Annotated in this window: 54 protein-coding genes and 8 pseudogenes; 26 read left to right on the top strand and 36 right to left on the bottom strand. The window is 68.6% G+C overall.

The features are described 5' to 3' along the window. Positions 1-417: 417 nt before the first annotated feature. Positions 418-1,599, top strand: a complete 1,182-nt coding sequence (locus ABZY11_RS16335) for a PP2C family protein-serine/threonine phosphatase (RefSeq protein WP_356479772.1) — start codon at positions 418-420, stop codon at positions 1,597-1,599. A gap of 29 nt (positions 1,600-1,628) precedes the next feature. Here the strand turns inward: ABZY11_RS16335 and ABZY11_RS16330 are convergent, their stop codons facing one another. Next, positions 1,629-1,895 (bottom strand): hypothetical protein, encoded by a 267-nt coding sequence (locus tag ABZY11_RS16330; RefSeq protein WP_356479768.1) that lies wholly within the window; start codon positions 1,893-1,895, stop codon positions 1,629-1,631. Between the two features lie 17 nt (positions 1,896-1,912). Then, positions 1,913-2,020, bottom strand: a pseudogene (locus tag ABZY11_RS16325) (hypothetical protein); the annotation flags it as partial. A gap of 92 nt (positions 2,021-2,112) precedes the next feature. Here ABZY11_RS16325 and ABZY11_RS16320 point away from each other — a divergent pair. Continuing rightward, positions 2,113-2,331: pseudogene (locus ABZY11_RS16320) on the top strand (transcriptional regulator); the annotation flags it as partial. 65 nt (positions 2,332-2,396) lie between these two features. Here ABZY11_RS16320 and ABZY11_RS16315 read toward each other — a convergent pair. After that, positions 2,397-2,816 (bottom strand): RidA family protein, encoded by a 420-nt coding sequence (locus ABZY11_RS16315; RefSeq protein WP_356479767.1) that lies wholly within the window; start codon positions 2,814-2,816, stop codon positions 2,397-2,399. Between the two features lie 275 nt (positions 2,817-3,091). Next, positions 3,092-3,592 carry a cupin domain-containing protein gene (locus tag ABZY11_RS16310; protein WP_356479766.1) on the bottom strand — a complete coding sequence of 167 codons (501 nt, stop codon included), beginning with the start codon at positions 3,590-3,592 and terminating at the stop codon, positions 3,092-3,094. 123 nt (positions 3,593-3,715) lie between these two features. Between ABZY11_RS16310 and ABZY11_RS16305 the strand changes: the two genes are divergently transcribed. Further along, on the top strand, positions 3,716-4,255 hold the full coding sequence (locus tag ABZY11_RS16305; protein WP_356479765.1) for a MarR family transcriptional regulator: 540 nt from the start codon (positions 3,716-3,718) through the stop codon (positions 4,253-4,255). Positions 4,256-4,261: 6 nt separating this feature from the next. Here the strand turns inward: ABZY11_RS16305 and ABZY11_RS16300 are convergent, their stop codons facing one another. The 3 genes and pseudogenes from ABZY11_RS16300 to ABZY11_RS16290 form a co-directional block, all read right to left on the bottom strand. Continuing rightward, a complete protein-coding gene (locus tag ABZY11_RS16300) occupies positions 4,262-4,903 on the bottom strand; it encodes a histidine phosphatase family protein (RefSeq protein WP_356479764.1) in 642 nt (213 codons plus the stop codon). A 98-nt stretch (positions 4,904-5,001) separates the two neighbouring features. Beyond that, a complete protein-coding gene (locus tag ABZY11_RS16295; protein WP_356479763.1) occupies positions 5,002-5,538 on the bottom strand; it encodes a helicase associated domain-containing protein in 537 nt (178 codons plus the stop codon). A gap of 277 nt (positions 5,539-5,815) precedes the next feature. Then, positions 5,816-6,322, bottom strand: a pseudogene (locus ABZY11_RS16290) (hypothetical protein); the annotation flags it as partial. 27 nt (positions 6,323-6,349) lie between these two features. On the opposite strand from ABZY11_RS16290, the gene ABZY11_RS16285 reads away from it, so the two are divergent. Next, the gene (locus ABZY11_RS16285) at positions 6,350-7,774 is read left to right on the top strand and encodes an FG-GAP and VCBS repeat-containing protein (protein ID WP_356479762.1); all 1,425 of its coding nucleotides are present in this window, start codon (positions 6,350-6,352) and stop codon (positions 7,772-7,774) included. A gap of 12 nt (positions 7,775-7,786) precedes the next feature. Here the strand turns inward: ABZY11_RS16285 and ABZY11_RS16280 are convergent. From ABZY11_RS16280 to ABZY11_RS16260, 5 genes and pseudogenes are all read right to left on the bottom strand, one after another. Beyond that, positions 7,787-8,002: pseudogene (locus ABZY11_RS16280) on the bottom strand (transposase); the annotation flags it as partial. After that, positions 7,975-8,145, bottom strand: a complete 171-nt coding sequence (locus tag ABZY11_RS16275) for a hypothetical protein (protein WP_356479761.1) — start codon at positions 8,143-8,145, stop codon at positions 7,975-7,977. The pseudogene ABZY11_RS16280 and the gene ABZY11_RS16275, both read right to left, overlap by 28 nt. Then, positions 8,123-8,476 carry a transposase gene (locus ABZY11_RS16270; RefSeq protein ID WP_356479771.1) on the bottom strand — a complete coding sequence of 118 codons (354 nt, stop codon included), beginning with the start codon at positions 8,474-8,476 and terminating at the stop codon, positions 8,123-8,125. Before ABZY11_RS16270 ends, ABZY11_RS16275 begins: the two co-directional genes overlap by 23 nt. Beyond that, positions 8,476-8,826 (bottom strand): hypothetical protein, encoded by a 351-nt coding sequence (locus tag ABZY11_RS16265; protein WP_356479760.1) that lies wholly within the window; start codon positions 8,824-8,826, stop codon positions 8,476-8,478. Before ABZY11_RS16265 ends, ABZY11_RS16270 begins: the two co-directional genes overlap by 1 nt. Then, positions 8,823-9,362, bottom strand: coding sequence for a winged helix-turn-helix domain-containing protein (locus ABZY11_RS16260; RefSeq protein ID WP_356479759.1), 540 nt, complete (start codon positions 9,360-9,362; stop codon positions 8,823-8,825). Before ABZY11_RS16260 ends, ABZY11_RS16265 begins: the two co-directional genes overlap by 4 nt. A 71-nt stretch (positions 9,363-9,433) precedes the next feature. On the opposite strand from ABZY11_RS16260, the gene ABZY11_RS16255 reads away from it, so the two are divergent. Both ABZY11_RS16255 and ABZY11_RS16250 read left to right on the top strand, forming a co-directional pair. Beyond that, positions 9,434-10,042, top strand: coding sequence for a NucA/NucB deoxyribonuclease domain-containing protein (locus ABZY11_RS16255; protein ID WP_356479770.1), 609 nt, complete (start codon positions 9,434-9,436; stop codon positions 10,040-10,042). After that, positions 9,925-10,449 carry a hypothetical protein gene (locus ABZY11_RS16250; protein WP_356479758.1) on the top strand — a complete coding sequence of 175 codons (525 nt, stop codon included), beginning with the start codon at positions 9,925-9,927 and terminating at the stop codon, positions 10,447-10,449. The genes ABZY11_RS16255 and ABZY11_RS16250 overlap by 118 nt, the downstream gene beginning before the upstream one ends. 160 nt (positions 10,450-10,609) lie before the next feature. Here ABZY11_RS16250 and ABZY11_RS16245 read toward each other — a convergent pair whose 3' ends face one another. The 5 genes from ABZY11_RS16245 to ABZY11_RS16225 all read right to left on the bottom strand — a co-directional run bounded on the left by ABZY11_RS16245 (position 10,610) and on the right by ABZY11_RS16225 (position 15,445). Continuing rightward, positions 10,610-11,134, bottom strand: a complete 525-nt coding sequence (locus tag ABZY11_RS16245; protein WP_356479757.1) for a transposase — start codon at positions 11,132-11,134, stop codon at positions 10,610-10,612. Between the two features lie 402 nt (positions 11,135-11,536). Next, the gene (locus ABZY11_RS16240) at positions 11,537-12,406 is read right to left on the bottom strand and encodes an alpha/beta hydrolase (RefSeq protein ID WP_356479756.1); all 870 of its coding nucleotides are present in this window, start codon (positions 12,404-12,406) and stop codon (positions 11,537-11,539) included. Positions 12,407-12,500: 94 nt separating this feature from the next. Further along, a complete protein-coding gene (locus ABZY11_RS16235; protein WP_356479755.1) occupies positions 12,501-13,505 on the bottom strand; it encodes an NADP-dependent oxidoreductase in 1,005 nt (334 codons plus the stop codon). Between the two features lie 134 nt (positions 13,506-13,639). Further along, positions 13,640-14,695, bottom strand: coding sequence for an aldo/keto reductase (locus tag ABZY11_RS16230; protein WP_356479754.1), 1,056 nt, complete (start codon positions 14,693-14,695; stop codon positions 13,640-13,642). Positions 14,696-14,752: 57 nt separating this feature from the next. Continuing rightward, the gene (locus tag ABZY11_RS16225; protein WP_356479753.1) at positions 14,753-15,445 is read right to left on the bottom strand and encodes an SDR family oxidoreductase; all 693 of its coding nucleotides are present in this window, start codon (positions 15,443-15,445) and stop codon (positions 14,753-14,755) included. Positions 15,446-15,559: 114 nt separating this feature from the next. On the opposite strand from ABZY11_RS16225, the gene ABZY11_RS16220 reads away from it, so the two are divergent. Next, a complete protein-coding gene (locus ABZY11_RS16220) occupies positions 15,560-16,120 on the top strand; it encodes a TetR family transcriptional regulator (protein WP_356479752.1) in 561 nt (186 codons plus the stop codon). 175 nt (positions 16,121-16,295) lie between these two features. Here ABZY11_RS16220 and ABZY11_RS16215 read toward each other — a convergent pair whose 3' ends face one another. After that, positions 16,296-16,898: a helix-turn-helix domain-containing protein gene (locus ABZY11_RS16215; protein WP_356479751.1), complete on the bottom strand. Its 603-nt coding sequence runs from the start codon at positions 16,896-16,898 to the stop codon at positions 16,296-16,298. A gap of 181 nt (positions 16,899-17,079) precedes the next feature. On the opposite strand from ABZY11_RS16215, the gene ABZY11_RS16210 reads away from it, so the two are divergent. The 3 genes and pseudogenes from ABZY11_RS16210 to ABZY11_RS16200 all read left to right on the top strand — a co-directional run bounded on the left by ABZY11_RS16210 (position 17,080) and on the right by ABZY11_RS16200 (position 19,672). Further along, positions 17,080-18,159 (top strand): alkene reductase, encoded by a 1,080-nt coding sequence (locus tag ABZY11_RS16210; protein WP_356479750.1) that lies wholly within the window; start codon positions 17,080-17,082, stop codon positions 18,157-18,159. A gap of 130 nt (positions 18,160-18,289) precedes the next feature. Further along, positions 18,290-18,802 (top strand): annotated as a pseudogene (locus ABZY11_RS16205) (IS6 family transposase); the annotation flags it as partial. 249 nt (positions 18,803-19,051) lie between these two features. Then, positions 19,052-19,672 (top strand): histidine phosphatase family protein, encoded by a 621-nt coding sequence (locus tag ABZY11_RS16200; RefSeq protein ID WP_356479769.1) that lies wholly within the window; start codon positions 19,052-19,054, stop codon positions 19,670-19,672. 55 nt (positions 19,673-19,727) lie between these two features. On the opposite strand, the gene ABZY11_RS16195 is transcribed toward ABZY11_RS16200, so the two are convergent. The 3 genes from ABZY11_RS16195 to ABZY11_RS16185 form a co-directional block, all read right to left on the bottom strand. Continuing rightward, the gene (locus ABZY11_RS16195; RefSeq protein WP_329833286.1) at positions 19,728-19,946 is read right to left on the bottom strand and encodes a hypothetical protein; all 219 of its coding nucleotides are present in this window, start codon (positions 19,944-19,946) and stop codon (positions 19,728-19,730) included. Beyond that, positions 19,943-20,089: a hypothetical protein gene (locus tag ABZY11_RS16190; protein WP_329833313.1), complete on the bottom strand. Its 147-nt coding sequence runs from the start codon at positions 20,087-20,089 to the stop codon at positions 19,943-19,945. The genes ABZY11_RS16195 and ABZY11_RS16190 overlap by 4 nt, the downstream gene beginning before the upstream one ends. Before the next feature lie 689 nt (positions 20,090-20,778). After that, a complete protein-coding gene (locus ABZY11_RS16185) occupies positions 20,779-21,387 on the bottom strand; it encodes a TetR/AcrR family transcriptional regulator (protein WP_356479749.1) in 609 nt (202 codons plus the stop codon). A gap of 139 nt (positions 21,388-21,526) precedes the next feature. Between ABZY11_RS16185 and ABZY11_RS16180 the strand changes: the two genes are divergently transcribed. From ABZY11_RS16180 to ABZY11_RS16155, 6 genes are read left to right on the top strand one after another with little or no spacing between them, the layout of a single operon-like run. Next, the gene (locus ABZY11_RS16180) at positions 21,527-22,318 is read left to right on the top strand and encodes a cyclase family protein (protein WP_356479748.1); all 792 of its coding nucleotides are present in this window, start codon (positions 21,527-21,529) and stop codon (positions 22,316-22,318) included. Between the two features lie 53 nt (positions 22,319-22,371). After that, positions 22,372-23,304 (top strand): fumarylacetoacetate hydrolase family protein, encoded by a 933-nt coding sequence (locus ABZY11_RS16175; RefSeq protein WP_356479747.1) that lies wholly within the window; start codon positions 22,372-22,374, stop codon positions 23,302-23,304. Further along, a complete protein-coding gene (locus ABZY11_RS16170) occupies positions 23,301-24,527 on the top strand; it encodes a thiolase family protein (RefSeq protein ID WP_356479746.1) in 1,227 nt (408 codons plus the stop codon). Before ABZY11_RS16175 ends, ABZY11_RS16170 begins: the two co-directional genes overlap by 4 nt. Beyond that, positions 24,524-26,008: an AMP-binding protein gene (locus tag ABZY11_RS16165; protein ID WP_356479745.1), complete on the top strand. Its 1,485-nt coding sequence runs from the start codon at positions 24,524-24,526 to the stop codon at positions 26,006-26,008. The genes ABZY11_RS16170 and ABZY11_RS16165 overlap by 4 nt, the downstream gene beginning before the upstream one ends. Before the next feature lie 40 nt (positions 26,009-26,048). Further along, positions 26,049-26,375, top strand: a complete 327-nt coding sequence (locus tag ABZY11_RS16160) for a hypothetical protein (RefSeq protein WP_356479744.1) — start codon at positions 26,049-26,051, stop codon at positions 26,373-26,375. 14 nt (positions 26,376-26,389) lie between these two features. Continuing rightward, positions 26,390-27,169, top strand: a complete 780-nt coding sequence (locus ABZY11_RS16155) for a helix-turn-helix domain-containing protein (RefSeq protein WP_356479743.1) — start codon at positions 26,390-26,392, stop codon at positions 27,167-27,169. Between the two features lie 307 nt (positions 27,170-27,476). Here the strand turns inward: ABZY11_RS16155 and ABZY11_RS16150 are convergent. The 3 genes and pseudogenes from ABZY11_RS16150 to ABZY11_RS16140 all read right to left on the bottom strand — a co-directional run. After that, positions 27,477-27,767 (bottom strand): annotated as a pseudogene (locus ABZY11_RS16150) (IS6 family transposase); the annotation flags it as partial. A 96-nt stretch (positions 27,768-27,863) separates the two neighbouring features. Then, positions 27,864-28,038, bottom strand: a pseudogene (locus ABZY11_RS16145) (transposase family protein); the annotation flags it as partial. 31 nt (positions 28,039-28,069) lie between these two features. Next, complete coding sequence (locus ABZY11_RS16140; RefSeq protein ID WP_356479742.1) at positions 28,070-29,260, bottom strand: hypothetical protein; 1,191 nt, start codon at positions 29,258-29,260, stop codon at positions 28,070-28,072. Positions 29,261-29,344: 84 nt separating this feature from the next. Between ABZY11_RS16140 and ABZY11_RS16135 the strand changes: the two genes are divergently transcribed. Continuing rightward, positions 29,345-30,223, top strand: coding sequence for a DNA ligase (locus ABZY11_RS16135; RefSeq protein WP_356479741.1), 879 nt, complete (start codon positions 29,345-29,347; stop codon positions 30,221-30,223). Between the two features lie 351 nt (positions 30,224-30,574). On the opposite strand, the gene ABZY11_RS16130 is transcribed toward ABZY11_RS16135, so the two are convergent. The 6 genes from ABZY11_RS16130 to ABZY11_RS16105 form a co-directional block, all read right to left on the bottom strand. Beyond that, positions 30,575-31,003, bottom strand: a complete 429-nt coding sequence (locus ABZY11_RS16130; protein ID WP_356479740.1) for a recombinase family protein — start codon at positions 31,001-31,003, stop codon at positions 30,575-30,577. Positions 31,004-31,168: 165 nt separating this feature from the next. After that, the gene (locus ABZY11_RS16125; RefSeq protein WP_356479739.1) at positions 31,169-32,074 is read right to left on the bottom strand and encodes an NmrA family NAD(P)-binding protein; all 906 of its coding nucleotides are present in this window, start codon (positions 32,072-32,074) and stop codon (positions 31,169-31,171) included. A gap of 346 nt (positions 32,075-32,420) precedes the next feature. Continuing rightward, positions 32,421-32,594, bottom strand: a complete 174-nt coding sequence (locus tag ABZY11_RS16120; RefSeq protein WP_356479738.1) for a hypothetical protein — start codon at positions 32,592-32,594, stop codon at positions 32,421-32,423. Between the two features lie 38 nt (positions 32,595-32,632). Continuing rightward, positions 32,633-33,928, bottom strand: a complete 1,296-nt coding sequence (locus ABZY11_RS16115) for a DUF3533 domain-containing protein (RefSeq protein ID WP_356479737.1) — start codon at positions 33,926-33,928, stop codon at positions 32,633-32,635. A gap of 299 nt (positions 33,929-34,227) precedes the next feature. Beyond that, entirely contained in the window at positions 34,228-35,655 is a 1,428-nt protein-coding gene (locus tag ABZY11_RS16110) for a coniferyl aldehyde dehydrogenase (protein ID WP_356479736.1), read from the bottom strand. Between the two features lie 11 nt (positions 35,656-35,666). Next, positions 35,667-36,497, bottom strand: a complete 831-nt coding sequence (locus ABZY11_RS16105; RefSeq protein ID WP_356479735.1) for an SDR family oxidoreductase — start codon at positions 36,495-36,497, stop codon at positions 35,667-35,669. Between the two features lie 72 nt (positions 36,498-36,569). On the opposite strand from ABZY11_RS16105, the gene ABZY11_RS16100 reads away from it, so the two are divergent. After that, positions 36,570-37,160, top strand: coding sequence for a helix-turn-helix domain-containing protein (locus ABZY11_RS16100; protein WP_356479734.1), 591 nt, complete (start codon positions 36,570-36,572; stop codon positions 37,158-37,160). Positions 37,161-37,432: 272 nt separating this feature from the next. Here the strand turns inward: ABZY11_RS16100 and ABZY11_RS16095 are convergent, their stop codons facing one another. Then, the gene (locus ABZY11_RS16095; RefSeq protein ID WP_356479773.1) at positions 37,433-37,570 is read right to left on the bottom strand and encodes a hypothetical protein; all 138 of its coding nucleotides are present in this window, start codon (positions 37,568-37,570) and stop codon (positions 37,433-37,435) included. On the opposite strand from ABZY11_RS16095, the gene ABZY11_RS16090 reads away from it, so the two are divergent. Both ABZY11_RS16090 and ABZY11_RS16085 read left to right on the top strand, forming a co-directional pair. Then, positions 37,550-37,735, top strand: a complete 186-nt coding sequence (locus ABZY11_RS16090; RefSeq protein WP_356479733.1) for a DUF6087 family protein — start codon at positions 37,550-37,552, stop codon at positions 37,733-37,735. The genes ABZY11_RS16095 and ABZY11_RS16090 overlap by 21 nt on opposite strands. 171 nt (positions 37,736-37,906) lie before the next feature. Next, complete coding sequence (locus tag ABZY11_RS16085; protein WP_356479732.1) at positions 37,907-38,785, top strand: MFS transporter; 879 nt, start codon at positions 37,907-37,909, stop codon at positions 38,783-38,785. 28 nt (positions 38,786-38,813) lie between these two features. On the opposite strand, the gene ABZY11_RS16080 is transcribed toward ABZY11_RS16085, so the two are convergent. Together ABZY11_RS16080 and ABZY11_RS16075 are read right to left on the bottom strand one after the other, a co-directional pair. Beyond that, positions 38,814-39,725, bottom strand: coding sequence for an IS982 family transposase (locus ABZY11_RS16080; protein ID WP_356479731.1), 912 nt, complete (start codon positions 39,723-39,725; stop codon positions 38,814-38,816). 27 nt (positions 39,726-39,752) lie between these two features. Further along, the gene (locus ABZY11_RS16075; protein WP_356479730.1) at positions 39,753-40,307 is read right to left on the bottom strand and encodes an ABATE domain-containing protein; all 555 of its coding nucleotides are present in this window, start codon (positions 40,305-40,307) and stop codon (positions 39,753-39,755) included. Positions 40,308-40,411: 104 nt separating this feature from the next. Here ABZY11_RS16075 and ABZY11_RS16070 point away from each other — a divergent pair, with 104 nt between their 5' ends. After that, positions 40,412-40,705 carry a hypothetical protein gene (locus ABZY11_RS16070; protein ID WP_189274022.1) on the top strand — a complete coding sequence of 98 codons (294 nt, stop codon included), beginning with the start codon at positions 40,412-40,414 and terminating at the stop codon, positions 40,703-40,705. Between the two features lie 26 nt (positions 40,706-40,731). Next, on the top strand, positions 40,732-41,817 hold the full coding sequence (locus ABZY11_RS16065) for a DNA alkylation repair protein (protein ID WP_356479729.1): 1,086 nt from the start codon (positions 40,732-40,734) through the stop codon (positions 41,815-41,817). Positions 41,818-41,939: 122 nt separating this feature from the next. Here the strand turns inward: ABZY11_RS16065 and ABZY11_RS16060 are convergent. Beyond that, positions 41,940-42,236, bottom strand: a pseudogene (locus ABZY11_RS16060) (hypothetical protein); the annotation flags it as partial. A gap of 483 nt (positions 42,237-42,719) precedes the next feature. Then, positions 42,720-44,462, bottom strand: coding sequence for an endo-1,4-beta-xylanase (locus ABZY11_RS16055; protein ID WP_356479728.1), 1,743 nt, complete (start codon positions 44,460-44,462; stop codon positions 42,720-42,722). An 81-nt stretch (positions 44,463-44,543) separates the two neighbouring features. On the opposite strand from ABZY11_RS16055, the gene ABZY11_RS16050 reads away from it, so the two are divergent. Further along, positions 44,544-44,819 carry a helix-turn-helix domain-containing protein gene (locus ABZY11_RS16050; RefSeq protein ID WP_356479727.1) on the top strand — a complete coding sequence of 92 codons (276 nt, stop codon included), beginning with the start codon at positions 44,544-44,546 and terminating at the stop codon, positions 44,817-44,819. A gap of 614 nt (positions 44,820-45,433) precedes the next feature. Here the strand turns inward: ABZY11_RS16050 and ABZY11_RS16045 are convergent. Continuing rightward, a complete protein-coding gene (locus ABZY11_RS16045; protein ID WP_356479726.1) occupies positions 45,434-45,967 on the bottom strand; it encodes a TetR/AcrR family transcriptional regulator C-terminal ligand-binding domain-containing protein in 534 nt (177 codons plus the stop codon). A 168-nt stretch (positions 45,968-46,135) separates the two neighbouring features. Here ABZY11_RS16045 and ABZY11_RS16040 point away from each other — a divergent pair, with 168 nt between their 5' ends. The 3 genes from ABZY11_RS16040 (at position 46,136) to ABZY11_RS16030 (ending at position 49,421) form a co-directional block, all read left to right on the top strand. Further along, the gene (locus tag ABZY11_RS16040) at positions 46,136-47,209 is read left to right on the top strand and encodes an alpha/beta fold hydrolase (RefSeq protein WP_356479725.1); all 1,074 of its coding nucleotides are present in this window, start codon (positions 46,136-46,138) and stop codon (positions 47,207-47,209) included. Beyond that, on the top strand, positions 47,206-48,159 hold the full coding sequence (locus tag ABZY11_RS16035) for a cyclase family protein (protein WP_356479724.1): 954 nt from the start codon (positions 47,206-47,208) through the stop codon (positions 48,157-48,159). The genes ABZY11_RS16040 and ABZY11_RS16035 overlap by 4 nt, the downstream gene beginning before the upstream one ends. 188 nt (positions 48,160-48,347) lie before the next feature. Continuing rightward, entirely contained in the window at positions 48,348-49,421 is a 1,074-nt protein-coding gene (locus ABZY11_RS16030; protein WP_356479723.1) for an AMP-binding protein, read from the top strand. Positions 49,422-49,489: the final 68 nt, after the last annotated feature.

The raw sequence follows: 49,489 nt of genomic DNA, 5'->3' as shown, positions 1-49,489 counted from the left end.
ACGGCCGCCTCACCGCCATCCGAGCGTAGGCCGATCAGCCCACCGAAGAACCTGTAGGCCAAACAGACGAACCACACCTGATTCCTGATAGACCCCCGCCTGGGCTGCCGCAGGCCGAGTTCGGGTTGGTCGCCCTCGCACGCGACGAGGAAGGCCTTGTCGAGATCGGGCCGGCGGGCGAGCTTGCCGGACGCCTTGCCGGTGAAGATCTGTTCGCACCCTGCGGCTTTCGGGGCGTCTTGTTGCGCTTCGGGGTGTTGATCGCGCCTGGACGAGGCCGGGGCGGTCTTTACTGTGACTGGTCACAGATTGACGCTCCCCGTGGCGGTTCCCAAGCTGATATGAGGGGCGCTGGTAGGGAGCGTGGTCGTGGGTGCTGAGCACAGCGAACTTGCCCGGTTGCTGGCAGCTGCGGAGATGGCGGCGCCGGTGGAGGCCGTCGATGTGGTCGCGGAGGACCTGCGGCGGCGTTTCAAAGCTACGAAGGTCTCTTTCCTCATCGTGGACCTGACGGGGAAGGCGGTGGCGCGGCTGCCCGTCGCCGGCACCCTGGGGCGGGAAGCGGAGCGGTTCCCCCTGCTCGGCAGCGTCTACGAGCAGGTGATCCGTACCCAGCGGCTGTATCAGAAGGCGACCGGTCAGGAACAGCGGGTGATCGCGCCGGTCACCAACCGCGGGGATGCCATCGGGCTGCTGGAATTGCTCCTGCCCGCCGACCCCGGCGAGGATTTCCTCAATGCGATCAGGGAAGCCGCCCACATCCTGGCCTACATCGTGATCGCCAACGGGCGGTTCACCGATCTCTACGCCTGGGGCAAACGCCCCAGGCCTTCCACCTTGGCTGCAGAAATCCAGTACCAGCTGCTGCCCATGTCACTGTCGTGCGAGGCTGCACAGTTCACACTGTGCGGGAGCCTGGAGCCCTCCGAAGACCTCAGCGGCGACACCTTCGACTACGCCCTGGACCGCGACACCCTGCACCTGTCGGTGACCGACTCCATGGGCCACAACATCGACGCCGCCCTGGCCGCCACGGTCTTGGTGAGCGCCCTGCGCAGCGCCCGCCGCGCAGGAGCCGACCTGGCCGAGCAAGCCCACCGGGCCGACCAGGCCCTGGCCGACCACGCCCACGGCCACGCCACCGGGCAGCTACTGCGCATCAACCTCCACACCGGCCAGGCCCAACTCGTCAACGCCGGCCACCCCTGGCCGCTGCGCATGCGCGAGGGAGCTCCGGAGGTGATCACCTGCGAGGTAGACCATCCCTTCGGCCTGTCCCTGCCCGCCCCCCACCCCTACCGCGTTCAGGACATTGATCTGCGCCCCGGCGACCGTCTGCTCATGTTGACCGACGGCATGCTCGAACGTCATGGGGAGAATGTCGACCTGCTCGCCCTGGTGGAGCGCACCCGGGACCTGCATCCGCGGGAGACCGCACTGACGCTGACGTCCGCGGTCTTGGACGCCGCTGGCGGCCGGCTCGAAGACGATGCCACCGTGATGTGCCTGGACTGGCACGGCCCCCAGGAGACCCAGCGGCAAGATGCCAGCTCCGGCGCGGACACTCAGCAAGCCTCAGCAGGCCGCACGAAGTCATAGCCGTGACCAGGGCGCTCTCCTGGACGGTTTCAGGCGGCCGGCGAGTACCTCTCGCTCTGGACGACGACGTCGCCCGCAGTCTCCGGGAGGGTGCCGCCGGCCTGGACGTGGTTCTGGACGAGGTGGTAGCACCGCTGCCACCCGGTGTCCCAGGCAGGGCACCACCCCGGATCGATCGCGTCCAGTTCATCCCGCCGCGCCTCGCCCCGGCCGCCGGCCGAACAGAACGGCCGGCCGCGCGCAGCTCCTCGTTCTCCCGCGCCCTGCGCGCCGCCGCCCTCGCGTTCTTTGCCCACACACCGATCGGGTGCCTGGCCCACGTCGCGGTGGTCGGGGGGAGGAAGTGGCCGTGGGCGGCGGCGTACTGCCTGGCGACGGCGATCCCGTCCGCCCAGGCCGCGTCCTGCCCGGACCACACCATCCCGAGCTTTTCCAGTTCGGCGACCCGCCCGGCTTCCAGCGTCCCGGCCGTGTAGGCGCGGCGCTGGTCGGCGGTCCACTGCCTGAACGCTGCTGGAGATCCATCCGTTGAACCAGTCGCAGGTGCCGCGGCCGCTTCAGCGGATGGTGGAGTACCGCACGATGAACGTCCGCCGCTGGGACCGCATCGTCGAGGCCTGGGCATCCGGCGACCACCAGGGCCTGGACGACGCCTGGGAGGACGTCATCGTCGACCTGGGGTCGCAGTGGGGGCAGTACAAGTACGTCACCAACGTCGGCTTCGCCGCATAGAGCAGCCCTGCACGGCGTTCTGAGCGCCTCGCCGGATATCTGATCCGAATTCCCGACTCAGGGCACTAGCTTTCGGATCCCTCGGCCGGACGGACCGCGACCGCGTCGATCTCGAAGAGCATCCCGGGCAGTGCGAGCGAGGTGACCCCGCTGAGTGTCTGGGCGGGCAGCCGGTCGGCCCAGGCGCCGTGCAGCGCCTTGCCGAGGATCTCCAGCTTCTCCAGGTCATGGTCGACGATGTACGTGCCGAGCCGTACGACATGTTCGAAACCAAGACCGACGCCGACGAGCGCGGTGCGCAGGTTGCCGAAGGACCGCTCAACCTGTGCGGCAAAGTCACCGGGCACGACCTGGCCGGTGTCGTCGGAGGCGTACTGCCCACCGATGAACACCAGATCGCCGGGTGCGGAAGCGGCATGGCTGTAACCGAACGGGGTGGGGTCGTGCAGCCCGGCAGAGTTGGTGATGGTGCGGCTGTCGCTCATGTGTGACGATTCCTCACTGAAGATTGGGTCTGGACGATCGATTCCACGGCGTTCGGCGGATCGTAGGCCGGTGCACGCACGGCTGACCGGAAACGGGGACCGATCGCAGGTGGGTGCATTACGTGCCGGACAACGGCTTGGCTGGCGTGCGGGTGATCAGGTGCTGTGCAGTGGGGGTGGCGTGTCCGGTGCGGGCGTGGTGCATGAGCTGGTCGAGGGCGTCGGCGAGGTCGGCCTCGTAGCTGTCGGGGTCGGGGTCGGGGTGGCGGGGGCGATCAGTGACGCTGACGGGCCCGCCGCCACGCGGCACTCTCCACGAAGAAGTTGTCGAAGCGCTCTTGCGAGTCCAGGAGTTCCTGTGGATCGGCCGTGCCCTTGCGGACACGGTCCAGCAGCCGGAAGTAGTCGAAGCGCTCGACGCCGGGGGTGATGACGATCAGGATGTCGGCGCCCGCGTCGGGTTCGGCGGCGAAGGCGTGCGGCAGTCCTGGTGGCACGAGGAGGAAGTCTCCCTCGTCCGCGGTGATCACGCTGTCCCCGGTCAGCGCCTGGAGTCGGCCGCCGAGTACGAAGAAGAGCTCGGCGGATCCGGTGTGGTGGTGAGGTGAGGCTCCGTCGGTGCCCGCGGTGAGGGTCACCCGTTGGGCGCTCAGGGCTCCGCCGGTGGTGCTGGCGTCGGCGAAGAGCCGTATGGCGCTGTCGGCGCTGCCCGCTATCTCGGCCTCGGCATCCCGGACCAGGATTCCGCCCTGGGCATCGGGAGTGATCAAGGACATATGCCCCTCCATTCATCGGAGCCGTATCCGGCCCCGGCCGCGAGCCGGGACCGAGATCGACAGAAGTAATTCTGTATCGAATAGTACGACAGCTAACTATCAGCCGTCGAATAAGATGGAGGCGTGACCAAGGGAGACGTAACCAAACAGGGCGCGACTGTCGACGAACGCCGGAAGCCCAGGGACGCGGTCGACCAGATCCTCGACCAGTGGCACAAGGAACGGCCGGACCTGGACCTGTCGGCGATGGGAGTCTTCGGACGACTGGGTCAGCTCTCACTCCTCCTCACCCCCGCACTCGAAGAAGTCTTCACCCGACACGGCCTGCGCCGCGGCGAGTTCGACGTACTGGCCGCACTGCGCCGCTCAGGCCCCCCGTACACCCTGATCCCGTCCGCCCTCGCGAAGACCCTGATGCTCTCCCGCGCCGGCATGACCAACCGCCTGGACCGCCTGGAGGCAGACGGCCTGGTGGAACGCCGCCTCGATCCCACCGACCGCCGCAGTTTCCATGTCGCACTCACCGCCCGCGGACACGGAGTCGTCGACGCCGCGGTCACCGACCACGCCGCCAACGAATCCCGCCTCCTCTCCGCCCTCACCCCCGACGAACGCGAAACCCTCGACCACGCCCTGCGCACCCTGCTCCAGACGATCGAGTGATTGAGGTCATCCGGCCTTGGCGGAGTCGAGATGGCAGGTGCCGCCGAGGCTGATGACTTGGCGGTTGTGGAAGAAGTCGTCTTCGCGCAGTGTGGTGATGCTGCCGGAGAGCGCCCGGAAGCCGGCATAGCCGGCTGACTCGATCGGCATCTTGATCCAGGACGCCACGATGCAGGTCAGGGAGCCGCCGTGCGTCACGATGATCTGGTGCTCGTAAGGGTTCTGCAGGATCTCGTCCATGGCCTCGTAGATGCGCTGCGCCCACGATGCCTTGGTCTCTGCACCCTGCACGCCCTCGTCGTGGTCCATCCGTTCCCCGACAGCCGGCGGTGGGATGAAGCGCCGGTCGAGCCACTCCTGCGGTCTTCCCTCCGCTTCGCCGTAGGACTTCTCCCGAAGCCTGCGATCCAGGACCGGCTTCACGCCGAACAGTTCGGCCACCTCCTCGGCCGTCCGCAGGGTGCGCTGCAAATCCGAGGAGAACAGCTCCACCTCGGCGCCGTCCGGAATCTGGGCCCGCAGTGCCTGGGCGATGGAGACCGCCGCTCGGACGCCGGCGGGCGTCAGCTGCGAGTCATGCCATCCGCCGACGACTCCCTCGACGTGGTGCGTCGCCTCCGGATGGGTGACGACGTAAAGAGTGCGCATGAGTGCGTGCCCTCCTGCAGGTAGCGTCCTGTCTGATTGCAGCCCGCAACTGTGGAAGAGACAGCGCAGAACCCTCAAGCGGGTTTCTTCGGGCTGTCTTACCAGCGCATGCCGAGCTGATCGAGGTCGGTTCGGCGTTGTTCGGCGAGCTTCCCGGCGCGTTTGCGGACGTTGTCGCGCCACGCGCCGAGCTTGACCACCACGCCGCCGTCAGCGCCGTCCTGAGGGCCTGTCGGGACCGCCTCCCCGTCCAGCTGTTCAATGTGCTTGCGGGGTACTCGTAGGTGTCCTTCACGGGTGTGGAACTGCCGTGCTGCTGCGAGGTTGGCCGCCCACTTCGTATCCTGCGTCTGCTTCACCGGCCGTTCGTCTTCCCCGGCTGGTGTGATCTCAAGGGTGTTCTCCAGGATCCATTGCTGTGCGGGCAGGAGTTGTTCCCACCCGTATCGCTGCGCCGTGACCCAGCGTCCGAGGTCCTCGCCCTGCACGACGACGTTGCCCACGGTCTCCGGGAGTGTGCCGCCGGCCTGGATGTGGTTCTGGACGAGGCGGTAGCAGCGCTGCCACGCGGTGTCCCATACCGGGCACCACCCCGGATCGATCACGTCCAGCTCGTCCCGCCGCGCCTGGGACATCGCGCCGGCCCGACGAGGGGACGGGGAGGCCGGCCACACGCAGCTCCTCGTTCTCCCGCGCCTTCCGGGCTGCCGCCCTCGCGTTCTTCGCCCACGCACCGATGGGGTGCCCGTCCCAGACGGCGGTGGTCGGCGGGAGGAAGTGGCCGCGCACCGCGGCGTATTCCTTGGCGACGGCGATCCCGTCCGACCAGGCCGCGTCCTGCTCGGACCACACCATCCCGAGCTTTTCGAGCTCGGCGACCCGCCCGGCCTCCAGTGTTCCGGCCGTGTAGGCGCGGCGCTGGTCGGCGATCCACTGCCCGAGCGGATACCCACCGACCGCGCCCCAGTCCTCCGGCGTGATGACCGTGTACGGCCCCCGCAGCACGGTGTTCCCGGTCTCCCGCAGCCACCGTCCGGCCGCCTCGATCTCGCGCCGCCAGTACGCCCCTTCCGGGTCGATGACCCGCAGCCGCACGAACCGGGCCAGGACCGCGGGGTCGCGTTCCTCACGGAACAGCAACACCCCGGCCGCCGCCCCGCTCACCCTCACCCCTGCCCCGTCTCCGTCCTCCAGGACGTCCTCACCGTCCTCGCCTCGTGCTCCTGGTCCTGGTCGTCGGTGTGTCGTGCCAGGCAGTGGCGGCGGGACCGCCGGCTGCGGAAGAGAGGGTGGCGGCGGAACCGGGCGCCGAGGGTCTGTGGCCCGTGCCGGTCCTCGAACGGCCCGACGGCAGGGTGGCTGTGCCCCGTACCGGCGTGGGTACCGTCGTACGGCCTGCCTGGCCGCCCGCACAACCATTCGGGGGCGGCCCCGGTCCAACTCCTCATGCGGAAACGACTTGTCTCCACCCTGGCCCTGACCGCGGTGGCCGCCTGCGGGGCCCCCGCGGCCGTCCCCGACTCCACCGTCACACCGCGCATGACGCAGACCGCCGCAGCCACGAAGCGGCCCGCAGCCGACCCCGACACCACCGGGGCTCACGCCGACTTCGACAACGACGGGAAGGAGGATCTAGTCATCACCGACACGGCGGCCACGGTCAACGGCAAGTACGCCGCCGGCTACGCGGCAGTGGTGAGCGGCTCGACTGCCGGACCCGACACCCGGCGCCACCAGGTGATCACCCAGGACAGCCTCGGCCTCGGCAAAGCGGGCACCGGCGGCCGCTTCGGCAGCGGTGCCATCTCGGCCGACCTCGACGGCGACGGCCGAAGCGACCTCATCACGCAGACCGGCAGCAACACGGTCTTCGTGGTCTGGGGCGGAAAGAAGAAGCTCTCCGGAGCAGCCAAGCTCAGCGGCGCCACGCCGGTCGCCGGCGACTTCGACGGCGACGGCCACGCCGACCTCGTCACGAGCCGAAGCGCGGACCCCAAGGCGACGATACGGTTCGGCCCGTTCACACGGACAGGTAAGCCGGTCCGCACGAAGACGCTCGACCTCACCCCCGACAAGCCGTCGTACTACACCCCCCGGCCCACCGGCGTCGGCGACGTGAACGGCGACGGCAAGGACGATCTGGTGGTCACCTGGTCGCACGTGTTCGCGGACGAGATCCCGACCCCCCGCGCCACCCTCGTGTACCGCGGAGCGGCCAACGGCGTACTGAGGAAGGGTCCGCGCCTCAAGGACGAGCGAGGCAAGGACATGTACGGATCGACCACCCTCACGTCCGACGTGAACAAGGACGGCTTCGCCGATGTGATCGTCAGCCTCACCTGCGAGATCATCGGCGACGAAGCCACGCCCGAGGGCGGCAGCCGGCTGATGGTCGCGTACGGCGGAAAGAGCGGGCAGAGCATCAGCCTGAAACCCACGACGATCAACGAGAAGACACCGGGGCTGCCTGGCGAGCCGGTCTCCTCCCGCTGCAACTTCGGATACGCGCCGACGACGGGTGACGTGAACGGCGACGGTTACGCCGACGTCGCGTTCAGCGCCCCCCTCAAAGGCGACAAGACGGTGACCCTGGTGCTGCGCGGTGGACCGAAGGGTTTGACGGGCAAGAACGCGAAGAGCATTTCCGGCCTCCCGGTGTGGCCCCGGCTGGCGATCCAGGACCTGAACGGCGACGGCGCGGCGGAGCTGGCAGTCAGCACGTCGCACACGAGCGGGGCCGACGACAAGGTCCGGATTCTGCGCGGCGGCCCTTCCGGTATCAGCACATCCAGGCCGATGCTCATCGGGCCCGCAGATCTGGGACTGAAGCCAGCGCCGGGGGACAGCTTTGGCTCCGGCTTCGGCCACTGAAACTGCCGGCCGCCGGCGGGCGTGCATCACCCAGGCCCATGTTCGCTCCACGACCCAGCGGCGGGGCAGCACGATGAACCCGGAGGCGCCCTTGGGGCGGCTCACGGTCTTGATCGTGAGGCTGAGATACTTCTTTGCCCAGGTCACGAGCTTTCCGGCGTAGGCGGAGTCCGCCCAGACGATGGTGATCTCGGGGTGCATTAGGCGAAGGCGGAAGAGGAGTTCCTTTCATCGGCGGCCTGCCGGGCCGCGCGGTCCGGGGCGGTGCGGCGCCAGTAGTAGAAGCTCGAGCGGGCGATGCCCAGGATGTCGCAGAGCCGCTTGACGCCGAACCGGCGCTGGTGATCCTCAACGAACTGGCAGCGGTTCACCAGCGCGTCTCCCCGCGAAATACCGGGCAGCCTTGCGGAGAATGTCCCGCTCCTCCTCCAGCTCGCGGATCCTCTTCCTCGCGGCCGCCAGCTCCGCCTGAACCCCGTCACCGTCAGGCCGTGGCGCCGCCGCAGGTGTGGAGTGAGCGCCGGACCGGCGTCCGTCAGCGGCCCGGATCCAGTTCCGCAGCGTCTCCGTGTTCACTCCGAGGTCGGTGGCGACCGACTTGATCGTCGCTCCTGGACGGGACCGGTACAACGCGACCGCGTCAGCCTTGAACTCGGCGGGGTAGTGCTTCATCCCCACAGGGACTCCGTTCTCCTGGACCATCAAGATCCAAGTCTCTCCGGTGTCCAAAACCCGGGGTCAGGGCCCACGAGTGCCTTCATCGTCTTGGAGATGTGGGTGCTCAGCCGGTCCCACACCACGATCAGCGGGGCCTTGAGCAGTTGGTGGGCGCCATCCAACAGGCGTATGCAGTCCGCCTCGCCCAGCGAGCGACGCTCGCCCTTGCGGCCGGTATGCCGACGCAGCCGGTGGCACAGACGGGCGGGCAGGCCCGGCCGGAAGCACAGCAGACCGGCCACCGAGAGACGTCCCCGGCTACGGCCGGACACCTTGACCCTCGGGGTGATGTCGCGCCGGCCCCAGGTACGGCCCTTGGGCGGCCGACCGGTCACGCCCGCTTCGTCCTCGGAGCAGATGAACGCGCCGGTCGCCGCCCGGAGGGTTTTACCTCCTGCCAGGTCGCCTCCCGCCATGCGGTGATCGCGTCCTCGTCGCGTTCGGCGGCGGGCCGGGCGGGCATCTGCACGCTGCAGCCCATGCGGTGCAGCAGCCGAGTGACTCCGGAGACGCTGTAGGAGAGGTGGAACTTCCGCCCGATCAGCGTGCGTACCCGCGCGGCGGTCCACACCTGGTCGTCCGCCCAGCCGTGCGCGGCCGGCCCCTCATCAAGCCACATCGCGAGCTTGGTCTGCAGGTGCGGGCCGAGCCGACAGTCGTAGCCGCAGGGGCCTCTGGAACGCAGCGCCTCGCGTCCGCCCGTCCTCCAGGTGCGGCGCCACTGGTAGACCGACTTCTCACTCACCCGTAACTCCCGGACGATGCACGGGACTTCCACGCCCCCATCGAAGAGGTCAACGGCCCGCATCCGTACCTCTTCCCGGCGCCTGCGCTGCTCGGCGGTCAGCCCGCCCCCGTCCGGATACCGCATGCCTCCGGCGTACCAGCCCGGACGGACCGCGTCACCCCTCCCGACACAAATCCAGACCCCGAAACGCCGAAATCAGTAATCCCCGTCCATACGTCCAGCCCCGAGGCGTCGCCGATGACCATGCCGCACCGGTCGACGGGCAGGTCCCCGAGCCGGACCGGCACGGCCCGGTCATCGGTCCCAGGCCATGGGAGTCCGAGGCTGATCTCCAGGGTTGCGATCGTCGGTTCCTCGTCAAATGGGGACGGCGAGGTACTCGCCTGCACTGTCAACGGCCAGCCGGCAGCTGCACGGACCGCGACCGCCTCGCACAACCACTCACGAGCAAGGCCTGCCCGAGCAGTCTGCCCCGCCCGACGGGCAAGAGCTGCGACGAGTACCCCTTCGCTTCGACCAAGGAAGGCGGAGCGACGGGTGTCTTCAGCCGCAGGATGATCAACGAGAAGCACAACAGCACCGCCGGTGGATCCAAGTACCTGCTCAAGGCGTACAAGGACAATAGGATCCTGAACGGCGGACGCCTTCTGGGTCGCCATCTCCTGACGCCGAGGAGGCACCCGGTATGCCGGAAGAACGCGGGAGTACCCGTGTGTGGGTGTATGCCCGTCAGTTCTACATCGTCGACCCGGACCTCGGTACCGACCAGGCACCGGACATCGCGGACGCCGGCAATGGGCTGATCGCCGTCGAGGAGGACGGGGCCAGCATTCTGACCGGACTGACCGGACTGACCGTCGGACCGGTCGAGGTCACCGTCACCACGCACGTGTCCGAGCCATCGCTCCACGAGGGTGGCTGGGACGAGGTGGTGGAGACGTCGTTCATCTCCACCACCGGCTCGGCTCTTGTCACCTCCTGGGAGGACGGCGAAGCCGAGGACCTGCCCGGCCTCGCCCCCAGCGGACCGGGTAGCTACCGCGTGCGTGTCCATGCCCGCGGCCGTGACGAGGGACGTGCCAAGGACAGTCTCGGCCCGGACGACGACCCGGTCGAGGTATACCTGCTTCAGGTGTGGCCCGCTCCCGCGGCCGGAGAACGGATCATCCGCCAGACCGACCAGGTCGGCGACGAATGGCGTCAGCTCTAGAAGAACAACGGGTCCGCCGCCGCGAGGCGGCGGACCCGTCGCTGAGAGACCAAGGCCAGAGACAACCAGGCCCCACGCTATGCCGAAAGACGCAGCAGGAGGCCCACGGCTGAGCTCCAGACCATCCCTGCCACGCTGACCTACGCCAGGAAACCGTGATTCACCGGTTCGGGTATTCGCCCGGGATGCCCTTGAACCGGCCGTACTCGGCGCCCTGCTTGGTGCGGCCGTAGACCCGTTTGTGGGTGGAGTCGACGTCGATGAACGCCTTCTCGCCCGAGCCGGGCAGCAGCGGGGTGTGCGCGGTCAGCGCGCCGAGGAACCTGCGGTGCACCGCGTGCAGTTGGAGGGCGTGACCGTGGGTGAACGCGCGGAGGAACGTGCCCAGTGTGGACGGGGCACGGACTTCTCGGAACACGGTCGGCATCGCACCGTGGCGCAGCATGTCCAGGTCGTCGATGCTGTCGGCTCCTGCGGCCATGCCTGCCACGATGCTGGTGACCTTGGCGTCGGCTGCTGCACCCGCACCGTTTGCCGCCCCGGTCAGCATCACCTTCTCCGACACCAGGCGCGAAAGCCCGCACCGTTCGGCCAGCCGCATCACCCGGACCAGCCCGGCATCCGCGATGAGATTCTGATCGTCGAACGCGGCCGACACCGCCGAAGCGGCATGGGAAGATTGCATCTCGCGGGTGCTCTCCTGCTCTGTGGATATGGAACCGTAGGAAGTCCCATCGTCCCAGCTCAGAGGGCATCCGCGCCTTCATGTCCAAGCCCTGGACCGGCTGTTCATCGGTGGATCAAGGCTAAGTTTGTTGCTGTCCGGGCCGTGCGCGATGAGACCGAACTCGTTGGCCTCCTCACCGGCCAGGCGTGCGGGCACGTAAGCGATGGTGCCGCCGTCATACAGGCCCGCCCCGGCCCACTGCAGACGGGATTGGGCGGGCCGAGGGTGCGGGCGAAGCGCCGAATGGACAGCTGGCCGAAGCTGAGGTCGCTGTTCACGATGGCAATGTGCGAGGACGAATTTCCTGGTTCCGGTCTCGCTGGGTGCGGGGCAGGGGCCCTGGGCCTGTCTGACGGCTGGCTACGGTCCCAGGAATTCAAGCGCCCGCGGGACGAATATGTCGTGGTGCTGGAAGATCCCGCCGTGTCCGGCGTCGGGGTATAGGGGCTCGAGTTCGCCCTGGGGCAGCCGGGCCGCCAGGTCGATGGTGTTGACGCTCGGGACCATTCGATCGCTCTCGCCGTTGGTCACCAGGACCGGTTGGCGGATGCGCGACAGGTCGGCCGGAGCCTGGAGGCCCCAGCGGTGGATGGCCTTCAGCTGGGCGCGGAACGACGAGAGCGAGATGGCCTTGTCGCGGTCGTCCGTGCGCTCCTTCAGCCGGTCCAGGAAGGCGTGGGCTGCCCGGCGGCCGCCCGCGGTGTCGGTGAAGAAGAGGTACTGCTTCGGGTCCTTGCGGGTCAGGACGGCCTTGAGGGTGTCCTTGATAGTGAGGGTTGTGACCTTGTCGATGCCGGGCCCTCCGGCGGGGCCCGTGCCCGCGAGGATGAGCTTGCGTACGAGAGCAGGTTCCTCTGCCGCGATGATCTGGGCGATGAAGCCGCCCATCGACAGGCCGAGCAGGTCGACCCGGTCGTACCCGAGGGCCCGGATGAACAGCACGGTGTCGCGGGCCATCGCCTCGATGGTGTCGGGTGTGGAGCCGCTGGACGCGCCGACGCCGCGGTTGTCGAAGGTGATCAACGGGCGTCGGGCGGCGAGTCCGTCGACGACGCGGGGATCCCAGTTGTCCAGGACTGCGGCCAGGTGGTTGAGGAGGATCAGTGGTACGCCGTCATCCGGGCCGAGCTGCCGGTAGGTGAAGGCCACGCCACGCACGGACACGGAGCGGTTAGGCGTGTTCTTGTACGACGTCGTGGCGGGGGTGGAGGGACTGGACGGTGCGCTCATGGCCGGGTCCTGGGGTGGTGTGACGGAGGGGAGTGAGGTGTGCAGGGTCTTCTCGTTGTCGGAGGTGACTGGTGCCTGGGACTCGTTCCCGCCCTCACGTCATCGTGACGACGACTTTGCCGGCCTTTGTCCGTCCCTTTTCGACGCACTCCATGGCTTGGAGGGTTTCTTCGAACGGGAAGACGCGGTCGACGACGGGGCGGATCTTCCCGGCGTCGATGAGGGGGGTGAGTTCGCGCAGTTGGTCTCCACTGGCCTTCATGAACAGGAAGGAGTACGTCACGCCGTGGCGCTTCGCGCTGCGCCGGGTCTTGAAGCTGAGGGCGGTCATGGCCAGGCGGAGGATCGGGTTCGCGCCGAGTTCGCGGGCGAAGGCCGGGTCGGGCGGGCCCGCGACGCTGATGGCGATGCCGCCGGGCTTGAGCACGCGCAGGGACTTGGCGAGGTTTTCGCCGCCGAGGCTGTCGAGGACGACGTCGTACCCGTCGAGGACAGTGGCGAAGTCCTGCGTGCGGTAGTCGACGGCGACGTCCGCGCCGAGGTCCTTGGCCAGGTCGACCTTGGCGGTGCTCACGGTGGTGGCCACGTGGGCGCCCAGCGCCTTGGCCAGCTGGACGGCGATGGAGCCGAGGCCGCCAGCGCCCGCGTGGATGAGGACCTTCTGGCCCGGCTGCACATGTGCCCGTTCGACCAGTGCCTGCCATGCGGTCAGGGCGACCAGGGGGAGGGAGGCGGCGTCGGCCATGGTGAGCGTGGCGGGTTTGGGTGCCAGGTCGTCCTGGTGGACGGCGATGAGTTCGGCGAAGGTGCCGATGCGGTCCTTGTCGGGCCGGGCGTAGACCTCGTCGCCCACCGCGAACCGGGTGACGGACGGGCCGACCCGGACGACCGTCCCGGCGAGGTCGTTTCCCAGGACAAGCGGGAGACGGTAGGGCATGAACGCCTTGAAGTCCCCGTTGCGGATTCTGAGGTCCAGCGGGTTGACGCCCGCCGCGTGGATCTTGACCAGGACGTCGTCGGCACCCACCTGGGGGTCGGGTACCTCGGCGGCGCGCATCCCGGCTTGGCCGCCGTACTTCTCGACTATGAAAGCCTTCATCGTCGTCTCCGTTCCGTGTCCCGTCCGTGAGAGGGCGGGGTCTCCCCTCGCCCCGGGCTTCTCCCAGTACGAGATAGTTTGTGTTGTTCTTCTGGCTGCGGCGCGGGTGCTGCGCCCTCAGCCGCGTTCACCCATCAGGCCACCGGCACGACCGGGGCGATGAGTCGGTCGGCGGCGCCCCCCTGGAGGCGGTCCAGGGAGGCGGCGATCCCCTCGTGGGGTACGCCGAGCGGCACCGCGCTGACCTCGGTCAGGCGGGTGTACTGCGCGTCGGTCAACTGGACGTCGAGGGCGCCGAGGTAGCTGTCGAGCTGGGAGAGGTTGCGCGGGCCGATGATCGGGACGAGCGTGGCCACGGAACGGGCGGCGCGCTCGCGCACCCAGGCCACCGCAACCTGGGCGGGTGTCACACCGGTCTCCTCGGCGATGGCCAGGACGGTGTCGACGACGGCGGTCTTCTGGCCGGTGCTCTCGGTGTGGATGACCATGCCCAGGTCGCTCAGGCGCCCCTCGGCGGAGCTGCGGTATTTGCCGGTGAGCAGTCCGCCGCCGAGCGGGGACCACAGGGCGGCGCCGAGTCCGAGGCTCTCGGCCATGGGCAGGAGCTCGCGGTCGGCGGTGCGTTCGACGAGGCTGTACTCGTGCTGGATGCCCACGATCGGGGCCCAGTTCTTCAGGTCCGCGAGGGTTACCGCGCGCGAGACGCGCCAGGCGGGGAAGTTGGACAGCGCGGCATGGTGGATCTTGCCGGCGCTCACCAGGTCGTCGAGTCCGCGCAGGAGCTCCTCCATCGGAGTGAGCTCGTCGGGGAAGTGCACCCACAGCAGGTCGATGTAGTCGGTGCCCAGGCGCTTCAGGCTGGCCTCGACCGAGGCGACCATGTTCTTGCGGCTGTTGCCGGTCCTGGAGATGTCCGGCTGCGGGGCGGCGCCGAGGGCGAACTTCGTGGCCAGTACGAAGTGGTCGCGGTCGGCGGAGATCAGCTTTCCGGTCAGTTCCTCCGACTCGCCGAACTGGTAGCCGTCCGCGCTGTCGAGGAAGGTGCCGCCCGCTTCGGCGAACCGGTCGAAGATACGGCGTGCCTCGTCCGGCTCGGCGCCTGCGCCCCAGCCGGTGCCGAAGTTCGCGGTGCCGAGTGCGTACTCAGAGACGCGCAGTCCGGTCCGGTGGCCGAAGGTCGTGTAACGCATGAGATGTCCTTGCATGAGGGGTGAGAAGGCGGTCGCGCGGGGTTGGAGAGGTGAGCGTCACCCCGCGTTCGGCTGGGGTGCCGCGGACAGACTGTGCTTGACGTACCGGCTGGTCTCGTCGGCGAGGATCTCGGGCAGGCCGGTCTCGATGCCGTACAGGGCCTGGGCCGCGACGTCGGCGGCGGCGACCTTCTGATCGGCGGGCACGCCGGCGGCCATGTCGGTGTCCATGTAACCGACGTGCAGCGCTGAGACGGTGATCCCGCGCGGTGCCAACTCCTCACGGGTCGCGTCGCTCAGCGCCCAGGCGGCGGCCTTGGACGCGGCGTAGGAGCCGAGGCCGGCCGGGTGGAACCAGGACAGGGCGGACAGGACGTTGAGTACGGCGCCGCCGCCGTTGCCCTCGATGACGGGGGCGAAGGAGCGGGTCGCGGCGAGCGGGCCGAAGAAGTTGGTCTCCATCTCCCGGCGCACCTCAGCCACGTCGCCTCCGATCAGCGTCGCGCCGGTCGAGATGCCCGCGTTGTTGATCAGCAGTGTCGCGTCGGACGCCACGCGGGTGGCCTCCTGTATCGACGCCTCGTCCGTGACGTCCAGCCGCAGCGGGATGACACCCGGCACGTCGACCGTCTCGGGGCGTCGGGCCGCGCCGTACACCTTCGCGCCGCGCTCGACGAGCTGGGCGGCCAGGTGTCGCCCGAGCCCTCGGTTGGCGCCGGTGACGACCGCGACCGTGTTCTTCAGTTCCATGCTCGCTCCTGTCCTGGCGGGCGCCGTCGGCCAACCGCAACGAATTAGATTATGCATTCAATCTAAACATGGGTCTACGATAGATGCCAGTCGACATCCAAATGGGAGGTGGTCATGGGCCGCGTATCGCAGGCACAGGCGGAGGAAAATCGCAGGCGGGTGGTGGACACCGCATCCCGGCTGTTCCGGGAGCAGGGCACGCAGGTCAGCGTCGCCGACCTGATGAAGGCGGCCGGTCTGACCCACGGCGCCTTCTACAAGCAGTTCGCCTCCAAGGAGGCGCTCGTCGACGAGGCTACCGCCCACGCCTTCGCCGAGCTCACCCAGCGCTACAGCGCCGGGCTCGAGCGGCACGACGGGCAGCGCGACGCCGCCCAGCAGGCTCTGATCGACACCTACCTCTCCGTCGAGCACCGCGACGACCCGGCAGACGGCTGTCCGGTCGCCGCGCTCGCCACCGACATCGCGCGCGAAGGCGGAGGGCGCGAGGCCCGTCGCGTCTACACCGAAGGGGCGGCCGACTTCGCCGACTTCCTCGCCACCGACGACCAGGACGGCATCGCCCGCCTCTGCACCCTTTTCGGTGCGCTGGTCCTGTCCCGGGCCACGAAGGGCTCCCCGCTCTCCGAGGAGATCCTCGCCGCCGCACACGCAGCCTTGACGGAAACCGGCTGATCAAAGGCGCGGTGCGGGTGCACGTCGACCGCACTCGTGGGCGACGAGGCGTCCGCGGCCAGGCGGAGGCGGCGGGAGAAGCCGCCGATGCCTGGCGCATCGGCTCCACCGCGCGCCGGACATCGGTCAGATTCCCGGACCGCATGCCCGTGAAGTGGAAACTGCGCAACCGACGTCAACGTGTCAGCAGGACTGCGATCTGCTCCCGGATGTCGCGCACGATCTCGTCCACGCTCGCGGAGACGTTCACACCTGCCGCCATCGCGAGGAACATCACGGCTGACACGACGCGCGCCGTTGTCGCCGCGTCCCCCTTGCTGACCTGTGCGTCCCGGCACAGCACGGCGGCCACGGCCTCCTCGGTCTGCCCGGTGATGGCGAGGGCCTCGTGGTGGTGGGGCTCGGCGGGGTCGCCGAAGACCATCTCGCGCAGGTAGACGCGCCCGTTGTCGACCTGCGTCCGGTTGCAGTCGACGACCGGCCGGACAATCGCCATCACCGCTTCCAGTGCGTCCGGGATGTTCTCGGCATCCGCCCGGCCTCGTTCGAGGGCTTCGGCGTAGAGGGAGTTCTGGACAAGCAGGAGGAGCTCGCCCTTGGTCTTGGCGTAGAGGAAGAGCGTGCCGGTGCCGATGTCGGCCTTGTCGGCGATCTGCTGGGTGGTGACCTCCTCGATGCCGTGTTCGGCGAACAGCTCGTGGGCTGCGGCGGTGATGCGGTCGAGCTTGAGCTGCTTGTTCCGCTCGCGCCGACCTGCCGGCTGGGAAGCGCGTGGCATGCGGGGCACCTTTCGGGAAATTTATTCTGACTGCACTCAGTTATGAGTGCAGTCGTTACTGATTGGAATCAGATACGGCCATCCGTCATCGTCCCACGACGACGCCCGGTCCCCCTGATCCACAGCGTGACGCGGGATGGCCGATCGACGCTCGACACAGACATTAAGGACCACGCACCCCATGACCACGTCTTCCTCCCTCTGGCAGCCCTTCAAGCTCGGCCGCGTCGAGCTCCAGCACCGCCTCGCCATGGCGCCGCTGACCCGCAGCCGGGCGAACGTCAACGGCACGCCCGGCCCACTGGCAGCCACCTACTACAGTCAGCGCGCCTCCCTCGGGCTGATCATCACCGAGGGCACGCAGCCCTCGGCCGACGGACAGGGCTACCCGAACACGCCGGGCATCCACACTCCCGAGCAGATCGCAGGCTGGCGCGAGGTCGCCGACGCCGTGCACGCGGGCGGCGGGACACTGTTCATCCAGCTGATGCACGTCGGACGCATGTCCCACCCGGACAACACCCCACACCACCGCCAGCCGGTCGCTCCCTCCGCGATCTCCGCCGGCCAGGACATATTCACCGCAACCGGCCCGAAGAAGACGCCGGTGCCGCGTGAGATGAGCATCCAGGACATCCAGGCCACCATCGCGGACTTCCGGCATGCCGCCGCCTCCGCGATAGCCGCCGGCGCGGACGGGGTGGAGATCCACGGAGCGAACGGCTACCTGCTGCACCAGTTCCTCTCCCCGAACGCCAACCATCGCACCGACACCTACGGCGGCTCGGCCGAGAACCGCTCCCGCCTCGTCGTCGAGGTCGCCCGGGCGGTGGCCGAGGAGATCGGCGCGGACCGGGTCGGCATCCGCCTGTCCCCCTCGATGCCGCTGGGCGGGATCGACGAGGGCGACCCCGAGGCCGTCCGCGCCCAGTACCTCCACCTAGTGGGCGAGCTGGCGCCCCTGAACCTCGCTTACCTGCACGTCCATCACGTCGGCGACGACGAACTGCTGCGCTCCTTCCGCGAGGTGTGGCCGACCGCCCTGCTCGTGGTCCGCTACGGCCGCACCCGCGAGCAGATCGCCGACGACATCGACGCGGGCCTGGCCGACATCGCCCCGCTGGGCCGCTTCGCGCTGGCCAACCCTGACATCGTCGAGCGCCTGCGCACCGACGCCCCGCTCAACGAGATCGACCCGGCCACCCTGTACGGCGGCGGTGAGGCCGGATACACCGACTACCCGACCCTGGCCCACGCCTGACACCAGCGTCCACGAGCCGCCCATCCACCAGACCGGGGCGGGTGGGCGGCTCATCGGGCGCTGTCACGTTGGCTGACAGGGTGGGAGGATCCTCGGCTGATCACGGTGGCGGGGGTCGTCCGTGGAGGGCATGTCGCCGTCGTACAAGGGGCACCGGTATCCGGTCGAGGTGATCTCGCACTGCGTGTGGCTGTACTTCCGGTTCCCGCTCAGTTTCCGTGAGGTCGAGGAGCTGATGCTGGAACGCGGCGTGATCGTCTCGTACGAGACGGTCCGTTGCTGGTGCCTGAAGTTCGGTCAGCAGTACGCCAATTCGCTGCGCCGCCGCCGGCCCCGGCCTGGTGACAAGTGGCATCTGGACGAGGTCTTCGTCAAGATCAACGGTGAGCAGAAGTACCTGTGGCGGGCTGTCGACCAGGACGGCAACGTGCTGGACACCCTGGTGCAGAGCCGCCGGGACACGGCTGCGGCCAGGCGCTTCTTCCGCACGCTGCTGACCAGGACGGGCGGGGTGCCGCGGGTGATCGTCACGGACAAGCTCCGCTCCTACGGCGTGGCCCACCGCGAGGTCATGTCCTCCGTCGAGCACCGTTCCCACAAGGGCCTGAACATCCGGGCCGAGAACAGTCATCAGCCCACCCGGTAACGCGAACGGGCGATGAAAGGCTTCCGCAGCGTGGGCGCCGCGCAGCGTTTCCTGTCCGGGGCGGCAGGCAAGTTCGGAAGACCGTGAAGGCATCAGCTGCGGAGATCGAGTATCGGCTCGGCAACCCCGAAGGCGTCCCCACACTCATCGCCAACTGAGCCGGCGCAGCCGCGACGGAACTATGCCCAACGAGCTCAGCGTCCACCCCGACATACAAAATCACGGATGGCAACGGAGACCCGGGACATGACGGACACAGCCACTCGATACCTCTACCTCGCTCGGCACGGTGAAGCGTCAGCAGATGAGACAACCCTGACGGAAAGCGGCCGGCGCCAAGCCGTTCTGCTCGGTGAACGGCTTCAGAGCACTCCACTTTCGGCGATCTACCACGGGCCGCTGCCTCGGGCGCAGCAGACGGCCCAGCTGATCAGTGCACAACTTGACACCGTCCCACTGCACCAGTCGGAACTGGTCGGCGACTACATCCCCTACCTGCCTACGAAGGAGGATCTGCCGCCGGATTCGGCCGACGCCATGCTCGGCTTCCTCGCTCAGTTTCCGGAAGAGGAGCGCGACGGTGGACCGCTGGCGCGGGAAGCACTTGCGAAATTTACAGGTCCGGTCGACGGAGATCGCCCCCGCCACGAACTGGTTGTCACGCACAACTTCCTCATCGGCTGGCTTATCCGGGCTGCCCTCGACGCGCCCGAGTGGCGCTGGATGGGCCTCAACCACAGCAACGCAGCTCTGACGGTCATCCGCTACGCACCCGACAAGCCGGCCTCCGTGCTCTTCTACAACGACATGCGGCACCTGCCCGCAGAACTGCGCTGGACCGGCTTCCCACCCGAACTCCATATCTGACCAAGAAGGCCAGTGCCCGGACTTGAGTGAGACGACCTTGCGAGACCCGTCTCACTCAAGTCCGGGCACCGCAGGTCAGGGGCCCGCCTCGCCCGGACTTATCCGAGACCGGACAACGGCGTTCCTCCTCCTCGACCAGGGCTCCGATCCGCCGCGCCTCCGGGCCACCCAGCACCGTGGTGAGCACCGCCTCGGCCTCCGCCCAAGTCCGCCGGCGCACATGCCCGGCGACCGCCGTGCGGATCCGCGCCTCCTCGACTTCGTCGCCGTTCATGCGGCCTTCGCCCATTCCAGCCCGAGGCCGGCCAGCCGCTTGTCGAACGCCTTCTTGCCGGCCGGGGTGACGGCGGTGGCGTGGTGTTCGCCCTTGCCGACGTCCAAACCGAGGTAGACGTCGATGTCACCGGTGTCGATCACGTGCGTCCTTCAGTCGTGCCCACCCGGCCGTCCGTCGGCACCGATCGCCACATCCACATTACGAAGAGCCTCCCTGCCTCCCGGAGGAGTCGGTGGTCATGCCCCTAATCAGCGGTCTGTCAGTGCCTCCGGGACTCGGGCACGGCGCCCAGACCTTCGTCCGACTCCCCGAGACCGTCGAGCGCAGCGACCCGTACGGCATGCACTTCACCCCCAGGAACTGCCGTCCGATGAGCTTGCCGAGGGCGTCACCATCCGCGCGGTGGCCGGCGGGCGAGCGTTCGGCCTGCGCTCACCGGTGCACGAAGCGGCCGGATCCCACGTCTACGACCTCACGGTGGGCAAGGTCCGTGACGACCGCGTCTCGCCACCAAGGGCGAACTGGCGCGGGGCCGAAGTCCGGGCGGATTGCCGGGACTTGTCCCGCCAGTCACGGTCGTGGGCGGTCGGGCATGATGCCCTGGTAAGCATCATCGTCGAGTTCTTCGTGGCGCCGGATGACGTGTCAGCGGCTCTGGCGCCTTGGACTGGGCTGGGGCGGGTGTTTCGGCTTGCTCTCCTTCAGCCCTTTATCTGCGCCTGGGCGCGGAGCATGAGGACATCGAGGCCCGGGGCATCGTGGTGACCCTGGCCCTAGGCGGCGCGCTGGTGACCGGCCTCGTCCGGCGCGGCCCGGGGGCGGGTGTGGGTCAGGTGCCGGAGGGGGTGTCAGGTCTGGTTCCGGACAGCGCGTCCGTGTAGATGCCCGTCATCGCGGTCACAGCCCGTCGGCGGTTCAGGGCCGGGTCCAGGCGGTGCTGGATGTTGATTCCCAGGGTGCCGCCGAGCAGTGCCGCCGCGACGGCCTCCGGGTCGGTGACGTGCGCACCGGTCGCGCGCAGGTGGTCGGCGTACAGGCCGCGGATCTTGGCGTACTCCTCGGCGTACGTCGTGCGCAGGGCCGACTCGCGGCTCACCGCCTCGATCAGGAGTGTCGAGAAGATGTGCGCCTCGGGCCGGGACATCAGGGCGAAGTTCGCCTCGACCAGCGCCTCGATTCCGGCGTCCGGCCCGGCGGCGGCCAGGCGTTCGCGCATGAAGTCCGTGCCCCATCGGAACGCTTCCTCGATCACCGCCTTCAGCAGCCCGTCCTTCGAGCCGAAGTGCCAGGCCACGGAGCCCCGGCTGATGCCGGAGCGCTCCGCCACGGCCTGGACGGACGCTGCGGCGGACCCGCCCTCGGCGGCGAGTTCCCACGCGGCGGCCACCAGCCGGCGCTGGGTCTCGGCGGAGATCTCCTGCTTGCGGGTCGCACCCACGCGGTGTCCTTCCCAACGTTGCGGCGGCCTGACACGGCCGATTCTGCCACGCCGGCCGGGCGGCGCCGGGCGGCGAACTCTTGCCTATGCTATCGGTTCAGTTCTATGCTGAGCGTCCAATAACTAAGGAGGGTTCGTCATGGAACTGATCGACCTCACCAGGACGCTGGACCCCGCCGACCGCGAGCGGCTCCCCGAGCAGCTGCGCCCGCTCGCCCCGGTGATCGCGCCAGCCGTGGCCTACGCGCACCCGACGGGCGAGGGCCGAGAGCAGTTCGCCGCCGCCATGCACTGCAGCGTCGAGGACCTGCCCGACGGCGAGGGCTGGGGCGCGGAACTGCTCACCGACTTCAACTCCCACCTCGGCACCCACGTCGACGCCCCGCTGCACTACGGCTCGACCTGCGAGGGCAGGCCCGCCCGCACCATCACCGACATCGCCCTGGACGAGCTGTGGTGCGAGGCGCTCGTGCTGGACCTGCGCGACCGATGCGAACCGGACGCCCCGATCACAGTCGAGGCGCTGGAGTCCGCCCTCGCCGACAACGGCGCCCCGGTCCCGGCCGGCGGAGCGGTCCTGCTGCGCACCGGCCAGGAGCGGTACGGGCTGTCCGACCCCGAGTTCTTCCGCTACCCGGGCATGAGCCGCGAGTCGACGTTGTTCCTGGCCGACCTCGGGGCCAAGGTCCTGGGCACCGACGCCGCGGGCTGGGACCTGAGCTTCTCCGTGATGGCGGGCAAGTTCCGCGACAGCGGCGACAACTCCGTGCTGTGGGACGGCCACCGGGCCGGCCGCGAGCGGGAGGTCTTCATCGTCCAGCAGCTGACGAACCTTGCCGCGCTGCCCCCGTCGGGGTTCCGGGTGGCGTTCTTCCCGATCAAGATCGCCCGCGCGAGCGCCGCCCCGGCCCGCGTCGTGGCCTTCGTCTGACACCCGATCCCCGCAGACCGACCCCTGCACCCTGTTGAGGAGAGGAACCGACCGTGAAACTCGCAACCGTGGAGCACGACCGCGTCGAGCGGACCGCGCTCGTACTCGATCAGGGCGAGCGCCTGTTGCTGCTCGACCGCGCCCACCGCCTGGTGACCGGCGAGCACGCCCCCGCGCTGACCACCATGCAGACAATCATCGACGGCGGCGAACCCGTGCGGCAGACCCTGCAGTGGCTTGCCGAACAGGCCCCGTCCGAAGCGGTCGTCGCCGCGTCCGAGGTGCGCTGGCTGTCCCCGCTGCCCAGGCCCGTACAGATCCGGGACTTCGGCAGTTTCATGGATCACTTCCGCAATGCCCGCTCCCGGATCCAGGGCATCCCGGCCGACCAGGTCGAACTACCCGCCATCATGCTCGAACGCCCGCTGTACTACGTGACCAACCGGCTCTCCGTGACCGGCCACGACAGCGACATCCACTGGCCCGCGTACTCCTCGGTGCGGGACTACGAGCTGGAGTTCGCCTGCGTGCTGGGCCGCGGCGGCACGGACATCCCCACGGCGGACGCTCCGTCGTACATCTTCGGCTACACAATCTTCAACGACTTCAGCGCCCGCGACATCCAGCTGGAGGAGATCGCCACCGGGCTGGGCCTGAGCAAGAGCAAGGACTTCACCGACTCGAACGTCCTGGGCCCGTGGATCGTCACCGCCGACGAGCTCGGCGACCCGTACCTGCTCACGATGACCGCCCGCATCAACGGTGAGGAGGCCAGCCGGGGCACGTCCGCCGACATGCACCACACCTTCGCCGACATGATCGCCTTCGCCTCCCAGTCGACCCGGCTGCACGCCGGAGAGATCCTGTGCTCGGGCACCGTGCCCACCGGCTGTGGACTGGAGCACGGCCGCTTCCTGGAACCCGGCGACACCGTGGAACTCGAAGTCTCCGGCCTGGGCGTGCTGCGCAACCGGGTCGTGTCATGAACCGCGAAGCACTCATCCTCGGCGTCGGAGCCACCCCCTTCGGCCGCCACCTCGACCGCGGTGCCGGCGACCTCGCCGGCCAGGCCGCGCACGAGGCGCTGCGCGACGCCGGGCTCGCCCCGGCCGACGTCGGCGCCGTTTTCCACGCCACGGTCAGCCAGAAGGCGATCGACGGCCAGCACATGATCCCCGGCCAGGTCGCCCTGCGCCCGCACGGGTTCGCCGGGGTACCCGTGGTGAATGTGGAGAACGCCTGCGCGGGCGGTGCCACAGCCCTGTGGCTGGCGATCGCCCACGTGCGGGCGGGCCTGTCGGACGTCGCCCTGGCCGTCGGCGTGGACAAGCTCGTCTGCGCCGATCCCGCCCAGGGGCTGGCGGTGTTCGACGGGGCCATGGACGTCGCCCACCGCGAGGAGACCCTGGCCGCGCTCGCCGCCCTGACCGACCCCCTGCCGCCCGAATTGTCCGTGGACGGCGACCGGTCGGTGTTCATGGAGATCTACGCCTCCCTGGCCCGCGCCCACATGCAGCGCTTCGGCACCACCGAAGCCCACCTGGCCGCGGTCTCGGCGAAGAACCACGCCCACTCCGTCCACAACCCCCGAGCCCACTTCCGCCGAGCGTTCACCGCGGAGGAGATCCTGGCGGCGCGGCGGGTGGCGTGGCCGCTGACGGTGCCGATGTGCTCACCAGTCAGCGACGGGGCCGCCGCCGCCGTCGTGACGCGGGCCGACTCCACCCGTGACGAGTCGGCCGTGGCGGTACTGAGCAGTGCCCTGTTGTCGGGCACCGACCGGGCGACGAACGACGCCGCACGGCACATCGGCCGCCGGGCCGCGCTCGCCGCCTACGAGAAGGCCGGCATCGGTCCGCAGGACGTCGACGTGGCGGAGGTCCACGACGCCACCGCCTTCGGCGAGATCCAGCAGGTGGAGAACCTGGGCTTCTGCCCGATCGGCGACGGCGGCCCGTGGTCGGCCTCGGGCGCCGGCGCGCTCGGTGGCACCGTTCCGGTGAACCCGTCCGGAGGACTCGAATCGCGCGGCCACCCGGTTTCCGCCACCGGACTGGCGCAGGTCTTCGAACTGGTCACACAGCTGCGCGGCCGGGCGGGCGGGCGCCAGGTCCCCGACGCGCGCATCGCCATCGCCGAGAACGGCGGCGGCCTCTACGGAATCGAGGAGGCGGTGGCCGCCGTGACCATCCTGGGGAGGACCCGATGAGACCCGGCTACGCGGACCTGATCCTGTCGGCGCTGCGCAGGCGGCCCGAGCGCACCGCCTTCCGGTTCACCGGCGACGACGGGACGAAGCACACCTGGACCTACGGTGAGACCGCGGAACGGATCGAACGCACCGCAGCCGCGTTCGGACGACTGGGCCTGGCCCCCGGCGACGGGCTCGCCCTGCTGTGCGGCCCGAACCCGCAAGCGTTCACCGTCATGGCCGCCGCCTGCCTGGCCGGACTGCGCTACACCGCCCTGCACCCGCTGGCCACCGCGGACACCGACCGGACCATCCTGCGCGACAGCGCCTCCGACTACCTGATCGTGGACGACACACGCTTCGCCTCCCGCGCCCGCCCCGACGGCACCAAGGCGATCACCCTCGCCGAACTCGACCGCCTCGCCGCCGACACACCCCCCGGCCCCGACGACCCGCGCGGCCCCGCCCTCTACCTCTTCTACACCGGCGGCACCACCGGCGAACCCAAGGGCGTGATGCTGCGCGACCGCTCACTGCTCGCCAACGCCTGGGCCTGCTCCACCTGGGCCTGGCCGCCGGACACCCACTTCCTGATCACCACCCCCATGTCGCACGCCGCCGGCCTTCTCGTCGCACCCGGCCTGCTGCACGGCGCCAGCTTCGAACTGCACCCCTCCTTCGACCCGGATCGCGTCATCGACGCGATCGAGCACCACGGCGTGAGCGCCACGTTCGTCGTCCCCACGATGCTCTACGCGCTGCTCGACCACCCCCGGCTCCCCGCAGCCGACCTGTCGGGGCTGAACTGGGTCCTGTATGGTGCCGCACCCGCCGACCCCGCCCGGCTCGCCCAGGCCTACCGGCTCTTCGGCCCCGTGCTCAGCCAGCACTACGGCCAGGCCGAGGCCCCCAACGCGCTGACCGTCCTGGACCCGGCCGAACACCGCGACGACCCGACCGTCCTGGGCAGCTGCGGCCGGCCGATGCCCGGCGTGGAGATCACCCTGCGCGACCCGCACGGCCGGGAAGTACCGGCCGGCGAGCCAGGCGAACTGTGCGTACGAGGACCGCTCGTGATGGACGGCTACTGGAACAAGCCCGAGCAGACCGCAGCCGCTCTCGAAGGAGGCTGGCTCCACACCGGGGACGTCGCCCGCAGGGACGACAGCGGCCTGATCACGATCATCGACCGGATCAAGGACACCATCATCACGGGCGGGTTCAACGTCTACCCTCGCGAGGTCGAGGACACCCTCGCCACCCACCCAGCCGTCGCCGTCGCCGCCGTCTACGGCACACCCGACCCGCACTGGGGCGAAGCCGTCACCGCCACCGTGGTCCTGCACGCCGGACAGCACGCCACCCCCGCCGAGCTGATGGACCACGTCCGCGCCCGCAAGGGCACACTCTGGGTCCCGAAGCAGTTCCACCTCGTCGATGCGCTACCCCTCACCGCCCTGGGCAAGATCGACAAGAAGAAACTCCGCAACCAGTCCTGACCAGAAGGGAGTTCCGGCCCGCATCCCCGAGGGCGATCAGGTGGCTGAAGTCCCCGGCCTCACCTACATGATCCGAACTCTCGGCGACCTGGTGAGTGGAAACGACAAGCTGCTGCGCGCCGCCCGCGACATGCTGCCCAACCCCGAGAACAGCATCGAGGCCATCGCGTCTCTGCTCGGCGCCTCGGTCGGCACTCCCTACAACCACTGTCGCCTGCCCACCCGCCTCGCTGTACCCGTCATGCTGGCCGCCTCCGAACGTCACCAGCTCAAGAAGATGGCATACGGCCAAGATCCCGCACCACGCTCGGCAGCGGGCCACGATCGTGCTGCTCGCGGCCCCAAGGGTGCTCGAACGCTCGGATAGCGGCCGAGGTGCGCGTGCATGTGGACACGGTGCGCACCTGGCGTGGCCGGTTCGCCAGGGGCGGCCTGGCCGCCCTCGCCGACCGCAAGAGGTCGGGCAGACCGCCGTCGTTTACGGCGTTGCAGGCCGCCGAGGTCAAGGCGCTCGCCTGTCGTCCGATGATGCGAGCACTGTGTCCACGGCCATCCGGACAGTCTGGTCTACGGCACCGGCAGACGGGCCAGCAGACGGCAGAGGTCAGAACTCCACCAGAGGACTGGTGCACATACCTCTGTACTCCGTGGTGCAGCCAGAGAAGTACGCCGACACTCGGCATCGCCCATACCTCGATCGCCGCCCGCACCGCCCACCGCAGCGGCCGCCCCCACGAAGACCTCCTCGCAGCCCTCGGACAACTGACCGACGGCACCATCACCCACCACCAGGTCAACTGGATCTCACCACTCAAGGAACGCACCACCGTCGTCACCGGCGACCACGGCATCCTCGTCGCCGACACCCTCACCGCCGACCTCTCCTACTGGGCCAACGGCTCCACCCGCACCCAATGGGAAGCACTCACCGCATTCCGCGGCGTCACCGAAGGAGACGTCACCCGCTACGCAACCCCCAAACGAGAACCCCTGATCGCCGAACACGAAGCCTTCCGCGACCTGGTCCTCGGCCACAGCCAACGCACCGCGACTCTCCACGACGGACTGCACGCCGTCCTCGTGGCCAACGCAGCCCTCCAGGCCTCACGCACCGGCACCACCGCAGCCGTCCCCACCCCAGGACAGGTTCATCACCCGTAGACCCCGAGCACCTGCGTGTCGTGTCCGGCCGGGACACTGATCCCCACACCGCCCCCGACCGCACCCTGATTTGCTATGGCGTGGGGCGGCGTCGTGCGTGCGACATCGCGTCCCAACAAGACTCCGCCCCCGTTGACCACGCCGGCCAGGAACAGGTCCCGGTACCTGAAGACTTGTCACGCTCCGTGCCCGCCCGACCAGTCATCCGGGTATTGCCCCGCTAACCCTCCCTGAGACAGGTGCCTGCGCTATCTGGGAAAGCTGCAGGTCAGAGCTGAGTTGCGCTGCTAAGCCGACGGAAGAAGCACCTGGCTGCGGCCTTGTTGCGCCGGTTCTGAACGAGGATGTCCAGCACGTTGCCGTCCTGGTCGACCGCGCGCCAGAGGTACTTCTGCTAGCCGTTGATCGTGATGAAGACCTCGTCAAGATGCCACTTGTCGCCGGGGCGGGGACATCGGCGGCGCAGCGCGTTGGCGTAGGGCTGCCCGAACTTCAGACACCACCGGCGGATCGTCTCGTAGGACACGATGACGCCGCGCTGCAGCATCAACTCCTCCACCTCACGGAATGACAACGGGAAGCGGAAGTACAGCCACACGCAGTGGGAGTCACCTCGACCGGTACCCGTGCCCCTTGTACGACGGCGGCGTACTGCCCACGGACAACCCCTCCACCGTGATCAACCCGAAGATCATCCCACCCGGTCAGCCAACGTGACAGTGCCCGTACTCGGGATCGGTCTCCCGCAGCACCAGCAGCGGTCCGGGCGCTCGCTTGGACAGGTGGTCGATGACGGCGGTGACGTATGTGTGGGCGGTGCCGGCCGAGATCCCGAAGCCGACCGCGATCTGAGCCAGGGTGTCGTGCCGATGTGGCTGTTCGTCGGCCGGCGACGGCATCTCAGTGCCAGGTGTTGTCGTTTCCGGAGGTCTTGGTCGGGAGCCGGTAGCCGAACTCCTCCCGGAGCTTTGGGGCGGCAGTGTCCGAACGCATCGACAGCGCGATGAGCACGGCGAAGCCGAGCGCCCAGATGCCGGCGACGATCAGGACCGGCGCGACATCCGCGGTCCGGTGGACCACAGTGCCGAGCGCTGCGGCGCCGAGCAGCGCCCAGAGGGTTGTCGCCGCGTGCAGCTCGGACGCCTGGGTCGTCGTCGCGGTGATCGCGTGCGCGCGGTCGATGCCGGACACGTCCGCGCCCCCGCGGCGCACCCGTACAAGAGTGCGTCGCAGTCGCCGGATCCGGAGCACCCTGATGCCGAGCAGTACGAGCAGGCACAGGACGCCGAGCCCGACGCCGACCAGCTGCACCTGTCTCCAGATGGCAGCCGTGGGTGAGAGTGAGGGGCTCATCATGGCGAGGCTCGCGATGGCGAGGGTCACGAGCACGGCGGTGGTCGCATGGTCGAGTTCGGTGGCCTCGGCGCGCTCTCGGGCCTTGACCTGCTGCCGCAGTTCCGTGTCGGCGTCGCCGAGGAGGAGCCGAGCGGGGCCCTGTTCGCCCAGGGCCCGTGCGGGAAGGCGCTCAGGCGCGGTACGGCTCCACCGTCGGTCGGCGGCGATCAGAGCGAGTACGGCCGGGACGCAGAGCACGCCCGAGAGGAGCAAGGCGATCGCCACCGTCGGCCAGGCGGACGCGGCGAGCAGGATGCCGGCCGTTGCCAGGAGCAGGAAGCCGATGACGATGCTCGTCACGACCGCCGGGAAGAACGGCGTGCGTGTGACGCGGCCACGCACCTCGACCGCATTCCTCAGCGCCGACGAGTCCTCAGCCGGTGCGTACATGCCCGCGAGCGCCAGCTGATGGAAGGTCAGGGCATAGCCGAGCACGATCAGGAAGACGACGATGCCCAGCGCCGCGGCGATGAGCGGGCCGCCGAACACCGGCACGAAACCTGGCGGGTCGTCGGGGAGACCGAGTCTGCCGATGAGCGCGAGGACGGGAAGCAGACCGAACAGCGCCCCGCAGCCCACGGCCGCTGCGCCCGACACGCGCACCAGGCCGCCAGTGATCAGGACGCTGCGGGTCGGCGGCAGCTCGGGGCCGCGGTCGCGCCGCTCATCGCCCAGGGGAGCGCACTTCGCTTTCACCGTCCTAGACTCTCACGGGTGTGCGAAGCCGTCGTTCTGCGCCCCGGCAGCACCGTCGCGGGCCTCTGATTCGGTATCTGCCTCATGCTCGACTGCATCCCCCTGGTGGCACTGGCCCAAGCCGTCCCGGTCCTGCCCGAGGGTCCGGGCTGGTGGTACGAGCCCAAGCTCGACGGCCACAGAACAGTGCTGCGCCGTACCGACGAGACCGTTGTGCTGTACGCCCGGTCCGGCAGAGTCGTCACCCAGCACTGGATGGACCTGGCCGTCGCCGGCATGGAACTGCGCCCCGGCACGGTCCTGGACGGCGAGGCCGTGATCTGGCGGGACGGCCGGCTCGACTTCGCCGCGGCGCAGTCACGGGCCGCGTCGTCCGTGACCCGGGCCCGCGCCCTGGCGGCCCGGTACCCGGCCTCCTACGTCTGCTGGGACGTTCTGCAGCACCCGGACCCGGCGATCGGTGACTGCCGAAGCCGCCCCTACACCGAGCGCCGCGCCTTCCTTCTGGAGCTCCTCGCCGATGTCGGGCCGCCGATCCAGGCCGTCCCGGCAACCGATGACCGGGATGTCGCTGTGCTCTGGTACGAAGCCCTGCGCGAGCAGGGCATCGAGGGAATCGTCTGCAAACGCGGCGGCGCGGGCTATCCGTCGGGACAGCGCCGGTGGTTGAAAGTTTGGCACGCGGACACGGTCGACCCCCTGGTGCTGGGGTTCACCGGCCCCCGGTTCAGACCGCATCATCTGGTTCTGGCGGTGGGGGACGAGGGCGGGCCGGCCAGAGTGTCCGCGCGCCTGGAGCCGGTCCTCGCGGCTCGTGTCGGTGAGGCCTTGAGCGCCGCGGCGGTGGTGGGGGAGCGGCGGGCGGAGGGCGAGCCGTACACGCGAGTGGAGTCGGATCTGGTCGTGGAGGTGCTGGCCAGGTCCGGCCGGCACGGCACCCTCATCGTGACCCGGATGCGGTGAGGGTGCCCGTGCCTGACTGCTGGTCAGGGCGCGACGCCGAGGCAACCGTTGTCCGAGGATGCTGGCGGTTGGCGAGTGGAGGTGCAGGGGCTGCCGATCGGTCCAGGTCGGCGCTGGCCAGGTGACCGCGAGCGCGATGTGGGGGACAGCGCTCAGGCAAGAGCTCCGCCACCGCGCTCGGATCGGCCGGAACAGTTGGAGGCCCGGCCACAGACTCGAACGCGGTCGTCCGCCCGCCGCCGGTGGATCGCACGGACACCCCCACCTGGCGCCACCGTCTGCACGAACCGAACGGCCCCGTTCAGGCCCTGGAGTCCTAGCTCAGACACCAGCCGCAAACTAGCCGGGTGATCACGTGCTCGCCGCTGTGGTGGCCTGTTCGTCGTGCTCCCGCAGCATCCGCATGACGGTGGCGGGCGAGGGATGCTGGCCCCTCTTCGCGCCGGTGGTGATGACGAGGCGCTTGGCGATGTCGCGCAGGCTCATCTCCTGGTCGCGTAGGTGGAGGGCCATGGACAACATGTCGTCGTCGGTAACCCCGGCGCCGCCGATGGTCTTGCCACGCTTCCGCGCGCTCTCGTGGCCTTCGAGGGTGCGGTCGCGGATGTACTCGCGCTCCATGCCGGACATGGCCGCGAGCACGGTGAACACGATGCCGGACGGATCGTGTGAGCCCTTCAACTCTCCGGTGAGGAACTCCAGGCCGACGTCGCTCGCCTTCAGCTCCTCGGCGAGCACGGCGAGTTCGATGCCGCGCCCCAGCTGCTTGTGCTCGTGCACGACGAGGGTGACGGCGACACCGGAGGAGCGGATCTACCACCTATGAAACAGCCGAGTGCGGACGGCTATACCGCGGGCGGGGCCGCGACACCCGGGACGGGACAGACGTGTCGCCCATGACAGGCGCTTTCGGTGATGCCCCCTTCACCTGGGATTCCTGCGCAGTCAGCCGAGGTAGAAGTCCTTGCGGACGGCGACGAACTCCTCGACCGTCAGGGGCCGCTTCCCGGTGATGCGCTCGACGTCGATGGTCGCCCTGTCGTAACGGTTCGCGCGGTGCAGCTGCGCCATGGTCGCGATGTGCTGCTCGGTGTGCTGTGGCAGGCCCGCGTTCGCGAGTACCTCTGTGCGCCACCATTGCAGGGGGACGTCCAGATAGGTCACCGTGCGGCCGAGCGCCTTGGAGAACTCCTGGGCTACTTCGGTCATGTCGAGCGCCCGCGGTCCGGTCAGCTCGTACACCTTCCCGACGTGCTCCCCGGGATCGCGCAGGATGGTCGCGACCACCTGGGCGACGTCGTCGGCAGCGACTGGCGAGGTGCGTCCGGTCCCGAACGGCAGCGCCAGCGTGCCGTTCTCGCGGATCGACCGCGCCGCGAGGGCGGTGAACAACGGATTGTCGAGGAACGTCGTCGGGCGCACGTGCACCACGGGCAGGCCCGACCAGTCCAGCACCTGCTCCGCCAGCCAGTGCAGCCGCTGCTGGTGGGATTCCGCGGTGCTGGTGGCGGTCATCTGCGACACCGTCATCTGCGACATGTCCACCAGCACATCGAGTTCGCCGTGCGCCTTCGCGACGGTGGCCATGACGGTCGCCGCCAGCAGGTGGTCCGGGGACACACTGAGCCCGAAGTACGTCCGGCGGACGCCGTCGAGCGCGGCCGCCACCGTTTCGGGCCGGGTCAGGTCCCCGGTGACGACCTGGGCGCCCAATGCCCGCACCTTGGCCGCGCGGTCGTCCTCACGGCGGACCAGGACGCGGACCGGCACGTTCTGCGCGCGCAGCCGCTCGGTGACGAGGCGGCCCATGCCGCCGGCGCCGGTGACGAGAACGAGGTCGTGATCAGCCATCGGTGGCTTCCTTCCGGAGGTGTTCGCCTCGGCCAGGCCCTGGCCGCTGCACGGGTGGTAGTGCGTTCTGGTTACTCGACGTCGCCGCTCGGGGTGAACACCATTTCCGCCGATCCGCCGATCCGCCGATCCGCCGATCGGTCTCGCCGAACGGCCGGCCGCACCTGTGTGTGCGGGTGTGGTGCTCAGGGTCTGCGAGAGGGATGTGGCCCACACCGCGCTACTGAGCGGGATCAGGCCAGATCGACGAAGATGTCGAGCGCGAGATCACCCTCAAAGTCGGCGAGGAAGTCACGATGTTCCCTCTCATGGGACTTCAGTGCTTTCCTGGAAGGTTGGAGCGGACTCAGTTCTTGGGGCCGAACATGTAGGCGTTGGCGACGTCGATGAGGGCTGCGCACTGATAGGCGGGGTAGCGCTTGGTGATGGCCTTCTTGTAGGCGTCGCCGTCGTCACCGAGCAGCTCCCGGAAACGCCTCCCCTCCCCACGGAGCGACGCACACCGTGGGGCACTCCGCACAGTGGCCCGGTCAGAGGGGGACGCGTCAGTACGCTCCGCTATGCCGAAACGGCAGCCTTGTGCTCCGCCCGCGCCGGGGTACGGTGCAGCCCCTTGCGGTCGTACCAGCTCGTCATGCCGAAGCCGAACAGTGCGGCTGCCGCGAGGCCGACGGCCATCATGACCCAGCCTCGGGTCAAGCCCGCGTCGCCCTGTGCGTCGTAGTAGAGGATCGAACGGACGCCGCCGACAATCTGCCGCATCGGCTCGAACTCCGCGAGCAATCGGTAGAAGGCGGGCAGCGACTCGATCGGGGTAGTGGCGCCGGCCGTCGGCACGGCCATCGCGATGAAGACCAGCGTGACCACCAACATGCCGGGCGTACCGAAGACGGCGAGCAGAGCAAGGGCGCCGATTCCTGCGACGGCGATGGCGGCCACCGAATAAAGCCACAGCAGCGGCAGGTGGGAGGCGTCCATCCCCATGATGCCGATCGTTCCCACCATGACCAGGGTGCCCATCAGCAGGGACAGGGCTGCCATGAGGGTGCTGCTCATGGCGAGGCTCTGCACGCGGGTGGCCTTGATCAGCGGGCGGTGGATGCGCAGCGGGCCCATGTCGTTGTGGGTGTAGCCGAGAGCGTGGTCGACCTGGCCGCTGATGACGTTGGCGGAGAGCATGCCGCAGACCACGAGGACGAGCGCGTAGTAGAACGCCGACATGCCCAGGCCGCTGTGTGAGTCGAGGGGATGCCCGTCCTTGACGGTCACCGCGGCCGGATCGGCCAGCAGGACGCGGGCCGCCGTCGGCAACTTGGCCTGTTGAGCTTGGGCCTGCGCGGTCAGCTGCTTGCCCAGTTCGAGCGAGGCGCCCTCGGCCGCCGTCGTCGTCGCCTGTCGGGCGACGTTGGAGCCTATGCTGCCGGCGGACTGGTTGGTCAGCACCGTCAGCTGCGGGACAACCGGATTATCGGTTGCCGAGGATCCGGTCAGTGCGGTGACGGAGGAGGTGAAGTCAGCGGGGACGACCAGCGCGCCGTACAGCTTGCCCTTGCCAAGCGCCTCCTTCACCTCCTTCTCGTCCATCACCTTCCAGTCGATCTTGCCGCCACTCGCGGTGGACGTCTTGATCGACCCAGTGATCTGCGCTCCGAGATTGATCTGCTTGCCGCCGACACTGGCCCCCTTGTCGGAGTTGACCAAGCCGACCGGCAGATTCTTCGTATGGCCGGCCGGATCGATATTGGGGCCGACATAGAAGAGGCCGAACAGGAGCGCGAGGACGCCTGTGATGACGCCGCTTGCTATCCAGAGGGGCCTGGCACGCAGCACGCGGAAGGGGCGAATTCCATTCATGACTTACTCCGGTCTGGACAGCACAGTTACATCAGCGAGGAGACCGGACGGCGCCATTGCAGGCCGGGGCTCTCTGGGTTCAACCCTCGGCTTGCACAACCGCAGGGGAACACGGTGACCTTTCGGCAACCCCGCTGCGAGCGGTGAAGCCTTCAGCGCGGCCGAAGCCGTCCACGCGGGCCATGGTCGGCAGGCCCTCGGCCACCTCACCAGGGCGGGCAGGTTGGCGGACACGGCCCGAAAGACCGAATCGGACGTTCGCCCCTCAGCAAGGCCGGTGATGGCTCCTTCATCGGACTTCAGCGGAGGAAGAAGTTGAGAAGAGCTTCGGTGCGCTTGCCGAAGGGGGCATACAGCAGGCGGGTGGCGTTGAAGCGTCCTTGTACGTAGATGCCCTTGGGGTGGCTGAGCGTCCGGAACCCCTCGATGCCGTGGTACTGGCCCATCCCGCTCGCGCCGACGCCGCCGAAGGGAAGGTCGTCCTGCCCGACGTGCATGATGGTGCCGTTGACGGTGACGTTGCCGGAGGTCGTGCGGTCGAGGACCTTGCGCCGGTCCGCGTCGTTGCTGCCGAAGTAGTAGAGCGCGAGCGGTCGTGGCCGTGCGTTGACGTAGTCGATGGCCTCGTCGAGGTCGCGGTAGGGGAAGATCGGCAGGATGGGGCCGAAGATCTCCTCGTGGGCGATCCGCATCTCGTCGGTGACGCCGAGCACGACGGTCGGTGCGAGGGTGTGCGGGCGGTGGGCGGCGTCGCCCGGCCGGTGACCGACCTCGATGATCCGTGCCCCGTGAGCGCGGGCGTCGTCTATCAGGTCGGTGAGGATCTTGTACTGCTTGTCGTCGATGATCGAGGTGTAGTCGTCGCTGGTCGGGCCGTCGGGATAAGCGGCCTTCACTAGTCTGTCGTAGGCGGCGATGAAGGCGTCGATCTCGGATTCGTGGACCGGGGCGTAGTCGGGGGCGATGCAGGTCTGTCCGCCGCTGAGGAGTTTGCCGAAGACGATGTCGGACACGGTCCGGTCGGTTACCTGCCCCTTGGCGAGGATGGTCGGGGACTTGCCGCCCAGTTCCAGGGTGACGGGGACGAGGTTCTCGCTGGCCGCCTTCATCACGGCTCGTCCGACTTCGGTGCTGCCGGTGAAGACGAGATGGTCGAACGGCAGGGAGGAGAACGCGGAGCCGTCGCCGCTGACGATCGTGACCTGCTCCGGCGGGAAGAGTTCGCTGAGCATCGACGCGAGCACCGCGTTCGTCGCCGGGGTCAGCTTTGACGGTTTGAGCATGACGCGGTTGCCGGCGGCTATCGCGGTGACGACGGGCATCAGCGACAGGTTGACCGGGTAGTTCCACGGCGAGATGACGCCGACCACGCCGAGCGGCTGGTATTCGATGCGGTTGCTGCCGAAACGCAGCAGCAGCTGGATGTGGCGGCGGGTCGGGCGCATGAATCGGCGCAGGTTGCGGTGCAGGTAGTCGATGCCCTGCACGACGCCCACAAGTTCCATCATCGCGGTCTCGTGTCGCGAGCGATGTCCGAAGTCCGCGTTGATCGCCTTCTCGATGGCGCCGCGCCGGGCGATCAGCGCCGTCTTGAACCTGGTCAGATCGCTGCGGCGGGCCGCCGGTGAGGGCGCTCCGTCGCGGAGGTAGGCGGCGCGCTGAATCTGGAGGATGTGATGGAAGCGCTCCGCGTCGGTGGGCTGTGCGGTGACGTCGGTGATGGTCATGACGGTGTTCCTTAGCTGTTCATGCGGGCGGCGGGGGCGGGGTGCTGGGGGCGCTGGCGGCGGGCCATCCAGCCCATGAGTCGGACCATCGAGCGGCGCGACAGGAGCTTGCCGACGACGGCGAGCGACCGGCCGTTGGTGACCACCGACGGAGGTGCGGACCGGCGGTCGAGCGTGTCGAGGGCGATCTTCACGACCTGCTCGGGGGTGGCTCGCTTCGTGCCGTAGTCGGCGGTCTGGCTGCCGGCGACGTCGTAGAACTCGGTCCGGGTGGCGCCGGGGTTCACGGCCAGGACGCGCAGGTTGGTGCCGCGGGTCTCCTCCCACAGCGATTCGGTGAAGCTGAGGACGAAGGCCTTGGTGGCGCCGTAGACACCCATGTACGGGGTCGGCTGGAAACCCAGCAGGCTCGCAACGTTGATCAGGACGCCGGTGTCGGCGGAGGACAGCGGGTCGATGTAGGCACGGCTGAGGTCGACCAGCGCGCTGACGTTCAGCGCGATCATGCTCTGCAGGCGGTCGGGGTCCTCGTCGGTGAATGCGTCGTGGGTGCCGAAGCCGGCGTTGTTGACCAGTCCGGTGGCGTAGATGCCGCGGGATTCGAGTTCGGCGCGCAGCGTGCGGCCGGCGTCGGGCCGGCCGAGGTCGCGGGCGACGACGGTCACCGTGACGCCGTGGACGCGGGTGAGTTCGTCAGCCAGGCTCTCGAGCCGGTCCGCCCGGCGGGCCACCAGGACGAGGTTCGCGCCGCGACGGGCCAGCTGGCGGGCGAATTCGGCGCCGAGGCCGGAGCTGGCGCCGGTGACGATGACGGTCTGACGGCGATAGTCGATTTTGTTCATGCCTTCACTGTACGCACAAGTTTGCACTGAGTGCAAATGATTGCGCCTGGCGAAGGCATGTACCATCGGTGCATGGCTCAGAAACCGACGTCCATCCGGGAGCAGACCCGCTCCGTGGTCCGATCACTGCTGGCCCGGACCGCCATCGAGCTGTTCGCCACCAAGGGCTTCGACAACACGACCCTCGATGAGGTCGCCGCCGCGGCGGGCGTCTCCAAGCGGACCCTGTTCAACTACTTCCGCAACAAGGAAGACCTCGCGCTCAGCGGCCTGGACGAACAGGGCGAACTGATCGCCGCGCGCCTCGCCGAACGCCCGGCCGACGAGGATGCCTGGACGGCGCTGCGCGCGGCGTTCCAGGTACTCGAAGAGATCGACATAACAGCCGAAGGCCGCCTGGAGTTCATCACGCTGCTGTTCGGCAACGACTCCCTACGCGCCGGACACACCGAGAAGCAAGCCCGCTGGCAGGACCTGTTCGCACCGCTGATCGAGCCGCGGCTGCCCGACTCCGACCGTCGCACCCTGCAAGCCCGCGCGATCGCAGCCGCAGCGATCATCTGCCTGCAGGCAGCCAACGAGGAATGGGTACGCCTGGGCGGACAGGTCGACATGTTCGACCTCTACGACACCGCCGTACAGGCCATCCGCCGCCCCGCCTGAAACCGGCCGCATCCAGCTCCACCACGCTCGTCGGCGTGGGGACCAGGGCCCGAACCGCCCACCGCGCCCAGCAAGACCGAACGATCCGGCCACCGTAAGCCGCGCAACCAGAGGTCAGCCCTGGGCCGGTAGCCGCAGCGGCCGGTAGCCGTCGGCATCGAGCTTGGCCAGCTCGCCGCCGATGTCCACCGTGTGAGTGCCATAAAAGTGGACGTTGGCGTGGTGGCTGGGCCAGATATGTGCCAGCAGGTCGTCATCAATGGGTCGGCCGGCTACTCCAGCTGGTCCGTCTCCAGGTGCGCGAGGTGCTCGACCACTCCGACGCGGTCGCGTGCGGCGTAGGCACGCATCAGGTCGAGCGCCCGGTATGAGCGGCGGCGCCGGGCCCCATGGACGTCTACCGCCGCCACCGCCCGCTACACGACGGCGCCACCCACCTCAGCCCCGACGAGCCCAGGGCCTTGGAGGAGTGGGACGGCTTCGTCTACGTCCCCGCCGGAACCGCCGAGAACCTCCCCGCCGCGCAGGCATGGGCGAATGGCACTGACCCCGGTGCCCTTGCCGATGAACGGTAGAAGAGACTGGACGGCCGACGGCCGGGTTCTGCGTCCGGCCGATGCTGCCTCCGCCGGGCCCTTCCCCTGCCTGGCTTCGGTCGGCGAAACGGCGCTCCGGCTCCGCCAGGGGCGCCAGTCCCGGCGGCGCCGGTTGCTGGCGCTCGCGAAGGGCTGCCGTCCGACCCCGCCGTGACGGCCCCGCGCAAGCGTCTGGACCTGCCCGGCATCGCCACCGGCACCGGGGCGCTGCTGCTGATCGTGTACGTGGTCACGGTGGCGGCCGAGGGGAAGCTGGGCACACGGACCCTCCTCCTCTGCCTGGCCGGCCTGGTTCTCGCCGTCGCCTTCGTCGTCATCGAGCTGCGCTCCCGCGAACCGCTGCTGCCCTTCCGGTACTTCCGCAATCCCGACATCACCGGCTCGACCCTGGCCAGCTTCGTCGTCGGCGCGGCCCACGTCCCCGCCTTCGTGTTCCTCGCGCTGTACTTCCAAGAGGTACGGGGCTACAGCGCCCTGGACAGCGGACTGGCCGTCGCGCCGATCGCGGCCGTGAACCTGCTGATCTCCCGTACCGCCATTCCTCCGGCACTGGCCAAATGGGGACCCCGGGTGGTGCTCACGGCCGGCATGGCCCTGCTCGGTGCCGGTCTGTTCCTGCTCGGCCGCATGCCGTCGGACGGCTCGTTCCTGACGGACTACCTGCCCGGGGCACTGATCTTCGCGGCAGGGCTGCCAGCGGTGTTCGTCGGGTCGACGATGCCTGCGGTCAAGGCAGTCTCCCCGGACGAGACCGGGGTGGTCTCCGGCCTGGTGAACACCTCCCAGCGCATCGGGGCGGGCCTTGGCATCGCTGTCCTCGCTGCCCTGGCCGCTGACCGGACGAAGGCATCCGGCGGCGCTCCCCAGGAGGCCCTCAACGAGGGATACCGCCTCGGGTTTCTCGGCGCCGGCTGCCTGGCCGCGGTCGGTGTGCTGATCGGCCTGTGGCTCGTCGCCCGTGGCCGGCGGAACGGCCCGGCCTCGGCGCCTGCCCCGGCGGAGGAACCGGCCGGCACGGCCCGTGCTTGATTTCCCCTAGATGATTGATTCCAAGTGGTCAGTGGTCATAGGCGGTCAGTGAGCGTAGGACGGGCTGTCGCATGTAGTCGTTGTGCCAGATCGCTGCGGTCAGCGCGAGGATGCGCTGCATGACGCGGGCGATGACCCCGCCGGGCGTGAGTCCTCGATGCTGTTCGAGATCGAGCTGTCCCTTGAAGGTCTCATTGACTGACTCGATGACCTGCCGCAACGGCTTGAGCAGGGGTGCGCCGGGCCGTTCCGGCTCGCCCTTGCGCGGCCGCAGTAGGCGGATGTCCTGCTCAGCCAGTTGATGTTCGAAGTCACGGCCGAAGTAGTTCTTGTCGCCGGTCAGCGTCTGGCCGGGTCGGCCGGCGAGCAGGGTCGGTTCGACGGCGAGCAGGGCCAGTAGGATCTCGCGCTCGTCGGCCTTGGCTCCGGTCAGGGCGAAGGTGATGGGCAGGCCCTGGAGGGTGCACACCAGGTGCAGCCGAAGGCCCCAGAAGAAGCGGCTGTGGCTGGCGCAGTACCCGTACTCGGCCCATCCGGCCAGGTCGGAGCGTTTGGCGGTCTCGCGTGAACGGCCATACTCCACCGGCGTGGAGTCCACGATCCACACGTCGTCGCTCCACACAGTGGTCTCGGTGGCCAACAGCCGGGTGACTCGCCGGAGCAGCTCGGCAGCCTTGCGCAGCCGCTTGTTGTAGCCGGGCTGCTTCGGCAGGTACGGGAAGAGATGCCGCAGGTGGGAGCGGGCATAGCGGAGCCACCGGGCCTCGGTGGTGAAGCCGGGCATGGCCTGCATCATCGCGAGCGTGACCAGTTCGGCGTCGGTGAGCCTCGGGGCGATACCCACCGCCGGCCGCCACGGAGCAAGCTGCGGCGAACCTTTCAGTAAGTCGTCGGTCTCCGCATAGAGCGCGGTCGCGAGGGTGTCCAAGTCTGGTGCCATAACTTGACTTTGGGTTTCCTTGTCTCATCAGCTGCGGGTTCCCGCTTCTCGTGGCTGGCGCCGGGTGGACCTCGCCCGGTTGCCGCAGCCGAGGGAACACCATGCCTGGTCACGGCGCCTGGCCAGGAAGAACATGCCGCAACTGGGGGCGGGGCAGCGCCGCACCCGCTGACCGTCTGGACCCGCGGCCAGGACGAGCGTCTCGCGGGCGACGACGGCGTCGGCGCCGCCACCCTGTTCCTGCTGTGCGAGCAGGCCGTCGCCGGTCATCCGGAAGACGACGGGGGCGGACGAGGCAAGTTCGTTCAAACGGGTCCGCAGGCTGTCGGTGAGCGGCCGCTGTCCGGCTGTCGCGTCCAGCGCGTCGCGGACCAGCCCGCGCAGCCGCTTCAGCTCCTCCAAGGGGAGCACAGCCAGTCTGCGGTCGGCGGCGCGGGCGCGCCATCGCCTGGTGAGTTCCCGATCGGCGAGGAAGTCGACGTCGCCGCGTCCCTGGCCTGCGCCGACGACGACGGTGTTGGCCAGGTCGAGGACCGGGTCCTCGCCGATCCACGGCATTTCCTGCAGGTCCCGGATGGTCATGCCCCTCAATCTACTGGATTCAGGCCAGCGAACCCGTGATAACTTCAGCTCACGGATTTGATCCACTAAATCCGTGAGTCACGTGATCGACGAAGGGTGATGCCATGAGCACGACCATCGAGTACGTCAGGTTCGACACCGACGACCCCGCCGCCCTCACCGCCCACCGGGAGCAGCTCGTCGAACTGCTCAAGGAGCACTACGGCGACGGCTTTCAGGGCGCCCACCTCGCCCAGTTCGACGACGGCACCGTCCTGGACTTCATCATCTGGTCGTCCGCAGCCGTCGCCGAGCGCGCGGCCAAGGAAATGCCGACCGACCCCCGGGCACAGGGCTTCTTCAGCCGAATCGGCACCGTGCACGAGATGCGGCACGCCCAGGTGCTGCACACCGCATAGCCCCCGAGACCAAGGAGAATGACGCTGTGCCCTCGGCAGACGAACTACTCAGCGCGGACACCGTCTCCGACCTCGCCCGATGCCTCACGCGAGCCGGTGACGGGATCATGGCGCACGAGACCCGGGGGTGCGGCGCCGGCCTGGACGGGCTGAGCTTCACCGAACGTGTCACCCTGATCAGAAATGCCGTCCTGGCTGATCTTCCGGCGAGCTACCCGGCCTTCGCGAACGTGTTGCGCATCGCACTGCGGGACAGCGATTTCACCGGATGGATGATCTTCCCTGTCACCGAGGCCGTCGCCGTACGGGGCCGGGACGCCTTCGAACCGGCGCTCGCCCTGCTTGCGGAACTCACCCCGCGCCTGACCGCGGAGATCGCCGTCCGGCCCTTCCTCCGCGCCGACCTGGACCGCGCGCTCCGGGTCATGACGCCGTGGACCGCGCATCCCGACCTCCACGTCCGCCGACTGGCCAGCGAGGGCACGCGGCCAAGACTGCCCTGGGCGCCCCAGCTTCCGGAGCTGATCGCGGATCCGACGCCCACACTGCCCCTGCTCGACGCGCTGTACCGGGATGACTCCGAATACGTCCGCAGATCAGTGGCCAACCACCTCAACGACATCAGCCGTGACCACCCCGACATCGCCACTGCTGTCGCGACGCGCTGGCTGAGCAATCCGGCACCGACGACGACCCGGCTGGTACGGCACGGCCTGCGGACCCTGATCAAGTCCGGCCACGCCGGAGCCCTTACGCTGCTCGGCCACTTCCCGGACAGTCCCGTCGCTGTCGAGGGCCCGCACGTCCACGCCTCAGACATCCGGGTCGGCGACCATCTGCTGTTCGACTACTCAGTGACCAACGCCCACGATCAGACCGTTCACCTCGTCATCGACTACGTCGTCCACCACGTGAAAGCCAACGGCAGCCGCACGCCCAAGGTCTTCAAACTCACCACGCGGTCCCTGGCTCCCGGCGAGACGTGGCGCGCGACTCGCAGACACTCCTTCAAGCCAATCAGCACACGGCGCTACCACCCGGGTGTCCATCTGGTGCAACTCCAGATCAACGGCCGACCCCACGGGGAAGCCTCGTTCACACTGCACTGCTGAAGGCAACCGCCTCGCATCCCGCTTCGGTGACGTATCCGCCATCGCGCCGCCACCCCCATGAGGCTTCCGCCACCAGAAACGGGAGCCTGCATCCGCGCAGCTATCCCTTGGAATCAACCATCTAGAGGCCGACGTTTCGCGGGCGATCCCTTCTTGTCGATGTATACGCGTCGCACCGGGGTCCACCGATATCGCTCAAACCGCAGAGCATCGATGATCGTCTGAATCTTCTTCAGACTCATGCCATCCACGGTCTCCTGGGTGGAGCCGGGTGTCATAGAGTCGTCATTGCGGTAGATCTTCCCGTAGGCCCGCAAATACAGCTCCGGGCTGAACAAGTGCCGGTACAGCCTCTCCAGTGGCAATCCCCTCTTGCCGCGTTCATGGATGATCTCCATCAGGGCTTCGGCTCTCTGTATTACGCGTACCTTGCCTCTCCGAAAATCGTGGACACCTGTGCCACTTGGCCCTGTAAGCGGCTCTCCCGCTCTCCTTGGTGGGGCGTTACTCCCACGACTACTACTGGCACTCCGTCACCGTAGGGCTCTCGCCTCTTAGGTGATCCCGAATTCCTCTTGCATTGGACGTATCGAGCGTGACGTAGGCGGCCTGTCCGTTCCCTTGAGTGAGCTCGTCGCCCACCGTCCATCAGACGGAAGGGTTGGGGCGAAGCAAAGGGGATTCGCCTGATGCTGATGGCTCCGCTCCGGGCGTTGTAAGCCCGAGGATGCACATTTCCATCCCTGGGAACTTGGCTTCAAACAGTCTGGTCTTCGCCAGGTCACGCGGACTTTGCGCGGCAGCGCCATAAACGCCTTCACAACGACTTCCGTGCGTAGCGTCGGACCGCGTACCGGCGGCGCCGTTAAAGCTGGCCCCAGTGGCCCGGGAGCCCTGATGCCTCACGCCTCGTCAAAGGCCTTGAGCAGGCGCTCGTACGCCAGCTTCGGCCGCAGGGCCGCGTCCCACGGCAGGGAATCGGCCGTGCGCGGGGGATAGATCTTGGTGTCGGCGGTGGAACCGTACCGGTCGGTGAATCCCCATGTGGAGAACGATGTGCAGTTCGGCTCCTCCAGGCAGACCCGCAGCTTGCCCACCATCTCGTCGGCCTGGGTCTCCCGCCCGTCCTCCTCGTCCTCGCCTATGGGGACGTCCATCTCCGACACCCGCGCCTGGACCCCGAGCTCCGCCAGATCCCGCACATGGCTGCGGAAGGTCTCCGGGTCGATGCGGTCGCCGGGTGCGTACTCATGGTTCTGGAAACCCACGCCGTCGATCGGTACGCCGCGTTCCTTGAGCCGCTTGACCAGATCGTAAAGGGCGTCCCACCGCTCGCCTTCCTCCTCGACCCCGTACTCGTTGAGGAACAGCCGTGCCTTCGGATCGGCCCGGTGGGCGGCCCTGAACGCCTCGTCGATGTACTCCTCGCCCATGGCCTCGAACCACGGGCTCTGCTCGGAGCGCAGACCGAGATTCCCGTTGGTGTAGCTCTCCTCGTCGTCGGACATGGGCTCGTTGACCACGTCCCATTCCGCGACCTTTCCCTTGAAGTGACCGGCGACCGTGGCGATGTGCCGGAGCATGGTCCGGCGCACCTCCTCGGGATCGTCGTTCTCCCGCATCCAGTTGGGCAGAGCCTCGTGCCAGACGAGGGTGTGCGCATGCACCTTCATGTCGTTTGCGCGGGCGAAGCGTACGAGTAGGTCCGCGTCGCGGAAGTCGTAGACGTCCCGGCGCGGGTGGAGGAACTGTGGCTTGAACGCGTTCTCCGGAGTGAGCATGGAGAACTGGCTCCCCGCGAGCGCCCGGTAGCGGGAGTCGGTGAACAGCGGGTTCTCGGCTAGGGCGGCGCCGACGTCGAACGGCCGCCCCACGTCTGCGGCCCGCGCACGCAGCGAGTCGTCGGACTGCTTCTGGCGCAGCTGCGGCGCGTTGACCACGCGGAGCGAGTCACCGCTCTCTGCCCGCGCGGTCAGCTGCGTCAGACGCCATCCCTCGCGGCGCCCGTCTTCGCCCGCGTCCGCCTCAAGACCGAACCAGACAGTGCCCTCGGCGAACACCCCCGGGTCCTGCACGGTTCCCAGCCGCCGCCCGTCGGCCTTCACACGGAAGGTGTCACCGATGCTCGAAACGGCGAGCGTCACCGTCCCGGAGCAGCCGCAGTCGAAAACCTTGGAGGTGGCTGGCTCGTCGCCCTCGCCGTCCCATATCTGTACTTTCACTTGTCCGTCGGCGGTCACGCCGACGCGGAGTGAGGGCCGCTCCTGCCGCCACTCGTCGTAGATGACCGGTACCCGTCCGTACAGCCGCAGCCATGAGTCGCCGTCATCGTCGCCCACACCGGACATGCGCGCGGTGACGGTGAAGTCGCCATCGGATCTCAGATGCGGGCCGGCCAGGTTCAGCGGGGGATTGGGCTGGCCGCCGGAGGAGTCCTGCTCCACGATGTGCCGATCCGTTGCGCTGACCCGCAGGACGTCGTTCCGCGCGGTGGTGCCCTGCATCTGCGTCCAGTCGTGGTTCCGCAGCAGGTCTTTGTCGTTCCCGCCGTCTTGCCCTTCGCCCTGACCCGTACACCCGGCCGCCACCGCCATGACGAGCACCACGGCGGTCAGCCGCTGCCACGTTCCCCCGCCAAGGTTCACGATCCCTCCCACATTCTTGCCGAGACGAGATCAACGTCTCGAAACCGGGCCATAGTTCATCACACGAGGTATGGCGGCCCTGTGTGGCACGTCCCAGCTCGTGTGGCGGAGCGGGCCCGGATCGTCCTGGCCTGCGCGGAAGGCGCGTCAAACACGCGTGTGGCAGCGGACTTCAGGGTGTCCACGGAGATGGTGCGCAAGTGGCGGGGCCCGGGCTATCGCCGATGCCTGCCGCGAAGCCGGCGTCACCCAGTCCATGAGCGCGGTCGAGGGGGATACGGAATCACGTCGCGCGGCGGCGGTGGAGGCGAAGTCGGCCGCGGGCCGCGAGGAGGCCGAACGCCGCCTCGCGCGTGAGGTCCGCGTGTCGGACAGCGCGACGGGAGCTGCTGCTCGGCTTTCGGGCAGGCGTCGGCGTATGTGTCAGGTGGAGAACTTCGTACCGGGCTGGGCGGTAACCGCGCGTCTGCCGGTTTGGTACATGGGGCGGGCGGAGGCGGATGACGAGGCCGCGTTCCTCGCGGCCTGCCCGGACCATCACATCTTCCGTTTTGACCCCTGGCGGCCGTCAGGAGGTATGGGGGCGGCTGGTGGTTCACCGCTCGCCTCGCGCTTCTTCTTCACGATGAACAGACGGGCGCGGTGGTCACGCCTGCGGACCCGAGCTACCCGTTCCGGATGGCCGGCACGGCCCGCTTGGCCGACGGGAAGGTTTTGGTGGGTGGTATCCGGCACCAGTTCCGGGAGGAGGGCGGCGGTACACGGGCTCTGCTCACGGCCGGGTTTCCGTGGTTGATGCCGCGGGCGTCGATCGCGGTGCACCGTTGGCACGTGGCCTGCGAGTTTTCCCGGTGGGTTGAGGCCGCTGCCGCGAGCCCCTGTTGAGGCGACTGCGCCCTGCTCTGCTCGGTTGGGCCCGAGCAGGGCGGGGCGTATGGGTTGCTCAAAGGGCTCTGCGGCGGGGTGGGTGCTCAGCTCGACTGGACTGCCGTGATTCCTGCGACGGCGATGTCGGCGGTGAGCTCCAGAAAAGGTGTGTCCATGGCTTCGCGGGTCATGAGCAGCCTGAAGTGGATCGGTGCGATGAACGTTTCCAGCAGCATGCGGCTGTCGATGGAGGCGGGGAGTTCGCCTCGAGCGGCGGCGCGTTCCACCACGATCCGGCACTCGTCGTGGCGGGCCGCCCAGAACTGACTCCGCGTCAGTGCGAATTCGCTGTCGTCGACGCTGGCGGCCAGGGTCCGCATGAGCGCCTCGCCCAGCGGGGAGATCCCGTAGTCGACGAGCTCCTGCCCCAGGGCAACCAGGTCCCCGCGCACGGAACCGGTGTCGGGAGTCTTGAGCAGCTCGGCACTATAGCCGACCATCGCGTCCAGAATGAGCCGTTCGCTGGTCTTCCAGCGCCGGTAGATGGAGGTTTCATGCACGCCCGCCCGCGCGGCCACCTCGGCGATGCTCGGCTTCCCGGTGTCGGACTCCGCGAGCAGTTCCAGGGTTGCCGCCATAACAGCCGAGCGCACCTTGGCGCTCCGTCCTCCTGGCCGTCGGCGAATCGACTCGGTCGTCATGGAACGCATCTTAACGCAGGGGTCTTGCGTTTGCGTGAAAAGCCCGTAGTCTCCACTTAACGCAGGACTCATGCGTTAAGCCGCTCGGACTCGGAGGAGCCGCAGATGTCGTACCAGTGGCCAGTGAATGTCGAGGCACTGTTCGAGGAGCGCCTCGCGCAGATGATCAACCTGGGCGTGCCGGGAGACGACGTGGAGGCCGTACGCGGGCGCATCAAGCAGATGTGGCCCGATGAGCCCGGCGGGTGGGTCTACGAGTGGTCCCAGCTCGCTGAACGGTACGCAAAAGACCGGAAGCCTGAGCTGGCTGCCCTGGCCTACGGGTTCGCGAAGTTCCCCACCCTGGCCGACGAGGCCAAGCGAGCGGCCTACCGCCACCAGATCGATCAGTACCTCCTCAGCGCGGACAACGGGCCGGTCACCTTCCTACGCCGCTCGGTTCTCGCCGACCACCTGGGCACACGCGTGCCGTTCCCGGTCCACGAGTTCGGCGCCCCCGACAAGTCCGCAGGTCAGTCCCCGGTCATCATCGTCAGTGGCGGAGTGGACACCTGGAAGGAGGACCTGCACTCCTTGTGGGTCGCCCTGGCGGTGCACACGGGGATGACAGTACTGGCCTTCGACATTCCCGGCACCGGGGAGTCCCCGGTGGCGATGAGCCACGACGGCGGCCCGGAGATCGTGTCCAGCCTGGTCCAAGAGGCGCGACAGATCGGTAACGGACGCGTCGCCCACCTGGGCGTATCCATGGGCGGTCATTTCTCCGCTCGCACCGGGCTGAGCGGTGAGGTCGACGCGGCAGTCGTCCTGGGTGGACCCGTCAAGGCCGCCTTCGAGGACGCTCCCTTCAGTGACTCCGGCATGCACGGCATCATCGGCAACGCTCTGGGCTTCGACCGTGAGCCGGCATCCGAGGAACTCGCTGCCTGCTGGACCAGCCTGTCGCTGGCCGGCCTGCTCGCAGGTAAGCAGCAGTCCGCACCCATGCTGATCGTCAACGGGGCCGATGACCCCCTGGTCCCGCAGGAGGACACCCTCCTGTTCGAGGCGCGGCCGGGGGCTGAGGTTCGCCTCATCCCGGATGCGGGCCACTGCGCGACGAGCAAGCTGTCATCCGATGTCGTCCCCCTGATCATCGACTGGCTCAACAGGACCATGTCACCCAAGGACCCGGCATGAGCAACGACGTTCTCAAGGACTACATCGACGAGCTCAGCCGCTGGGGCCGGTGGGGGCCCGACGATGAGCTCGGCGCCCTCAATCTCCTCACCCCCCAGCACGTACAAGCCGCGGCGAAGGAGGTCATGGCGGGCAAAGTGATCTCGATGACCCTGCCCTACGACCAGGCCGGGCCCCAGCAGGGCGGCCTGCGCCACAACCCGATGCTGCTGGCCACCGCCACCGGCACGGACGCGGTCAGCGGCAAACAGCAGGAGCTGTTCGCAGCCTTCGGCATCGACAAGACCCGGTTCGGGTACGCAGACGACTCCCTCATCATGCCCACGCAGTGCGGCACCCAATGGGACGCCCTCGCGCACATCTTCCACGACGGGCGCATGTGGAACGGCTACAGCGCGGCCGAGCACACCACCGCCGGCGCCGCCCGCAACGCCATCCAGCACTGGACCGACCGCATGATCCTGCGCGGCGTTTTGATCGATGTCGCCCGGCACAAGGGAGTTCCCGCGCTGGAACCCGGCTACGCGATCACCCCGGACGACCTCGACGAGACGCTGGAAGCCCAGGGCAGCGTCGTCGGCCGCGGTGACGCGGTGTTCGTGCGCACCGGACAGCTCGGTGAACGCCGAGGATGCTGGGGCGACTACGCCGGCGGTTCCGCCCCCGGCCTCTCCCTGCACACCGCTCCATGGCTGGCACAGAAGGAAGTTGTCGCGATCGCCACCGACACCTGGGGCGTGGAGGTCCGGCCCAACGAGATCGAGGAATTCCAGCCCCTGCACCAAGTCGCCCTCGTCCACATGGGACTGGCCTTCGGTGAGATGTTCGACCTCGACGCGCTGGCCGTGGACTGCGGACAGGACGGCCGCTACAGCTTCATGCTCGCCGCGTCCCCCCTGCCCCTGACCGGCGCGGTCGGATCTCCCGTCGCCGCCACAGCCATCAAGTAGCAGCTCATGGAGCGGCTCCTCCACCTCGGGTGAGTGGAGTGGACAACCCCACCGGAACAGGGCTTCCGAGGCCCCGTGCCCCCTTGCGGTCCCCCGGAAGCCCGCCCGCGGTGCCACATGCGGCACCGCACCAGGCCGGCCGCCCCGGCGGCCGGCCTGCCAATCGACCCACCATCGAGGTGTATCCCGTGAATCTGAGCCGCCTGCCTGCTGCCCGCCGCGCGAACGACCCAGATGCTCCGGCCATCGGGGACGACGCGCGTGGCTTCCTGACCAACGCCGCATTCGATGACCTGGTCGAGGTCTGTTCCCGCCACTTCGCCGCCCGCGGGATCACCGCTGGTGACATCGTCGGGGTCAAACTGCCCAACCGGGTCGAACTCGTGGCCGCTCTCTTTGCCGCCTGGCGCCTGGGCGCGGCGCTCACGCCGGTCAACCCGACGCTGACCCCGTCCGAAACGCACTACCAACTGAAGGACTGCGGCGCCAAACTCGTCGTCCTCGACGAAGCAGAGACCGACGCCCTTCCTGACGCCCTGCCCGTGGTCACCCTTGAGGAACTCGCCCGCCCGGCCCCGGCGGTCGAGCTGCAGCGGCAACCGGACGATCCGCAGGCAGGCCTGGATGATCTGGCCCTGGTCATCTACACCAGCGGCAGCACCGGGAGCCCCAAAGGGGTGGAGCTGCTGCACCGCAATATCGATGCGATGACCGCGTCCATGATCGAGGGCCTGGGCCTGACCGAGGCCGACCACAGCCTGCTGATCCTGCCGCTGTTCCACGTCAACGGCATCATCGTCAGCGTCCTGTCCCCGCTGCGAGCCGGCGGCCAAGCCACCATCGCAGGGCGCTTCAGCCCGAAGACCTTCTTCACGGTGCTGGAGGCGGCCCGCCCCACCTACTTCTCCGCCGTTCCCGCGATCTACGCAATGCTGGCGAACCTGCCAGCCGACGCGCAGCCGGACACCTCCTCGCTTCGCTTCGCGATCTGCGGCGCCGCCCCGATGCCGCCCCAGCTCATCGGCACGGTGGAGGAACGATTCGGCGTGCAACTCATCGAGGGGTATGGCCTGTCGGAGGCCACATGCGCATCGGCCTGCAACCCGGTTGACGGGCTACGCAAGCCCGGCACGGTCGGCATCGCGCTGCCGGGCCAGAACATCGCGATCATGGACGAGGACGGCCAACTGGTCACCGACGGCAGTATCGGCGAGGTCGTCATCAGCGGCCCCACCGTTACTGACTTCGGCTGGCTAGGGTGACGTTGGGGTGTCGACGGCCAGGCCGGTGCCGGCTATGAAGCCGTCGAGGGTGTCGGGCCGGTACTGCA

Origin of the sequence: Streptomyces sp. NPDC006510 (assembly GCF_040611955.1) — a bacterium.
Classification (GTDB): Bacteria; Actinomycetota; Actinomycetes; order Streptomycetales; family Streptomycetaceae; genus Streptomyces.
The sequence above is the reverse complement of the archived record's forward strand: the minus strand, read 5'-3'. Positions and strand labels throughout refer to the sequence as shown.

Excerpts from the sequence above, each read along its gene's own strand:
- ABZY11_RS16335 (WP_356479772.1), top strand. The coding sequence starts at position 418 with ATGGCGGCGCCGGTGGAGGCCGTCGATGTGGTCGCGGAGGACCTGCGG.
- ABZY11_RS16315 (WP_356479767.1), bottom strand. The coding sequence starts at position 2,816 with ATGAGCGACAGCCGCACCATCACCAACTCTGCCGGGCTGCACGACCCC.
- ABZY11_RS16310 (WP_356479766.1), bottom strand. The coding sequence starts at position 3,592 with ATGTCCTTGATCACTCCCGATGCCCAGGGCGGAATCCTGGTCCGGGAT.
- ABZY11_RS16300 (WP_356479764.1), bottom strand. The coding sequence starts at position 4,903 with ATGCGCACTCTTTACGTCGTCACCCATCCGGAGGCGACGCACCACGTC.
- ABZY11_RS16295 (WP_356479763.1), bottom strand. The coding sequence starts at position 5,538 with ATGTCCCAGGCGCGGCGGGACGAGCTGGACGTGATCGATCCGGGGTGG.
- ABZY11_RS16285 (WP_356479762.1), top strand. The coding sequence starts at position 6,350 with ATGCGGAAACGACTTGTCTCCACCCTGGCCCTGACCGCGGTGGCCGCC.
- ABZY11_RS16270 (WP_356479771.1), bottom strand. The coding sequence starts at position 8,476 with ATGGTCCAGGAGAACGGAGTCCCTGTGGGGATGAAGCACTACCCCGCC.
- ABZY11_RS16260 (WP_356479759.1), bottom strand. The coding sequence starts at position 9,362 with ATGCGGTATCCGGACGGGGGCGGGCTGACCGCCGAGCAGCGCAGGCGC.
- ABZY11_RS16250 (WP_356479758.1), top strand. The coding sequence starts at position 9,925 with ATGCCGGAAGAACGCGGGAGTACCCGTGTGTGGGTGTATGCCCGTCAG.
- ABZY11_RS16245 (WP_356479757.1), bottom strand. The coding sequence starts at position 11,134 with ATGCAATCTTCCCATGCCGCTTCGGCGGTGTCGGCCGCGTTCGACGAT.
- ABZY11_RS16240 (WP_356479756.1), bottom strand. The coding sequence starts at position 12,406 with ATGAGCGCACCGTCCAGTCCCTCCACCCCCGCCACGACGTCGTACAAG.
- ABZY11_RS16235 (WP_356479755.1), bottom strand. The coding sequence starts at position 13,505 with ATGAAGGCTTTCATAGTCGAGAAGTACGGCGGCCAAGCCGGGATGCGC.
- ABZY11_RS16230 (WP_356479754.1), bottom strand. The coding sequence starts at position 14,695 with ATGCGTTACACGACCTTCGGCCACCGGACCGGACTGCGCGTCTCTGAG.
- ABZY11_RS16225 (WP_356479753.1), bottom strand. The coding sequence starts at position 15,445 with ATGGAACTGAAGAACACGGTCGCGGTCGTCACCGGCGCCAACCGAGGG.
- ABZY11_RS16220 (WP_356479752.1), top strand. The coding sequence starts at position 15,560 with ATGGGCCGCGTATCGCAGGCACAGGCGGAGGAAAATCGCAGGCGGGTG.
- ABZY11_RS16215 (WP_356479751.1), bottom strand. The coding sequence starts at position 16,898 with ATGCCACGCGCTTCCCAGCCGGCAGGTCGGCGCGAGCGGAACAAGCAG.
- ABZY11_RS16210 (WP_356479750.1), top strand. The coding sequence starts at position 17,080 with ATGACCACGTCTTCCTCCCTCTGGCAGCCCTTCAAGCTCGGCCGCGTC.
- ABZY11_RS16200 (WP_356479769.1), top strand. The coding sequence starts at position 19,052 with ATGACGGACACAGCCACTCGATACCTCTACCTCGCTCGGCACGGTGAA.
- ABZY11_RS16195 (WP_329833286.1), bottom strand. The coding sequence starts at position 19,946 with ATGAACGGCGACGAAGTCGAGGAGGCGCGGATCCGCACGGCGGTCGCC.
- ABZY11_RS16180 (WP_356479748.1), top strand. The coding sequence starts at position 21,527 with ATGGAACTGATCGACCTCACCAGGACGCTGGACCCCGCCGACCGCGAG.
- ABZY11_RS16170 (WP_356479746.1), top strand. The coding sequence starts at position 23,301 with ATGAACCGCGAAGCACTCATCCTCGGCGTCGGAGCCACCCCCTTCGGC.
- ABZY11_RS16165 (WP_356479745.1), top strand. The coding sequence starts at position 24,524 with ATGAGACCCGGCTACGCGGACCTGATCCTGTCGGCGCTGCGCAGGCGG.
- ABZY11_RS16135 (WP_356479741.1), top strand. The coding sequence starts at position 29,345 with ATGCTCGACTGCATCCCCCTGGTGGCACTGGCCCAAGCCGTCCCGGTC.
- ABZY11_RS16125 (WP_356479739.1), bottom strand. The coding sequence starts at position 32,074 with ATGGCTGATCACGACCTCGTTCTCGTCACCGGCGCCGGCGGCATGGGC.
- ABZY11_RS16115 (WP_356479737.1), bottom strand. The coding sequence starts at position 33,928 with ATGAATGGAATTCGCCCCTTCCGCGTGCTGCGTGCCAGGCCCCTCTGG.
- ABZY11_RS16110 (WP_356479736.1), bottom strand. The coding sequence starts at position 35,655 with ATGACCATCACCGACGTCACCGCACAGCCCACCGACGCGGAGCGCTTC.
- ABZY11_RS16105 (WP_356479735.1), bottom strand. The coding sequence starts at position 36,497 with ATGAACAAAATCGACTATCGCCGTCAGACCGTCATCGTCACCGGCGCC.
- ABZY11_RS16100 (WP_356479734.1), top strand. The coding sequence starts at position 36,570 with ATGGCTCAGAAACCGACGTCCATCCGGGAGCAGACCCGCTCCGTGGTC.
- ABZY11_RS16090 (WP_356479733.1), top strand. The coding sequence starts at position 37,550 with ATGGACGTCTACCGCCGCCACCGCCCGCTACACGACGGCGCCACCCAC.
- ABZY11_RS16080 (WP_356479731.1), bottom strand. The coding sequence starts at position 39,725 with ATGGCACCAGACTTGGACACCCTCGCGACCGCGCTCTATGCGGAGACC.
- ABZY11_RS16075 (WP_356479730.1), bottom strand. The coding sequence starts at position 40,307 with ATGACCATCCGGGACCTGCAGGAAATGCCGTGGATCGGCGAGGACCCG.
- ABZY11_RS16070 (WP_189274022.1), top strand. The coding sequence starts at position 40,412 with ATGAGCACGACCATCGAGTACGTCAGGTTCGACACCGACGACCCCGCC.
- ABZY11_RS16045 (WP_356479726.1), bottom strand. The coding sequence starts at position 45,967 with ATGGCGGCAACCCTGGAACTGCTCGCGGAGTCCGACACCGGGAAGCCG.
- ABZY11_RS16040 (WP_356479725.1), top strand. The coding sequence starts at position 46,136 with ATGTCGTACCAGTGGCCAGTGAATGTCGAGGCACTGTTCGAGGAGCGC.
- ABZY11_RS16035 (WP_356479724.1), top strand. The coding sequence starts at position 47,206 with ATGAGCAACGACGTTCTCAAGGACTACATCGACGAGCTCAGCCGCTGG.